The organism is Methylobacterium sp. E-066, assembly GCF_022829635.1.
GTDB lineage: Bacteria > Pseudomonadota > Alphaproteobacteria > Rhizobiales > Beijerinckiaceae > Methylobacterium.
In genome coordinates this window covers 1-53917 of sequence record NZ_JAKSYO010000096.1, presented here as the reverse complement: position 1 = coordinate 53917, position 53917 = coordinate 1, and the positions used below count along the sequence as shown (strand labels likewise).

Genomic DNA, 53917 nt, shown 5'->3' with positions numbered 1-53917 from the left:
CCCCGTAGGCGCGGGACCTACCGCAGCGAGCCGCAGAACCGCTGGATGCGCCGGCAGGCTTCCTCCAGCACGGCGTTCGAGGTGGCGTAGGAGATGCGCAGGTTCGGGCCGAGCCCGAAGGCCGAGCCGTGAACGGCCGCCACGCCCTCGGCCTGGAGCAGTTCGGTGACGAAATCTTCGTCGGTCTCGATGGTCTTACCGGCCTCGGTTGTCTTGCCGATCAGCGCTGCGCAGGACGGGTAGACGTAGAAGGCGCCCTCGGGCGTCGGGCAGGTCAAGCCGTTGGTCTGGTTGAGCATCGACACGACGAGGTCGCGCCGGCCCTGGAACGCCGCCCGGAACGTGGCGAGGTGGTCCTGCGGGCCGTCGAGGGCGGCCACCGCGGCCCATTGCGCGATCGTGCTCGCCCCGGAGGTCTGCTGGCCCTGGACGAAGTCCATCGCCTTGATCAGCTTTTCCGGCCCGGCCGCGTAGCCGATCCGCCAGCCGGTCATGGCGTAGCCCTTGGAGACGCCGTTCATGGTCAGCGTCCGCTCGATCAGCTGCGGCTCGACCTGGGCCGGGGTGACGAAGGCGAAGTCGCCGTAGGTCAGGTGCTCGTAGATGTCGTCGGTGAGGATGTGCACGTCGGGATAGCGCAGCAGCACGTCGGTGAGCGCCTTCATCTCGTCGCGCGTGTAGGCGGCCCCAGACGGGTTCGAGGGCGAGTTGAGCACGATCCACTTGGTCTTGGGCGTCAGTACCCGGTCGAGCTCTTCGGGCTGGAGCTTGAAGCCGTGCGCCATGTCGGTATCGGCGAAGACCGGCGTGCCGCCGCACAGCCCGACCATCTCGGGGTAGGACACCCAGTAGGGGCGGGGAATCACCACCTCGTCGCCGGGGTTCAGGGTGGCGAGGAACGCGTTGTAGAGCACCTGCTTGCCGCCGGTGCCGACGATGGTCTGCGAAACCTTGTAGTCGAGCCCGTTCTCGCGCTTGAACTTGCGCACGATCGCCTCGCGCAGGGGCGCGATGCCCGAGACCGGCGGGTAGCGCGTCTCGTTGCGGTGGATCGCCTCGATCGCCGCCTGCTTGATGTGGTCCGGCGTATCGAAATCCGGCTCGCCCACCGACAGGCTGATGACGTCGACGCCGGAGGCCTTCAGGTCCCGGGCCTTCTGGGTCATCACGATGGTCGCGGACGGCTTCACCCGCGAGAGGACGTCGGCGAGGAGAGCCATGGCGTTTCGATCTCCGTGAGGGGCGCGGCGGTCTCGGGCGCCCGCGATGCGGCCGGGACCCTAGGCCGACGGTGCGGTGCGGACAAGGCTGCGCGGTCAGCCGGATTTCATGCTAGTCTCGTGCCGATCCGAAGAGGCTCAGTCATGCCACCCGCCGAGACGATCAGCGTCACGCTGCCTCCCGAGACGGTCCGCACCCTGCGCGAGCGCGTGGAGGCCGGCGAATACGCCTCGCTCGGCGAGGTTTTGGAGGACGCGGTGCAGGCTTGGCAGAGCCGGCGCCGGGAAGATGCCGAGCGTCTCGACGCGATCCGCGCCCGCATCCGCCGGTCTCTGGACGATCCCAGCCCTGATCTGAGCCTCGAGGAAGTCGAGGCTCAGATGGAAGTCCTGTTCGCCCAGGCCCGGGACGATCGCCGTCGTGCGTAGGATGCCGGTCTCGCTCCGGCGCGAGGCCCGGATCGACCTCGCGGACATCTTCCGCGTCGTGCTCCAGGCCAGCCGCGACAACGACATGGCCGAAGGGTTCATCCGGCGGATCATCGCACGCTGCCGGCGCATCGGCGATGCTCCCAATGGCGGTCGTCGCCGCGACGACCTGGAACCGGGCCTGCGGCCCGTGCCGTTCGAGCGATCCGCCATCATCGCCTATCGGGTCGAGGCCAATTGGGTGATGATCACCAACGTGTTCTACGGCGGCCGGGATTTCGAGGCGCTGTACCGGAGCGACCGGCCGGACGACGAGCCGGTGCCATGACCGGGCCGACGCGGATCGTCTGGCCCTCGCACCGGCCGATCCGCACCCCTATCTCCTATCGATGACACCGCTCTCCGTCCTCGACCTCTCCTTCGTCAGCGCCGCTTCGACCCCGGCGCAGGCGCTGCACGACACGCTGGCGCTGGCGCGCCACGTCGATGGCCTCGGCTACCGCCGCTACTGGCTGGCCGAGCACCACGCCCTGCCCAACGTGGCGAGCCCGGCCCCCGAGATCATGATCGGCCAGATCGCCGCCACGACCCGAACGATAAGAGTCGGCTCGGGTGGAATCATGCTGCCGAACCACGCGCCGCTGATGGTCGCCGAGCGCTTCCGGGTGCTGGAGGCGCTGTTCCCGGGCCGGATCGATCTCGGCCTCGGGCGCGCGCCCGGCACCGACGGGCTCACCGCCCGGGCCCTGCGCCGCCGGGAGGCGCCGGGCGAGGGTGGCAACGACGACTTCTTGGACCGCCTGCAGGAATTGCTGTTCTGGGACGGCGGATTTCCCGAGGGGCATCCGTTCGGAAAAATCCAGGCGAGTCCCGCCGGGGTGCTCCTGCCGCCGATCTTCCTGCTCGGCTCGTCCGATTACAGCGCCCAGCTCGCGGGCGAGATCGGGTGCGGCTTCGGCTTCGCGCAGCACTTCTCCGGGATGCCGGCCGAGGCGCCGATGCTGGCCTATCGCCGCCTGTTCCGGCCAAGCCGCCTGAACGAGCGGCCCCACGCGATCCTGGCCGTGGCGGCGATCTGCGCTGCCACCGACGCGGAGGCCGAGCGGCTGGCCGCGAGCGCGCGCCTCGCGACCCTCCGGCGGGAGCGCGGCGAATACCGCCCGCTGCCGAGCTTGGACGAAGCGCTGGCCTACCCGTATTCCGATTCCGAGCGCGCCCAGATCGAGCGTGGCCGTGACAAGCTACATGTGGGCGGGCCGGAGACCCTGCGGGCGCGGCTCACGGACCTCGTGGCGCGGACACAGGCCGACGAGCTGATGATCGTCACGGCGATCCCCGACCAGGCGGCGCGGCACGAATCCTACACGCAGCTGGCGCAGGCCTGGGGCGCCGTCGCGGACGCAGCCTGACGGTCAGGGGTTTCCAAAGGGCAAGCCCTTTGGCGGGGTATCGGGGCGGAGCCCCGATGCAGCCGGGCTTCGCCCGCCCCCAGGGCTCCGCCCTGGACCCGCACAAGGTCCCGGACCTTGTGGATCCGGGACTTTGAACCAGCCTTAGCGGCCCAGCAGGCGGCCGAGGCGACCGAGCAGGCCGGGGGCCTTCTCGTCAGACGGTGCGGCAGAGGCCGCCGGGGCGGCTTCGCCCTTCGGAGCCAGGACCAGCCCGAGCGCCGCCGTGTCGGTGGTCTCGCGGTCGATCAGAATCAGGCTGCCGGTCTCACGGTTGTCCGCGTAGGCGTCCACCGCCACCGGGCGGTCGAGGCGCAGGGACACGTCCGCGATGTCGTTGGCGGCGAGGCGCTCGGCCGGGCCCGGATTGCCGGTCTCGGGATCGATCCGCGAGACGATCCGCTCCACCGTGGCGTTGACCGTGGCGGTGCCGATCTTGGCGAGCAGGCTCGCCCCCGGCGCCAGCTCGGTCTCGGCCGCCCAGAACAGGCGGGCCTCGAACTGCTCCGTAATCCGCAGCGGCGCGCTGGAGGCCGCGATCACCTGCCCGCGGGAGGCGTCGATCTGGTCGGCGAGCACCAGGGTCACCGATTCGTCCTCGCCGGCCTCGGGCAGGTCGCCGTCGGCGGTGTAGATCCGCGCCACCGTCGAGGTCCGGCCGGAGGGCTGGATGGTGATTGCGTCGCCGGGGCGGACCCGGCCGCTGGCGATCCGCCCGCTATAGCCGCGGAACTCGGAATTCGGCCGGTTGACCCACTGGATCGCCATGCGGAACGGGGCGTTGAGCGCCTCCGCGTGCACCGGCACGGTCTCCAGGTAATCGAGCAGGGTGCCGCCCGTGTACCAGGGGGCGGCGATGCCCGGCTCCACGACGTTGTCGCCGTTCTTGGCCGAGAGCGGGATCGCCTTGACCTCGGCGAAGTTCAGCTCCCGGGCGAAGTCGGCGAAGCCGGCGCGGATCGCGTCGAACTTGTCCTGCGACCAGCCGACCAGGTCCATCTTGTTCACCGCCAGGACCACCCGGCGGATGCCGAGCATCGAGACCAGCAGGGCGTGGCGCCGGGTCTGGCGGATCAGGCCCTGGCGGGCATCCACCAGGATCACCGCCACGTCCGCCGTCGAGGCGCCGGTGGCCATGTTGCGGGTGTACTGCTCGTGGCCGGGGGTGTCGGCGACGATGAACGAGCGCTTGTCGGTGGAGAAGAACCGATAGGCGACGTCGATGGTGATGCCCTGCTCGCGCTCGGCCTGGAGGCCGTCGACCAGCAGCGCAAGGTCGATCTCCTGCCCCTGGGTGCCGTGGCGGCGGGAATCGCGCTGGAGCGCCGAGATCTGGTCGTCGAAGATCTGCTTGGTGTCGTGCAGCAGCCGGCCGATCAGGGTCGACTTGCCGTCATCCACGGAGCCGCAGGCGATGAAGCGCAGCACGGCCTTGGTCTGGTGGGCGGCCAGGAACGCCTGATAGGTGGCGGCGCGGTCGCTGAACGCGGTGGGATCCTGGTGCACCGTCATCAGAAGTAGCCTTCCTGCTTCTTGCGCTCCATGGAGCCCGCGCCGTCCTTGTCGATCACCCGGCCCTGGCGTTCCGAGGTGCGAGCCGCCAGCGTCTCGCCGACGATCTCCGGGAGGGTCGCCGCATCGCTCTCCACCGCCCCGGTGAGCGGGTAGCAGCCCAGCGTCCGGAAGCGCACGAGGCGCTGCTGCGGGACCTCCCCCGGCTCCAGGGGCAGGCGGTCGTCGTCGACCAGGATCAGCTGGCCGTCGCGCTCGACCACCGGGCGCTCGGCGGCGAAGTAGAGCGGCACGATCGGGATCTTTTCCTGCTCGATGTAGAGCCAGATATCGAGCTCGGTCCAGTTCGAGAGCGGGAACACCCGCAGGGACTCGCCGCGCTTCTTCTTGAGGTTGTAGAGGTGCCAGGGCTCCGCGCGCTGGCGCTTGGGATCCCAGCGATGCTGCGCGGTGCGCAAGCTGATGATCCGCTCCTTGGCGCGGCTCGCCTCCTCGTCCCGGCGGGCGCCGCCGAAGGCCGCGTCGAACTTGTACTTGTCGAGCGCCTGGCGGAGCGCCTGGGTCTTCATCACGTCGGTATGGACCTCGGAGCCGTGGCTCACCGGCCCGACGCCGCGGGCGAGCCCGTCCGGGTTGGTGTGGACCAGGAGGTCGAGGCCGAGTTCCTTCACCCGGGCGTCGCGGAAGGCGATCATCTCGCGGAACTTCCACGTGGTGTCGACGTGGAGCAGCGGGAACGGCAGGGTGCCGGGCGCGAACGCCTTCAGGGCCAGGTGCAGCAGCACCGAGGAATCCTTGCCGATCGAGTAGAGCATCACCGGATTCTCGGCCTCGGCGACCGTCTCCCGGAAGATGTGGATGCTCTCGGCCTCGAGCCGCTTCAGATGGCTGAGGCGGTCGGCGGAGGCGGGGGCGCCCGGCGTCACGGCGGCGGCAAGGGCTGCGCTCATCGGGCGAACTCCGGCTGGCGGGTCTTCACGTCTGGGTTGCTCTCGAAGATCGCGGGCTCCTGGCCCGGCTGAACCGACGCGGAGGGCTGCCCGACATGCAGGCCGCACTCCTTCTTCTCTTCCTGCTCCCACCACCAGCGTCCGGCGCGCTCCGGCTCGCCGAGCTTCACGGCGCGGGTGCAGGGGGCGCAGCCGATCGACGGGAAGCCGCGATCGTGCAGCACGTTGTAGGGGATGAAATTCTCGCGCACGAAGCTGTCGACCTGCGCCCGGGACCAGTCGGCCAGGGGGTTGAGCTTGATCAGGTCGCGCTCGGCGTCGAAAACAGCCAGCGGCGTCTCGGCGCGGTTGGCCGACTGGCCGGCGCGCAGGCCGGTGAGCCAGCCGCTGGCGCCGTCGAGGGCGCGGCCGAGCGGCTCGACCTTGCGGAATCCGCAGCAGGCCTGCCGGGCCGCCACCGAGCGCCGGAAGCCGTTGATGCCCTCCTCGCGCACGAACGCCTCCACGGCCACCCGCTCCGGCGCGTAAGCCCCGATCCGGATGCCGTAGGCCGATTCGGTCTCGGCCCAGGTGTCGTAGGCCTCCGGGAACAGCCGGCCGGTATCGAGGGTGACGATCTCGACGCGGCCTTTCGCCAGCCCGGCCATCGCCAGCCCGTGGGTCAGCGCCTGGTCCTCGACGCCGAGGCTCGTGGTGAACACGAGGCGGCCCGGGATCTCGGCGGCGATCAGATGGAGGCGGCCTGGCAGGTCGAGCCCCGGCAGCCGCCCGGCGAGGGATTCGGCCAGCGTTCGGTCCGGACGGGTCATCGCGACATGTCCTGAGGTTGGATCGTGGGAAAGGGCGCGGATCGCGCCGCACCCAGTTGTCGAAGGGTGGAAATGTTCGCTATAACGAACGAAGTCAAGGCGGCGCGGGTTGCTTGTCGAGCATATCCGGGCGGCCTGGCGTGCGGTGGCGCACCCTGTTCCTCCGCACCCGAGACCCCGCACGACAAAAGATTCTTCTCGGCGGCCCTCAGAAACGCCTAAACTCCCCGCGCGCGGCCCAGCGTGGAAGGATCCCACGGAGACGACTTTGGACGCCATCGATCTGAAGATTCTCGCCTTGCTGCAGGCGGACGCGACCCTCTCCATCGCGGCGATCGGCGAGCGCGTCGGCCTGTCTCAGACCCCGTGCTGGAAGCGCATCCAGAAGCTGGAGGCGGACGGGGTGATCGACCGGCGGGTGGCGGTGCTCGATCCGGTCAAGCTCGGCCTCGGGCTCACCGTGTTCGTCTCCATCGAGACCGCGGACCACTCCCAGGAGTGGCTGCAGCGCTTCGCCGCGACGATTTCGGCCATGCCCGAGGTGCTGGAATTCTACCGGATGGCGGGGGATGTGGATTACATGCTGCGCGTCGTCGTCGCCGACATGCAGGCCTATGACAGTTTCTATAAGCAGCTTATCGCGGTGCTGCCGTTGAAGAACGTCACCTCGCGATTTGCCATGGAGAAGGTGAAATCCACCACCGCCCTGCCGCTGCCCGCGCCACCGAAAACCGGGCGTCATCTCCCTGGAACAGCGCCGATCCTCGCCGTTGTAGGGGAATGATCTTCTCTTTTATTGCGGCGCAACGAATGCAATATCCTAGTTCAGACGCGTTCTGCAAAAAGAACGTTTCCGATTGACACCGGCCCCGTAGGCCCCGACATGGTCCCCTGATGGCACGCCAGAATCTCCTTCCGCGCACCGCCCCGTTCGGCGACGGCGAGCGCGCCAGCCTCGATGCCGTGCTCGGCAGCGCGACCCCCGTGCAGCGCGCGTGGCTGGCCGGCTTTCTGGCGGGCCTCGATGCCGCCGGCGGCCAGCCGGCTGCGGCTCCGTCCGCTCCGCCCAAGGCCGCCGAGCCGCTGACCATCGTCTATGCCAGCGAATCGGGGAATTCCGAGGCGCTGGCCGGCAACGTCGCCAAGCTGGCACGCAAGCAGGGCTTCAAGCCCAAGGTCGTGGATTTCTCCGATCTCGACGTCGCGACCCTGCCCAAGGCCGGCAAGCTCATCGCCATCGCGGCGACCTGGGGCGAGGGCGAGCCGCCGGCCCGGGCCGTGCGGGCCTATGGCGAGCTGATGGGGGAGGTCGCCCCGCGCATCGACGGCGTGGACTTCGCCGTCCTGGCGCTGGGCGACACGTCCTACGTGGAGTTCTGCGCCATCGGTAAGGCGCTCGACGCGCGCCTCGAGGCGCTGGGCGGCAAGCGCGCGGCCGAGCGCGCCGACCTCGACCTCGATTTCGAGAAGCCGGCCGCCGACTGGATCAAGAACACCCTCAAGGCCCTCGCCCCGGCCGAGACGCCCGACAACGTCGTGGCGGTGGATTTCGCCCGCGCCGCCCCGGGCGAGGACGACGAGGCCGAGCCGAGCCGCGAGCCGCTCGTGGTCGAGGTCGTCGAGCACGTGAACCTCAACTCCTCGCGCTCGGACAAGGAGACGATCCACCTGGCGCTGGCCTTCGAGGACGGGGCACCCGCCTACGAGCCCGGCGATTCGCTGGAAATCTTTCCCGAGAACGATCCGCAGCTGGTGGATGAGATCCTGAACGCCGCGGGGCTGTCGGGCGACGAGAGCCTGCGCAAGGCGCTGCTGGCCGAGCGCGACATCACCACCCTCTCGGCCGCCACGATCGAGCGATTCGTCAAGGCGACCGGCCACGCGGACGCGCAGAAGCTGATCGACAGCGGCGAGGCCAAGGCCTGGATCGAGGGCCGGCACCTGATCGACCTGCTCGCGACCTTCCCGGCGACGCTGACCGCCGAGCACCTCAACACCATCACCCGGCCGCTGCCGCCCCGGGCCTACTCGATCGCGTCCTCGCGCAAGGAGGTGGGCGACGAGGTCCACCTCGCCATCGTGGCGGTGCGCTACGAGACCCATGGCCGCGCCCGCTCGGGCGTCGCCTCGGTCCACGTCGCCGACCGGATCCGGGACGGCGCCAAGCTGCGGGTGCGGCTGAAGCCGAACCGGCATTTCCGCCTGCCGCAGGATCCGGCCACCGACATCATCATGGTCGGCCCCGGCACCGGCGTCGCGCCGTTCCGCGCCTTCGTGCAGGAGCGCCGCGCCATCGAGGCGCCCGGACGTTCCTGGCTGTTCTTCGGCGACCGGCACTTCCTGCACGACTTCCTGTACCAGCTCGAATGGCAGGAGGCCCTGGAGGACAAGTCGCTGACGAAGATCGACGTCGCCTTCTCCCGGGACCAGCCGGAGAAGATCTACGTGCAGAACCGCATCACCCACAACGCGCAGGAGCTGGTCTCCTGGCTGGAGGGCGGCGCCTATTTCTACGTCTGCGGCGATGCCAAGAACATGGCCAAGGACGTGCGCGCCGCGGTGGTGCGGGCCTACGAGATCGCCAAATCCCTGAGCCCGGCCGACGCCGAGGCGCAGGTTGCGGCCCTGGAGCGCAGCCACCGCTACCAGCAGGACGTCTACTAGAGCGTATGCCGCCGGAGCACGGGTAGGTCTGGGTTTCCAAAGGGCGTGTCGTCCTTTGGCGGGTTGTCAGGGCAGAGCCCTGACGGAGCGGGGCCTAGCCCCACCGCAGGGCTCCGCCCTGCACCCGCAAAAGGTCTCGGACCTTTTGAATCCGGAATTTGGGACGATCCCGCCCATATCGGGGGCGGGGCCGTAGTCGAGACTTTGGAAGTGATCTCATGGACGACCACAGCCCCCGCGACGACGCCGATGCCCAGGCCCTGGCTCCGACCCCGGCGCCGCGCGTCTACGAGACCCCGCCCAAGGAGCGGCCGATCACCGATGCCGAGGCGGCCCGCGCGGCCAACCTCGCGGCCAACGAGCACATCAAGATCGCCAGCGGCTATCTCCGCGGCGGCCTCGCCGATGGCCTGCTGAAGCACGCCACCGGGGCGATCTCCGAGGATGACGGGCAGCTCGTGAAGTTCCACGGGATGTACATGCAGGACGACCGCGACCTGCGCCCGGAGCGGACCAAGAAGAAGCTCGACAAAGCCTACAGCTTCATGATCCGCCTGCGCATCGCCGGCGGCGTGATCAGCCCGAAGCAGTGGCTGGCGCTGGACGACATCGCGGTCACCTATGCGGGCAGCGCCCTGCGGGCGACCACGCGCCAGACCTTCCAGTATCACGGCGTGATCAAGTCGAACCTCAAGCGCACGATGTCGGCCATCGACGCGGCCCTGCTCGACACGATCGCGGCCTGCGGCGACGTGAACCGCAACGTCATGGCGGCGACCAACCCCGCCCAGGTCGGCGCCCACAAGGCCGCCCACACCCTCGCCAAGGACATCTCGGACAGCCTGCTGCCGAAGACCAGCGCTTGGCGGGAGATCTGGCTCGACGGCGAACGCGTGGTCGGCGGCGAGGAGGAGGCGGAGATCGAGCCGGTCTACGGCCGCACCTACCTGCCGCGGAAGTTCAAGGTCGTGGTGGCGGTGCCGCCCTCGAACGAGGTCGACATCTTCGCCCACGATCTCGGCTTCATCGCCATCCTGGACAAGAAGAACCAGGTGACCGGCTGGAACGTCACGGTGGGCGGCGGCATGGGCATGACCCATGGCGAGCCCGAGACCTTCCCGCGCACCGCCGACGTGATGGGCTTCGTGAAGCCCGAGGACGCCATCAAGGTCGCCGAGGCCGTGATGACCGTCCAGCGCGACTGGGGCAACCGCAAGAACCGCAAGAACGCCCGGCTCAAGTACACGATCGAGCGCTACGGCCTGGCCGCCTTCCGGGCCGAGGTGGAGGCGCGGATCGGCAAGAAGCTCGGCGAGCCGAAGCCCTTCACCTTCACCAACAACGGCGATCGCTTCGGCTGGACCGAGGGCGATGACGGGCGCCACCACCTGACGCTCTACGTCCCCTCCGGCCGGATCAAGGATTACGAGGACGGCCCGCAATTCCTCACCGGCCTGCGCAAGATCGCGCAGGTGCACGAGGGCGATTTCCGCCTCACCGCCAACCAGAACGTGATCATCGCCAACGTGCCGGCGGAGAAGCGCGCCGCGATCGAAGCGCTGGTCGACCAGTACGGCATCACCAAGGGCGCGGGGGCGCTGCGGCGCAACTCCATCGCCTGCGTGGCGCTGCCGACCTGCGGCCTCGCGCTCGCCGAGAGCGAGCGCTACCTGCCGAGCCTGATGACCGAGCTGGAAGAGAGCCTGGCCCATCACGGGCTCGCCGAGGAGGAGATCACGATCCGCTCCACCGGCTGCCCGAACGGCTGCGCCCGCCCGTTCATCGCCGAGATCGGCCTCGTCGGCCGCGGCCCCGAGCGCTACCACCTCTATCTCGGCGCGGCCTTCGACGGCTCGCGGCTGGGCAAGCTCTACAAGGAGGATGTCGCGGCGTCCGACATCCGCGACACGCTGGAGCCGCTCTTCGCCGACTTTGCCAAGGGCCGGAAGCCCGGCGAGCATTTCGGCGACTACCTGATCCGGGCCGGCCACGTCGCCCGAACGGTGAACGGCCCGGATTTCCACGACCGGACCGGCGCCCTCAAGCCGGCCGGGCACGCCTGACCGCCAGATCCCGGAGGCCGAGGCATCGCCCTCGGCCCCGGAAGAATGGTCTATTTTTTGAATCAGCCGGATAGCCTCGAGCGCGGAGGTGGGGCCAATCTCGTGCGCCTGCGCTCTGCGCCGGCAGGATACGGGCTGCTTGTCGACACAAGCCCGAGAGCGTCCTTGACGCCGACCTAAGCCGGCTGCGGCCCGTCACAGGGCTTCCGGCCGACCGCCTCGATCAGCGTCACCGTCATCACCAGCGCAGCGAAGTGACCCAGGGTAGCGCGACACGGTTGCGTGTGGCGCCCCATCGGGCTGCGTCGCTGCACGCGCTGTCGCGGGACGGCGACGAAGCAATCATTCGGAAACCATATCGCGCCAGGGGCCGCCCTTTCCCGCCCATGAGAACGAACGTTCATTGACTTGAGAATGAACGTTCATTACGAGGGAGGGGCAAGCAGGAGTGAGCCATGGCTCTGTCGCTCGAAGGCCGCTGGTTCGATCTCGATCAGGACAGTTTCGATCCGTCCGGAACGGGTCCGGCGCGGGTCCTGGCCATGGTTCGGGCTTTCTGCACGCCATCGAACTTCACCTTCGCCGCCGTGCTGATCCTCGCCTGGATGGCGCTGATCAGCTGGACCGGGGCGGGCCCGAAGGGCTGGCAGGCGCGGATCTGCGCGGATCTCAGCCAGACCGCCCAGGCCTGCGCGGCCACCATCCCCGCCAAGGATCAGAGCCGCGTCGCCGCGGTGGCGCAGTTCGCCCCGTGAGTGTGCCGGCAAGCGTCGGGCCGGCCGCGCGGCGCGAGCACATCCTTGATTCCGCCGAGGCTTGCTTCGTGCGCAACGGCTTCCACCGCGCCACCATGCAGGACCTTGCCCGCGAGGCCGGGATGAGCCCGGGCAATTTCTACCGCTACTTCGAGTCCAAGGAGGCCCTGGTCGTCGGGCTGGTGGAGCGTGAGCGGGAGCGCGGCGCCCAGCTCGTCGAAGAGATGGAGCGCAGCGGCGACCGGCGCGGCGCGTTGCTCGACATCATCGCCCGGTACTTCGTGTCGATCACCCGCGCGGCCGCGGTGCTGCGCATGGAGATCTGGTCGGAGGCGACCCGCAACCCGGCCATCGCCGCGCTGACCGCGCGGACCGAGGCGGAGACCCGGGACTGGTTCGTGGCGACCTTCTCGGCGCTGGCGACCAGCCCGGATTGCGATCCGGACCGCCTTTACGCCCTGCTCGCCCCGCTGATGAAGGGGATCGTGGTCGGCCGCGCGATCCTGCCCGATTACGACCCGGGCCCCGCGGTGGCCCAGCTCCACGCCCTGCTGGAGACCGGGCTCGACGGCCGCCTGCCGCGCACCGCCCGCGTCGGGCCGCGGATCACCACGCTCGCGTGAGCGCCCGAACCCGTTGGCGACACCAGCGGGCTCGACCCAGAGTTCCCCGTGATCGCGCGTCGGGCAACCGCGCGTGATAGGCCGGCCGGCCTGCAATCCCCCCCTCTCGCAGGCCGGCCGGTCGCATTCAGCGACGCAATCCGGGATTGCCCGCCACCGACACGACGCGAGCCCGCCCCTGATTCGAACCGTCCCGCAGATGCAGAGCGTGATCCCGATCGTGGCCTCGGCCCGGATCAACGTCCGGACGTACATATTCAAAATTACACACGTTTAAGTCGGAAATTCCGTACTATCTAAAATTATTCCAATCGCAATGTGTGACGTGCCGGACACGTCCGGTGAGTTCCAGCGATTCTGAACCCATCAATTACAATCATGCATTGAAATGGCTTCGCCATCGTACTCAAGGATCGAAGCGCCTCGTGGCGACGATCTACATGAGAACGACTAAAAACTATGCGGCAGGACCATCAAGACCACGTTATATCTGCGACAAGCGATCGGTCCTCCTGCACCAATACGTGGCCCGGACTGGCGATCGCCCTGCTTCTGGCCTCGACGACTGTCGTTCACGCACAATCCAATCCGGTTCAGGACGAGGTCGTCCTCTCGGAACTGAGCGTCACCGGCACGGGTCCCACGGTGGAGCGCGCGGACGGGCCGGTCGTCGGCTACCGCGCCACGCGCTCGGCGACCGCGACCAAGACTGACACGCCGGTGCGCGACGCGCCGCAATCGATCAACATCGTCCCCCGGCAGGTGATCACCGACCAGCAGGACCTGCGCCTGACCGACGCCGTCACCAATGTCAGCAACGTCACGCCCGGCAGCACCGTGCAGGGCCGCTCGCAGAACTACGTCATCCGCGGCTTCGCCACGCAGCTCTTCGCCGTCGACGGCATCCTGACCAATCCGGCGATCAATTTTTACCCCGTCGAGCGCGATCTTGCGAACGCCGAACGGGTCGAAGTGATCAAGGGGCCGGCCTCCGTGCTGTTCGGCCGGGGCGACCCGGGCGGCGTCGTAAACATCATCACCCGCAGGCCGACCATAGAGCCGACCGCCGATGCCAGCGTGCAGGGCGGCAGCTTCGGCTTCCGGCGGTTCCAGGGCTCGGTCTCGAGCGCGATCCCGTCCATCGATGGGCTCGCCGCGCGCCTCACCTTCGCCGCGCAGGAGGATCCGACCTTCCGCAATATCGGCGACAACACCAATCGGCGCGTCTTCATCGCGCCGGCCCTGAGCTGGACGCCGAGCGCCGACACCCGGGTCTACATCAACGCGGAAGCCACCAGCCAGCGCACCCAGTACGACGAGGGGCTCATTGCCTTCCGAGGCCGCGTGCCGCTGGACAACATCCGCCGCTACTACGGCGAGCCGTCCTCGCGCTATTACGGCGAGGTCAACGGGATCACGATGCGGGCCGAGCACGACGTCAATGAGAACCTGACGCTGCGGCAGGTCATCAATGGGCAATGGGGTGCGTTCAACCTGTTCTCGGCCCGCGCCACCGGCGTCAACAATGCCGGCACGCAAGTCACCCGGCGCGACACCTCGGTCGATTCGCAGTTCGCCGCCGTGGATACGCAGACCGAAGCGATCCTGAAGTTCGACACGCTCGGCTTCGCCCACACCGCCCTGCTGGGCTTCGAATACACCAACGGCTTCCGTCACCCGTATTCCCAGCAGGGCTCCTATACCCCGGTCAGCTTCCTCAACCCGATCTTCGGCGGCACTCCCGGAGCGCTCTCGCTCCAGCAAGACCTGAAGCAGAAGCTCGAACTGTTCGGCTTCTACCTGCAGGACCAGATCGCCCTCACGCCCGAGTTGCAGCTCGTGCTCGGCGCCCGGTTCGATCTCGGCACCCAATATTATTTCGCCCGCGTGCCCACTTCGAGGACCCAGCCCCCCGAGCAGGAACTGTTCGGTGCCTCGCCGCGCGTCGGCCTGATCTATCGGCCGTTCGAGCCGCTGACTTTCTATGCCAGCTACGCCACCTCCTTCGCGCCGCAGACCGCGAACGTGCTCAACGTCGTCAACCCGGCGCCCGAGACCGGCGAGCAGGTCGAGGTCGGGACCCGCATCGACATCAACCCCGACCTGACCCTGAGCGCGGCCGCCTTCCGGATCACCCGGGACAACGTCGCCGGCAACGACCCGGTCAATACGAACTTCTCGGTGATCACCGGCCAGCAGCGCTCGGAGGGCGTCGAGGCGGACTTGGCCGGCGAGATCCTGCCGGGCTGGCGGGTCATCGGCGGCGTCGGCTATCTCGATGCGCGGATCACCAAGGACAGGGTCTTCGCGGTCGGCAACCGCCTTATCGGTGCAGCGGCCTTCAGCGGCAGCGTGTGGACGACCTACGATTTCCAGGCCGGTTCCCTGCGTGGTCTCGGGCTCGGCATCGGCGTGACCCATGTCGGCCAGCGCTTCGGCGACCTCAACAACAGCTACAAGGTCGGGGCGTACAACCGGGTCGATGCGGCCGTGTACTACGACTTCGACGCGCATTACCGCCTCTCGGTCAACATCCGGAACCTGACGAACGCGCGCTACATCGAGGACCCGTTCAACCAGTTCAACAATGCGCCCGGCGCGCCCTTCACGGTGCTGGCGACGATCACCGCGCGGATGTGAGCCGGATCGGCCAAAGTCAGGGTTTCAAAAGGTCTGGGACCTTTTGCGGGTGCAGGGTGGAACCCTGCTGTCGGGCTTCGCCCGATGGATCGGGGCTCTGCCCCGATACCCCGCCAAAGGGCTGAGCCCTTTGGGAACCCGGTCGCCCTCTCCGCGCTACCGTCCGGTGTCGCCGACGGGCTCCCGATGGGGCTTCGCCTCGCGGATGGGCGTCGCGGCTCTCGGCTGCGCACGCCGGCGGTCGGCACGACGGCGCAGGATGTAGAGGGTCAGGCCGGTGGCGGCGAAGCCCGGCATGGCGAGCGCCGCGAGGCCGAACAGCAGGGCGAACAGGTCGCCGAAGAAGCGGCCGCGATGCACCTCCAGGATGTTCTCGACGATGCGCCGCCCGAGCGGCGTGTCGGCCGCGTGCTCGGTGGCGAGCAAGGCGCCCGTGGCGGCGTCGTAGCGGGCCTCGTTGCGGGCGCTCAGGGCGTCGACGCCCCGGGGCAGCCAGCGGATGCGGATCGCCTTCGTATCGGCCCCCGGCAGGGTCAGGATCACGAGGCCGGCCTCGTGCCCCTCGCCGGCCCGGAACGCCGTCCAGGCGCGATCGAGGGCGGGTTCGGCCCCGGCCTCCGGCGACGGGGAAGACTCCCGGCGACCGGCTGGGCGCGCGGGCTTCGCCCGCTCCGGTGTCCCGGCGAGCAGCCAGGTGGCCCCGTCCTTGACCGACGGGTAGGACCAGGTCAGGCCGGTGAGCGCGATGACCAGGTAGATCGGCGTCAGCCAGGTCCCGGCCACGGCGTGGAGCGACCACCAGCGCGGCCGGCCGGGCCGCGACAGGCTCGGCTTCAGCCAGATCCGCCAGCGATGGATCTTGGGCCAGCGCAGGTAGAGGCCAGTCGCCAGAAAGGCGATCAGCGCCAGGGTGCAGGCCCCCGTGATGGACCGGCCCCAGCCCTTGGAGCCGCCTGGGATCAGCAGCCAGCGGTGCAGGTCCCGCACCGTCGTGAACGCCGCCTCCAGCCGCACCGGGCCGAGCACCGCGCCGTCATAGGGATCGGCATAGACAGAGGGCGGCCGCTCCCGGGTTTCGGGATCGCGGGCGAAGCGCACGAACACGCTCGCCTGCAGGTCGTCCGACAGGGTGAGGACATTCGCACGGCGCCCTCCGGCCTGGGCGTCGATCCGGGCGGCGAGGGCCGATGGCGCGAGCGGCACCCGGTCCCCCGCCTCGACCCGTGTCCGGTCGCGGTTGGCGAAGGCGGTGATCGCCTCCTCGTAGCTCATCAGCGCCCCGGTGAGGCCCATCAAGGCCAGCACGAAACCGGCGGTGAGGCCGAGCGCCCAATGCAGGCGGAAGAGCACGGTCCGGGGTGAGGGAATCGGCAGCGGCATCACGATGCCGGCTGCCTAGCAGGGTCCGGCCCCGCACGCGACGCCGCACCGCGCATGCCCGGGATTCAGGTGATCGGCGCCGGGTTGAACAGGGTCAGGTCGTTGAACAGGCCCCAGCGGTCGGACCAGGGCCGCTTGCGCCCACTCGCCACGTCGAGGATCAGGTGGAACAGCTCCCAGCCGACCTGCTCGATCGTGGCCTCCCCCGTGGCGATCCGGCCGGCATCGAGGTCGATCAGGTCGGACCAGCGCTCGGCCAGCTCCGTCCGGGTCGCGACCTTGATCACCGGGGCCTGCGCGAGACCGTAGGGCGTGCCGCGGCCGGTGGAGAACACCTGCAGGGTGATCCCCGAGGCGAGTTGGAGCGTGCCGCAGACGAAGTCGCTGGCCGGGGTCGCGGCGAAGATCAGGCCCTTCTCGCGCACGCGCTCGCCCGGCGCCAGCACCCCGGCAATGGCTCCGGTGCCGGACTTGGCGACCGAGCCCAGGGCCTTCTCGACGATGTTGTTGAGGCCGCCCTTCTTGTTGCCGGGCGAGGGGTTGGCCCGGCGGTCGGCCTCGCCCTTGGCGAGATAGGCATCGTACCAGGCCATCTCGCGGATCAGGGCCTGGGCGATTTCCGGAGTCTTGGCCCGGGGGGTCAGCAGGTGGATCGCGTCGCGCACCTCCGTGACCTCGGAGAACAGAACGGTGCCGCCGCAGGCCACGATCAGGTCGGCGCAGTAGCCGAGCGCCGGGTTGGCGGTGACGCCCGAGAAGGCGTCGCTGCCGCCGCATTGCAGGCCGACCACGAGCTCGGAGGCCGGGCAGGTCTCGCGGGTGCGCCGGTTCAGCACCTCCAGGCGGGCTTCCGCCATCGCCAGGATGCTGTCGAGCATCGCGGAAAAGCCCTGGTGGCGCTCGTCCTGAAGGCGGACGACCCCGTCTCCGGCCGCGCCGCCATCGGGCAGCAGCCGCTCCGAGACGAGCTTCTCACAGCCCAGCCCCACGACCATGACCTCGCCGCCGAAATTGGGGTTCTGGGCGAGGCTCTGGAGGGTCCGGATCGGCACCACCGCCTCGGGGGCGTTGATGGCGACGCCGCAGCCATAGGCGTGGGTCAGCCCGACCACGTCGTCGACGTTGGGGAAGCGCGGCAGCAGCTCCTGCTTGATCCGCCGGATCGCCACGTCGAGGGTGCCGGCGACGCATTGCACGCTGATCGAGATCGCCAGGATGTTCTTGGTGCCCACCGACCCGTCCGGGTTGCGGTAGCCCTCGAAGGTGTAGCCTTCGAGCGGGGGCAGGGGGGCCGGCACGCGGGTGGCCAGCTCCAGCGCGTCCAGCGACGGGGCGGTGGGCGTCGCGACCCGGGATTCCTCGACCCAGGCGCCCCGCGGGATGTCTTGGGTGGCGATGCCGACCACCTCGCCGTAGCGGCGCACCGCCCCGCCCTCCGGGATGTCACTGAGCGCCACCTTGTGGCCCTGCGGCACGAACTCGGTGAGCCGCAGCCCGTCCGGGAAGGTCGTGCCGGCGGGCAGCCCGAAGGCGTTGACCACGATCGCGACGTTGTCGTGCGCGCTCAGCCGGATCGTGCGCGGCACGTCCCCGGCCGGCCGCACAAGCGTCGGGTAATCCTGGGTCGGGAGGTCGATCTCGGCCTGCATCGGATGCTCCTCGCTCAGCCTTCGGTGCGGAAGCGCCCGGCCAGCGCCTCGGCGTTGCGGGCCAGCAGACCCAGATCCGAGCCGACCGCGGTGAACCGGGTGCCGGCCGCGATGTAGCGCTTGGCCAGCTCCTCGCTCGGCGTGAGGATGCCGGCATGCTTGCCGGCCTTCACGATCCGGCCGACCGCGTCCTCGATGGTGCGGACCACCTCGGGATGGCCCTGCTGGCCGACATAGCCGAGGCTGGTGGAGAGGTCGCCGGGCCCGATGAAGACACCGTCCACGCCCTCGACGGCGGCGATCGCGTCGAGATTGTCCAGGGCTCGGCGCGACTCGACCTGCACGATCACATAGATCTCGGCCTCGCAGCGGGTGTGATAGTCGGGGATGCGGCCGAACCGGGCGGCCCGGGGCGCCTGCGAGAAGCCCCGGATGCCGCGGGGGGCGTAGCGCGTCGCCGCCACCACCCGCCTGGCCTGCTCGGCATCGTCGACATTGGGGATCATCAGCGACTGCGCGCCGGCATCGAGGATGCGCTTGATGGTGATGGCATCGTCGCTCGGCACCCGCACCACCGGGTTGGTGGCGTTCTCCATCATGGCCTGGAGTTGGAAGTAGATATCCCGCAGGTCGTTGGCCGAGTGCTCCATGTCGAGGAGCAGCCAGTCGAACCCGGCGCCGGCGACGATCTCCGTGGAGATCGGGCTGGCGAGGCTGCACCACAGGCCGATCTGCTGGCGTCCCTCGCCGAGGGCGGCCTTGAAGCGGTTGGTCAGGCTGTCCATGGCGATTCCTCCGGGTCGTCTCGGCATCTGCGTGCCGTCAGGCTATCAGGCGCAGCCTTTCCGTCGAAGGTCAAAGCCAAAGGCTGGATCGATCGATGCGGCGCGCGCATGGATCAGGCGGGCGGCAGCTCCGCCAGGATCGCGACCAGCCGGGCGATCAGCGGCTCGTCCGCATCGCGCCGCCAGGCCAGGACCAGCTCGGCGGGCCGCGGGGCCGGCAGCACCAGCGGCCGGAACACCACGCCTTCGAAGCGCAGGCGCTCGGCCGCCGCCGGCACCAGGGCGATCCCGAGGGCGGCCCGGACCAGGGCCAGGATCGAGTGGATCTGGGTCAGCCGCTGCACGATCCGGGGCTCCACCGCGGCCTCGGCGAGCAGGCCTCGGACCAGGTCGTGGAAGTAGCGGGCCTCGTTCGGCGCGTAGGCCACGAGCGGTTCTCCGGCGAGATCGCCCGGCTTGAGGTGCTCCCGAACAGCCAGAACATTCCCGGCCGGCAGCGCCGCCACGAGGGGCTCCGCCAGGGCCCGGACGGCGATCAGGTCCGGATGGGTGACCGGCGGGCGGACCAGGGCGGCATCGATGCGGCCGGCGAGCAGTTCCTCGATCTGATCCCGGCTGACCATCTCGCGCAAGGCGAGGGTGACGTCGGGCAGCGCCCGCCGAAGCTCGGTGACGAGGCGGGGCAGGAAGTCGTAGGCCGAGGCCGCCGTGAAGCCGAGCTTCAGCACACCCGCGCGCCCGGCCGCCACTTGGCGGGTGACGTGGGTCGCGGTCTCGGCCAGCCGCAGGATGCGCTGCGCCTCCGGCAGGAAGCTGCGCCCGGCTGCGGTCAGCCGGACGGAGCGGCTGGTGCGCTCCAGGAGCTGCACGTCGAGGATCCGCTCCAGCACCTGGATCTGCCGCGACAGGGGCGGCTGGGTCATGTTCAGCCGGGCGGCCGCGCGCCCGAAATGCAGCTCCTCCGCCACGGCGGCGAAGCACCGGAGCTGACTGAAATCGAACATCGCTCCTCCCCAGGCGCCGCGACGCGATGGGGGAGCATAAAGCCTCGGCGGCCGCCCTGTCGCGGCAGTCACCCTTGGCCGTTCGGCTTAGGGGGGCGCCCGCTTCCGTTGGATTGTCGGGTCTTGCGAATCACATAAGCAACTGCTTATGTATTGACATGAACGAAGACGATCTCTTCCGGGCGTTGGCCGATCCGACCCGGCGCGCGATCTTCGAGAAGCTCGCTGCAGGCAGCATGAACGCCAGCGTCCTGCGGGAGGGGATGGGGATCAGCCAGCCGGCGATGTCCCAGCACCTCTCGGTTCTTCGGAGCGCCGGACTGGTGCGGGAAGAACGGCAGGGCCGTTTCGTGAACTATGAGGTCGACCCGGACGGGCTGACGCACATTGCCCAGTGGCTGTCGAAGTATCGCGCCTACTGGCCCGCCCGCATCGAAGCTCTCAAGGCGCTGCTGAAGGATATGGACCAATGAGCGACGCGGAGCCCGACGCGGCCGAGACCAGCATCGCAGGCGATTACGAGCTCGATGCGCCGCCGCACAAGGTCTGGCGCGCCCTCCATACGCCCGAGCTTCGCGAGATCTGGTTGCCGGGGAGCGCCTTGGCCGAGCCGGACGCGATCACCGTCATCCCCGGGAAAGAGCTTCGGTTTCGGATGCGGGACGATGCGCCCCCGTTTCTCGAAAGCACCGTGACGTTCCGGATCGCTCCGAACGGAACCGGCGGAACGCGTCTCCGGGTGATCCACGCGCTGACCGACCCGCGGTTCGACCGGATGACATGGGCCGCCTCGAACACCAACACGCAGCCGCTCATGCGCGCCGCCTGACGCGGCGCATCGATCTGTCGTTGTCCGAAGCCTTGAGGGGTCGCCGATGCGCGAAGCGATGCAACTCGTCCCGATCGTCGTGGAGCAATCCAACCGAGGCGAACGGTCCTTCGACATCTATTCGCGCCTTCTGCGCGAGCGGATCATCTTCCTCAACGGCGAGGTCAACGATACGGTCGCTGCACTGATCTGCGCGCAGCTCCTGTTCCTGGAGGCCGAGAACCCGAAGAAGCCGATCCACCTCTACATCAATTCCCCGGGCGGGGTCGTGACCAGCGGATTGGCGATGTACGATACCATGCGCCACATCCGGGCACCGGTTCACACCCTCTGCATGGGCACGGCCCGCTCCATGGGCTCGTTCCTGTTGATGGCCGGCGCGCGCGGCGGACGTGCGGCCCTCCCGAACGCGAGCATCCACATCCATCAGCCCCTGGGCGGGTTCCAGGGGCAAGCCTCGGACATCCTCATCCATGCCGAGGAAACCCGCAAAACGAAGCACCGCATGACCCGGCTCTATGCCGAGCATTGCGGCCGCCCCTACGAGGATTTCGAGCGGGCGATGGACTGCGACTACTTCATGACCGCCGAGGAAGCCCTGGAATGGGGCCTGATCGACCGCGTAATCCAAGCTCACGAAGACGACAGGCCCGCCATCGGGTCATCATAACCTGCCGTCAGGCTCATTCAGCCGGCACAGGCGAAACGGGGATCCCAGAGGGCCCGCGGCCCAGCCCTTTCAAGGTGTTTGGATTGGGCTGTGATCGAGACGTTTCACCACGCGGATTCGACGTCTCACTTGCCGCTAACAGGTTGAGAATTCCGCTCTTTCCCCGCCCCCTTGCGGGGAGGGGTCAGGGGTGGGGGTGGTGCAGGATCGAGCGTCAGGGTGCCTCTTGCGCCACCCCCAACTCCAGCTCCTCCCCGCAAGGGGGAGGAGAGCGCGCTGCGTCTTGCCCGAAACGCTGCACCAAACACCTTGAAAGGGCTGGGCCCGCGGCCCTTTGGCGAACTTCGGGGCGCGCAGCCCCGAAATTCGCAGGGCAGCGCCCTTACGGCGTCAGCTCGTGGCCGGCATAGTCGATCTTGCCGTAGGGCCCCTTCGTCCAGACGTGCATCACGTAGTCGAGCCGGGTGATGTCGCCCTTCTTGTCGTAGGCGATCGGGCCCAGCACGGTCTCCACCGGCTTGCCCTGGTGCAGCCAATCCGCGAGCGCCTTGCCGTCGCTGGAGCCGGTCTCGGCCGCAGCCTTGGCCAGCACCTGCACGGCCGCGTAGGCGTACAGGGTGAACGCCTCGGGATCGATGCCCTTGGCCTTGAACGCAGCGACCACCGCCTGGGCGTTCGGGTTCTTGCGCGGGTCGGGCGGGAAGGTCATCAGCGTGCCCTCGGCGGCCGGCCCGGCGATCTGCACGAATTCCTTGTCGGTGATGCCGTCGCCGCCCGCCACGATGGCCTGCAGGCCCTGGTCGCGCATCTGGCGCAGGATCATCCCGGCTTCGGTGTGGTAGCCGCCATAATAGACGACATCGATGGTGGCCGATTTCAGCTTCGAGACCAGCGCCGAGTAGTCCTTCTCGCCCGGGTTGATGCCCTCGACCAGCACCGCCTTGCCGCCCTTGGCCTTGAACGCCGTCAAGGTCTCCTCGGCCAAGCCCTTGCCGTAGGTCGACTTGTCATGGACGAAGGCGATCTTCTTGTCCTTGAAATGCGCGGCGAGATACGTGCCCGCCACGGCCCCCTGCTGGTCGTCCCGGCCGCAGGTGCGGAACGTGTTCCACATCCCGCGCTCGGTGAACTTCACGTTGGTGGAAGCCGGGGTGACCTGGATGATGCCGGCGTCGAGGTAGACGTCGGAGGCCGGGATCGACACACCGGAATTGAAGGTCCCGACCACCATCTTGACGCCGGTGCCGGCGAACTTGTTGGCCAGCGAGACACCCTGCTTCGGGTCGGAGGCGTCGTCGCCGACCACGGTCTCGAAGAGCCGGCCCTTGATGCCGCCGGCCTTGTTGAGGTCCTCGATCGCCTGGCTGGCGCCGTTGCGGATCTGCGCGCCGAAGGCCGCGTAGGGTCCGGTCAGGGGTGCGGCGACGCCGATCTTCACCGGCCCGCCCGTGTCCTGTGCCTGGGCGGCGCCCGCCGTCAGGAGCCCGAGAAGACAAAACGCCAGAGTTGCTCTCACGATACGCTCCCAGATCGAAAACGGTGCCTCGAAGCCTGTGCGGGGGCTTCCGCCCGGAGTGCGCGCCACCGAGCCGGCGGCGCGCGGGTCACGTCGAGGGCCCGGAACCGCCCTTACGGCACCAGCTCGTTGCCGGCGTAGTCAATCCGGCCATCGGCGCCCTTCTTCCAGGCGTAGATGACGTAGTCGGGCCGGGTGAGGTCGCCCTTCTTGTCGTAGGCGATCGGGCCGACCACGGTCTCGATCGTCTTGCCCTGGTGCAGCCAGTCGGCCAGCACCTTGCCCTCGCTGGAGCCGGTCTCGGCCGCGGCCCGGGCCAGAACCTGCACGGCCGCGTAGGCGTAGAGCGTGTAGGCGTCGGGATCGATGTTCTTGGCCTTGAACGCCGCGACCACCGCCTGGGCGTTCGGGTTCTTGCGGGCATCCGGCGAGAAGGTCATCAGCGTGCCCTCGGCGCCGTCGCCGGCGATCTGCACGAACTCCTTCGGGGCGAGGCCGTCGCCGCCGACCAGGGTCGCCTTCAGGCCCTGGTCGCGCATCTGGCGCAGGATCAGCCCGGCTTCCGTGTGAAAGCCGCCGTAATAGACCACGTCGACGTTGGCCGATTTCAGCTTGGAGACGAGGGCCGAGTAATCCTTCTCGCCCGGGTTGACGCCCTCGAACAGCACCTCCTTGCCGCCCTTGGCCTTGAGCGTCAGCTGCGTCTCCTGGGCCAAGCCCTTGCCGTAGGCCGACTTGTCGTGGACGAAGGCGATCCGCTTGCCCTTGAAGTGATCGGCCAGATACGCGCCGGCGACCACGCCCTGCTGGTCGTCGCGGCCACAGGTCCGGAAGGTGTTCCAGAGCCCGCGCTCGGTGAACTTCACGTTGGTCGACGACGGGGTGACCTGGATGATGCCGGCATCGAAATAGACGTCGGAGGCCGGGATCGAGACGCTGGAGGCGAAGGCGCCCACCACCATCGTCACGCCGTCCGCCGCGAGCTTGTTCGCCACTGAGACGCCCTGCTTCGGATCGGACGCGTCGTCGCCGTAGACGGGCTCGAACAGCCGGCCCTTGATTCCGCCGGCCTTGTTGATGTCCTCGATCGCCTGGCTGGCGCCGTTCTTGACCTGCACGCCGAAAGCCGCATACGGCCCGGTCACGCCGGCGGAGATACCGATCTTCACCGGTCCGCCCTTGTCCTGGGCCTGTGCAACGCCGATCGTCAGAAGACCAGCCATGGCCATCGACAGTATTTTTTTCATGCCCGCCCCCGCGTTCGAATATTAATGCGCCCCTGAACCCGCATGCAACATTTCGGCCAAGCCTACCGGCCTTGCATCGGTCTGCCGCGACGCGGGCCTGAACCTCAGTTCAACGCGCCACGCAGTCAAGGCCGCAAGCATAGAGATGATGGGCGCCGGATTGATCTGCCCCCATCCCGATCCGGCCGGACGGGTCGCGGCTTTCGCCGACCTCAGGTGGCGTGGGTTCGATGATGCATCCGGAGGCGACGCCCGTCGCAGCCCATCGAGATCGATGACCGTCCCTCTGCCGCTCCGTAGCCCACCCGCCACCCCGCATCCGGGGCGCGGCTGATGAGTCCGTTCGGGGACGAATCTGCCGATTGGGCGGAGCGCCGCCGGATCGCCGAGCAGGGCAGGGGCGACCGGGCCTGGTCCCAATGGGGGCCGTATCTCAGCGAGCGGCAATGGGGGACGGTGCGGGAGGATTACAGCCCCGACGGCAATGCCTGGCGCGCCCTGCCGCACGAGGAGGCCCGCTCGCGCGCCTATCGCTGGGGCGAGGACGGGCTGGCCGGGATCTGCGACGAGCGCGGCGGCCTCTGCCTGGCGCTGGCCCTGTGGAACGGCCGCGATCGCATCCTCAAGGAGCGCCTGTTCGGCCTGACCAACCAGGAGGGCAACCACGGCGAGGACGTCAAGGAGGTCTACCACTACCTCGATGCGGTCCCGAGCCACGCCTACCTCAAGCTGCTCTACCGCTACCCGCAGGCGGCGTTCCCCTACGAGGCGCTGGTGCGCGAGAACCTGGCGCGCGGGCGCGACCAGCCGGAATACGAGATCGAGGAGACCGGGATCTTCGACGACGGCCGGTTCTTCGACATCACCGTGGAATACGCCAAGGCGGATGCCGACGACATCCACGCCGTCGTGACCGCGCTCAACCGCGGCCCGGAGACCGCCGAGCTCCACCTGATCCCGCAGCTCTGGTTCCGCAACACCTGGTCCTGGCAGGCCGGGCAGGACCGACCGCGGATCGCCGCCGATCCCGAGGGCGGCGCGACCTGCACGCATCCGCGGCTCGGCCCCTATCGCCTCGCCTATGACGGCGCGCCGGAGCTGCTGTTCTGCGAGAACGATACCAACCTGCGGCTCCACGGCGGGCAGCCGGACGCGCCGGGCCCGTTCAAGGACGGCCTGCACGCGGCGATCGTCGGGGGCGATGCGGCCGCCATCCGCCGGGATGCGGGCACGAAGCTTGGCCTGCACTACGCCCTGCGGCTGGAGCCCGGGGCTACCGCCCGGATCCGCCTGCGCCTGTCGGCGGGCTCAAGGGTGCGCCCGGTCGACGCCGAGGGCGCCGTCGTCCGGCGCCGCGTGGCCGAGGCGGACGCGTTCTACGAGGCGCTCCAGGACGGCATCCCGGACCCGGATGCCCGCACGATCTTCCGGCAGGCCGCCGCCGGCCTGATCTGGTCGAAGCAGCTTTACTGCTACGACGTGCGGCGCTGGCTCGAGGGCGATTCGCTCCAGCCGGTGCCGCCCCGGGAGCGCGAGGGCGGCCGCAACAGCCAGTGGCGTCACTTCGCGGCGGCCGACGTGCTGTCGATGCCCGACACCTGGGAATACCCGTGGTTCGCCGCCTGGGACCTCGCCTTCCACTGCCTGCCGCTGGCCCTGCTCGACCCGGACTTCGCCAAGAAGCAGCTCCTGCTGCTCACCCGCGAATGGTACATGCACCCGAACGGGCAGCTCCCGGCCTACGAGTGGGAGTTCGGCGACGCCAACCCGCCGGTCCATGCCTGGGCGGCCTACCGGGTGTTCGAGATCGACCGGGACCGCAGGGGCGGGCGCGGCGACATCGCCTTCCTGGAGGGCGTGTTCCACAAGCTGCTGATCAACTTCACCTGGTGGGTGAACCGCAAGGACGCGCAGGGACGCAACGTCTTCCAGGGCGGCTTCCTGGGGCTCGACAATGTCGGGGTGTTCGACCGGTCACGGCCGCCCCCGGGCTTCGGGGTGGTCCACCAGGCCGACGGCACCGCCTGGATGGCGATGTACGCCCTCAACATGATGCGCATCGCCCTGGAGCTGGCGCTCCACAACGACGTCTACGAGAGCACCGCCTCGAAGTTCTTCGAGCACTTTTTGCTCATCGCCGAGGCGATGACCGAGATGGGCGGGCAGGGGGATGGGCAGGGGAGCGGGGAAGGGTTCGGCCTCTGGGACGAGGTCGATGAATTCTACTACGACGAGGTCGATATCCCCGGCGGCGGGATGCTCCCCTTGCGGGTCCGCTCGATGGTCGGGCTGGTGCCGCTCTTCGCCGTGGAGGTGATCGAGCCCTCCGTGCTCCAGCGGCTGCCGGACTTCGCCCGGCGCCTGAACTGGGCGCTGGAGAACAGGCCGAACCTCGCCCGTCTGGTCTCGCGCTGGAACGAGGGCGGCGTGAAGGACCGCAAACTGCTATCGCTCCTGCGCGGCCACCGGATGAAGGCGCTGCTGCGGCGCATGCTTGACGAGGCCGAGTTCCTCTCGCCCTACGGCGTGCGCTCCCTGTCGAAGGTCCACCAGGACGCGCCCTACGTGCTCAACGAGCTGGGGGCCTCGTTCACGGTCCGGTACGATCCGGCCGATTCGACCTCGAACATGTTCGGCGGCAACTCGAACTGGCGCGGGCCGGTGTGGATGCCGATGAACTACCTGATCGTCGAGGCTTTGCGGCGCTTCCACACCTATTACGGCGACGAATTTCTGGTGGAATACCCGACGGGATCGGGCGCGATGTGCACGCTGCGCGCGATCGCCGACGCCCTGGAGGATCGGCTGATCGCCCTGTTCGCCAAGGATGCGGACGGGCGCCGGCCGGCCTTCGGGGCGCGGCCGCCGATCCCCCCGGCGCCCGGCGCCGAGGAGGCTCTGCTGTTCCACGAGTTCTTCGACGGCGATACCGGCCGGGGCCTCGGCGCCTCGCACCAGACCGGCTGGACCGCGCTGATCCTCAACCTGCTGCGCGACCGCGCCCGGTCGCGCTAGAGCGCTCGCCGCCGAAGTGGATACCGGTTTGGCGTAAGCGAGCGCGTTCAATCAAGGATTTGGAGCCGTTCCCGATTGCAATGCGATCGGGAACGGCTCCAAGCGCCTCAGCAGCTCAGGCGACGACCCTCGCGGCGGCCGAAGGTCCGGTAATGCGCCGCGCCGGATTCCATCTGGCCGTTCGCGATCGCCCGGCGGACATCCGGATTGCAGCGCAGATACTCGCGCTCGTCGAACCCGCCATAGGCGCGCTCGCCGTAGCCGCGGTCCCGATAATCGCGGTCGCGGCCCCGGTAATCGTCGCGATCCCGCCCCCCATAATCCCGATCGCCGTAGCCGTAATCGGGGCCGCGCTGCGCCACAGCCGGCCCGAGGGCGGACATCACGCCGAAACCGACGGCGACCGCTGCCAAAAACGCTTTCATCGTACCTGTCTCCTATCGGAGGCTTGAAACGCGTTGCGGCCCAGATGGTTCGATGAGCCGCCGCGCATCGAAAAGCCCGGCGGCGGTGTCATCCGCGGCCGGGCCGAAAACGACGCTGCCCGGGACGAGGCCCGGGCAGCCACCCGACTACATGCGGTGCATCATCTCGCGGCGCATCATGCGATGGCGCATCTCACGGTGCATCATGCGCCGCTCCATGTGACGTCGCATCATCCGGCGCTCCATGTGGCGACGCTCCATCCGGCGCTCCATGCGGTCCATCTGGACGGTCGAGACGATGTCGGCCGGGGCGGTCACGGCGGCGGGGGCGAGCGGAGCGGCGGAAGCGGGCGACGCGACGGCGGCGCCGAAGGCGGCGAGCAGGGCCGCGGTGATGAGCGTGGTGCGCAAAGGATGTTTCCTCTCATGCCGCCTTTGAGGGCGGTTGTTTTCCTCGGAGCCGTGAGAGGAGCAAATCCTTCCCGGACCCAGCCCAGCAAGCCACAGACCGCCAAGATGGTTCCACCGCCGCCGGATCCGGGCCGGCGACGTTCGAACCAGCCATCCGAAGGGATCCCCACAGCATCGCCGGGCGGAGCGAAGGTGTCTCTCAGGCAGCCCTTTCAAGGTGTTTGCGGCAGCGGACTATCCCGCTTGCCCCACGACGCTTGGTTCTTGCAGAGCCCGGTCTGGAAACAACCCCGTCATCCCGGGGCCGCGAAGCGGAGCCCGGGATCCAGAAACACCGTGGGGCCAAAGACTTGCGCGTCGGCGGCTCTGGATCCCGGGCTCGCCTGCGGCGCCCCGGGATGACAGGGTTGAGGCTGATGTCTCCGTGGAGATCCGGGATTCTAAGCGATCCCGCTTTCACCTTCGTGCCGTCCCTGCCACGCTTCCCTTGGCGAGGATCGCGGGCGGGCCATCGGACCTGCGCTGCGATACGAACCAATTGATCCCGGCGGGACAATCCAGGACCACGGCCCAATCCAAACACCTTGAAAGGGCTGGTGTGTCTCAGGACAAACCGCAACCGTCGGATGGGATTCGTGAGACCTTCGCAGCAGAAGGGCGTCCGGGCGGAGGAGGATCAGCGCGCGAATCCGAGGAGAAGTCGCTGTTCAATTTCGTCACCGGCAAGGTCGAGGGGGCCGGTCAGAGACGGTGCACCCAGCGCCAGTGATGCCGCGGAGGCCGCCGATTTGGCGGCGCGCTCTCTAGCTCTCAAGCCGCGGCACGGCGCCGGGCGGCGGGGCCGGGGGAGGCATGCTCGCCAGGTCCGAATCGGCATGATGCCGGCCGTTCAGCTCAGCGGGGACGGGGCGGGCCAGCTCCAGGGCCGGAAGCGCGATGCTCTTCACATCGCTGCGCAGCGTGATCTGCTTGACCTCGACGGCCTGCCGCCCGCGCATGAGCGGGTTTTGGCGCACGTAGCTGATGAATTCCTCGGCCGCCCGCAGCTTTGATGTGTTGTGCTCGGCCTCCTGTGCCCGGATCCGCTCGGCGTCGGCCTCCCGGATCTTGGCCTCCTTGGCTTGGTGCTGCAGTTCGAGCGACGCGAAAGCAAGCCCCGTGGCCGCACGGTCGAACACGGAGCTCACTTTCAATGTCGGGCTGGAGAACAGAATATAGACGCTGTTGGCGACCAGAAAAACAGCCACCAACAACACGACCAGATCCATCGCACGTCCGCTCACGGTCCAGAAGACCAGCACGACAGCCAGCGACACGACAGAGAGTCCGAGAAGAATATATCGCAGGATCGACATGATCTAGCCTAAATTCATTTTTTTGAATCGAATTGGCGAGATTTATAAAGGTTTCGATTCTGAAAGGCAAATCTATCGGTGCCTTGTGCGGTCCACAGGCTTCGGCTGCCGATCGCCCCCGCTCGGGGCGGATGGCCGGGTCCGCGAAGCGCAAGACCGGCCCGATCAGGCCGCTTCGCGCACCGACACGGGCCCTCGGTGCGATGTCCCCTTGCCTCCGAAGCTTAACTTGTCCGACCCTGCCGTCGGCAAGCCGGCTCGGCATTGAGTCGGGGTGCCGGAGGGGGAATGAATTCATGATATCAGCAGGTTCTCGCCGCCGCCGCTCCGGCGCGCTGGCCCTTCTCGCGGCGCTCGCGCCCCTGGTCCTCGGCGCCCTGGCGCCCGGCCGGGCCAGGGCCGCCGACAAGGAGGTCACCTTCGCCCATCAGGACATGGTGGTGCCGTTCCGGGCGCTGATGGATTCGGGCGCCATCGAGAAGGCGACCGGCTACACGGTGAACTGGCGCAAGTTCGGCGGCGGTGGCGACGTGATCCGCGCCATGGCGTCCGGCAACGTCCAGATCGGCGAGGCGGGATCGAGCCCGATCGCCGCGGCGGCCTCCCAGGGGCTCGACATCGAGCTGTTCTGGATCCTGGACGAGATCGCCGATGCCGAGCAGCTGGTCGCGCGCAACGGCAGCGGCGTGAAGAGCCTCGCCGACCTGCGCGGCAAGACGGTCGCGGTGCCGTTCGTGTCGACCTCGCATTACCAGCTCATCGCGGCGCTGGCGGGAGCCGGGCTGACCCAGAAGGATGTCACGATCCTCAACATGCGCCCGCCCGAGATCGCCGCCGCCTGGGAGCGCGGCGATATCGACGCGACCTTCATCTGGGATCCGGTGCTGGCCCGGGTGAAGAAATCCGGCACGGTGCTGATCTCGGCCGGCGACATCGCCCGCCAGGGCAAGGCGACTTTCGACGGCCTGGTGGTGGACCGGGCCTGGGCGGCCAAGAACCGGGATTTTCTGGTGACGCTGGTGAAGCTGATTGCCGCCCAGGATGCGGCCTACGCGGCCAAGCCCTGGGCGGCCGATGCGCCGGAGGTGAAGGCCACGGCCAAGATCACCGGCTCGACCCCCGAGGAGGTGCCGGCGAGCCTGGCGGCCTACCGCTTCCCGACCCTCGAGGCGCAGGCCTCACCGGCCTGGCTCGGCGGCGCCGCCGCCAAGGCCCTGACCGAGACCGCGGAGTTCCTGAAGGCGCAAGGGCGCGTGCAGGCGCTGGCGCCCGATTACGGCTGGTTCGTCACCGGCGACTACGTGGCCGCGGCCCGGAAATAGCGACGGCTCCCCGGCGGCAGGTTCGGAGCGGCCCATGATCGAGATCCGCAACGTCAGCGTCCAGTACGGGGCGGGGGATTCCACCGTTGCCGCGCTCTCGGGGATCGACCTGACGATCCGGCCGGGGGAGTTCGTGGTCGCCCTGGGCGCCTCGGGCTGCGGCAAGACCACCCTGCTGTCGGCGATCGCGGGCTTCCTCGAACCGAGCGCGGGCAGCATCCTGCTCGACGGCAAGCCGATCCGGGGGCCGGGGGCCGACCGGGGCGTGGTGTTCCAGCGCCACGCCCTGATGCCCTGGCTCGATGTCGCCGAGAACGTCGCCTTCGGGCCGAAGATGCGCGGCGTCCCCCGGGTGGAACGGCGCCGGATCGCCCGCGCCATGCTCGATCTCGTCGGCCTCGCCGACTTCGCCGACCGGAAGGTCTACGAGCTCTCCGGCGGCATGCAGCAGCGGGTCGGCCTCGCGCGCGCGCTCGCCAGCGACCCGCGCGCCCTGCTGATGGACGAGCCGCTGGGGGCGCTCGACGCCTTCACCCGCGAGCAGGTCCAGGAGCTGATCCTCCGGGTCTGGGACCGGACCGGCAAGATGGCGTTCTTCATCACCCACGATGTCGAGGAGGCGGTCTTCCTCGCAACCACGCTGCTGATCATGAGCCCGCGCCCCGGCCGCATCGTCGAGACGATCGCGCTGCCCTTCTCCCGGGCCTTCCTGGCCGGGCGCGACGCCCGGGCGGTGAAGTCGGATCCGGACTTCATCGCCATGCGCGAGCGCGTGCTCGGGCAGATCCATCACCGCGCAGAGCCGGCGCTCGGAGCCTGAGATGAGCGGCTTGCCCCTCGATACGCCGGCTTCGGCCCCGGCCCCCGCCGAGGCGGCGCCCCGCCGACGTTTCGGAGCCCGCCGCCGCGCCCTGCGCGACGGGATGCTGGTCCCGGCCGTCAGCATCGCGACGGTGCTCGCCGTCCTGGCGCTCTGGGCGGTCGCTACCGCGGTCGGCTGGGTCAAGCCGCTGTTCCTGCCGCCCCCGGAGGCGATCCTGTCGGCCTTCGCGCAGGCCTGGAACGGCGATCTCGATGGGGCGCCGCTCGGCATCCATGTCCGGGACAGCCTGCTGCGCGTGGTCGGCGCCTTCCTGATCGCCGCCGCGGCCGGGATTCCCGCAGGCCTCGCCATGGGGACGAGCCGGATCGCCCGGGGCCTGCTCGATCCGCTGATCGAGTTCTACCGGCCGCTGCCGCCCCTGGCCTACCTGCCGCTGATGATCATCTGGTTCGGGATCGGCGAGCTGTCGAAGGTGCTGCTGATCGTCCTGGCCTGCTTCGCCCCGGTGGCCCTGGCGACGCGCTCGGGGGTGCTCTCGGCCTCCGGCGACCAGATCAACGCGGCGCGGGCGCTGGGGGCGAGCCGCTGGCAGGTGCTGCGCTACGTGGTGCTGCCGGCGGCGTTGCCGGAGATCCTGATCGGCCTGCGGATCGGCATGGGCGTGGGCTGGACCACCCTGGTCGCCGCCGAGATGGTTGCGGCCCAGGCCGGGCTCGGCCAGCTCGTCCTCAACGCCTCGAACTTCCTGCGCACAGACGTGGTGGTGATGGGGATCCTGGTGATCGGCCTGTTCGCGGCCCTGTTCGAGTTCGGCATGCGCTGGCTGGAACGCGCGCTGGTGCCCTGGAAGGGCAAGGTCTAAGCGGCCGGCCCCATTCGCGGATGGCGTCGCGGGCGGGGACAGGGGGCGACCGTCGCATGCGTACTCTATTCGACCGGCAATGTCTGATACATCCGGCCCCAAGACCGTGCTGACCGGTAACGGGCTGGCGCAGACCTGCGATCGGGTATCGGGGGATATCGTGGTGGACCAGTCCGACGACGTCGTCTCCGAGGCGGCCCTGATCGCGGCGCTCGAAGCCTCGGGCGGCGTCGGGTTCTGGATGTGGGATATCCCCAACGACGACGCGCACGCCGATCCGGTCACGGCTTTGCTGTTCAACATCAGCCCGGCCCGGTCGCGCGCGGGCGTCGGCCTCGCCGAGATCATGAAGGCGGTCTATCACGAGGATCAGGCGCACATCACGCAGGTCATCCTGGACTGCGTGCGATCCGGCGGCTCGTACACGGCGGAGTACCGGGTCTGCTCCCCGGAAGGGCGGCTGCGCTGGGTGTTCACCCGCGGCCATTTCTATCTGGACGAGAACGGCCGCCCGACCACGGGCCGGGGCGTCGTGGTCGAGATCTCGGACAGCAAGGCCGCCGGCGTCGCCTTCGCCACGCGGGACGGGAGCACGATCGAAGGGGCCCTGAACAAGACCGCAGACCTGTGCCTGTCCCTGCACAACGCCGTCTCGGAGCTCGGCGACACGCGCATCGTCGCCTTGACGGAAACCCTGCTGCTCGAGATCGGCAAACATCTCGCCGATCGGCAGCGCGCGCCGGCGAACCTGTCCTTGCACTGACCGGGCCGTAGGACTGGGTCGGGACGCGGCGACACGCTCAGGCCACGTCGCGCTGCTTCAGCCACAGCCCGAATTCCTGGACGACGGACACGACCACCTTCAGCCGCAGGCCGTCGTCAGTGAGCGCGTATTCCACCTTGACGGGCGTCGTCGGATAAACGGTGCGCCTGATGAGACCGGCGGCTTCGAGGGCGCGCAGATCCAGCGTCAGCATCCGCTGCGAGATGCCGGGCAGGTCGCGCCGGAGTTCGTTGAAGCGCTTCGGACCGTCGATCAGGTAGGACACCAGCAGCAGGCGCCAACGACCGCCGAGGAGGTGCATCGCGTGCTCGACGGAGCAGCCGGTCACGGTCGCCCTCATCGGCCCGGGCCCGAACCCGGCACAGTATAATTCTTGTGCCCAGCGCTCAAATTACTGCGTTCTTCCGGCATCGTCTCGACTGCGCTACGCAAAGCTCTGGAAACCACCGTTTCCGGCACCGACGTTACGGCACGTCTTCAGAGCTTGTCCATGAAACTGTATTGCATCCCCGCGAGCTGCTCGCTCGCGCCGCACATCGTCGCCCACGAACTCGGCCTCGACCTGACCGTCTGCCGGGTCGATCACGCGACGCACAGGACGGAGACGGGCGAGGATTACCTGGCCATCAATCCGCACGGCTACGTCCCGGCCCTCGATCTCGGCGACGGCACCGTCCTGCGGGAGGGCCCCGCCATCCTGCAATACCTCGCCGACCTGAAGCCCGAGGCGGGCCTCGCCCCGGCGAACGGGAGCCTCGCACGCTATCGCCTTCAGGAGATGCTCGGATTCCTCAATTCCGAGATCCACAAGGGCTTCGTTCCCCTGCTCTACGCCCGGCTGGCGGGCCGCTGGGTCGAGACCGCCAAGCCGAAGCTCGAAGCGCGCTATGCCTGGATCGACGCGCAGCTCGCCGGGCGGGATTTCCTCCTGGGCGACAGCTTCACGGTCGCCGACGCCTACCTGTTCGCACTCACCGGCTGGGGGCAGGCCCCGTGGCTGACCTCGTATTACCGGGCCGACATCCACTTCGACCCCCTGCACAACCTCCAGGCCTGGTACGGCCGCGTGCGCGGGCGCCCGGCGGTGCGGAAGGCGTTGCAGGCGGAGGGGCTCGCTTAGAACCTTCACCACCGAAGTCGACATCGAGATGTGAGCGCCTGTTTGACCGCACGGCTCCCATCGAACGATGGTTTCGACCAACGGGGGTCCCAATCTCTCACCTCATCCTTCGAGGCCGATCGATCTTCGATCGCTCAGCACCTCAGGATGAGGGGGAGGCTGGGAAAGACCGGTCAAATAGGCTCTTCCCGCCGCAATCACCCGACCGTCAGAACGGATAGTAGCGCAGCGAGGCCAGCCCGGTCACGAGGTGGGTGGAGGGCTGGATGCCGGCGGCGCCCCGGAAGGCGTCGCGCTCGGTGTAGGAGGCCTGCGCGCCCGCCACGAGGCGCCCGTACGGGCCCTTGTACAGGTCGTGCCAGAAGCCGCCGGTGATCTGCCGGATGTCGCGGCTCTCCGCCTGGCAGGTGCCGCTCGCCGCCCCCTCGACGGCGCAGCCCGTGACCACCAGGGTCGGCGCGCCGTAGCCCGTGGCGTTCCGGGCGCCAGCCCGGGACGCGTGCTCCCAGCCGGCATAGAGGTAGACGTCGGTGCCGGGCTGGACATGGGCGACCGCGCCGGTCAGGAACTGGAAGGCTGGGATCGGGGCGATCGAGCCGTCGGCCTTGAGGGCGAAGTCCGGCAGCTGCGCCGAGCCGTAGCGGCCGATGCCCTGGCCGACGAGGCCGCTGACCTGGATGTCGAGCCCCTTGTCGATCACCGGCAGGGTCGCGCCGCCGCCGATCCCGTAGCCCAGAGCGCTGTCCGAGCGGCCGGGGAGGCGGGCCGCGGCGGTGATGGTGGTCGCGCTCAGGCGGTCGTCGAAGATGCGGACCAGCCCCTTGACCTCGTAATGGCCGAAACCCGGCTCGACGGCGAGCTTGCCGACGATGTCGGGGGCGCTGTTGTTCGAGTAGGTGGTGGCTGTGTTGAGCAGGCCGGCGCCGTCGCCGGTGTTGTTGACGTTGACGAGGCCCGGGGCGGCGAACGGGCTCGGCGGCAGCACGCTCTGGGGCGATTCCGCCGACAGGCCGGCCCAGAGGCCCGGAGCCAGATCCTTGACCACCCGCACCTGCGGGTTGCGGGTCCAGTTGAAGCCCGGCACGTATTGCGCGTCGATGGTGAGCGGGACCTGCTCCTTGAGCGGCGTGATCCCGGAGAGGTCCGTGGTGATCAGGCTCCAGGCTTGGCCCGCCAGCACGTGCCAGCCGGAATCCAGGGCCTCGACGGTGGCGAAGATCTGCCGGACCCGCGGCACGTAGCTGTTGCTCTCGCGGGAATTCGAGGTGGTGCCGGCCGCCAGGAAGTCGATCTCGTAATAGCCGGAGATCTGGAGCGTCGGCTCGACTTTGGCGGTGAACAGGCCGCTCAGGCGGCTTTGCCGGGCGGAGAAGCGGAACTCGCTCTCGCGCGCCTGCGGGCTGTTGCGGAACGGGATGCCGTTGAAATCGGTGGCGAGGTCCGAGGCGAGGTTGGGGTTGCGGAAGACGCCCGCCAGCTCGACGAAGCCCCCCGGGGTGAAGCAGATCGCCGGGCCGAGCGCGTAGCTGCCGGCGTTGCAGACGAGGTCGTTGGCGAGGATCACCGGCGTATGCTCGGAGGCGCCCGGCCGCGCGCCGCCGGGCCCGCCCGCCTGCGCCACCTGCTGCTGGCGCTCGGTCCGCGCGGCGAGGCGCGCCTGCTCGTGCGACAAAGCCCGCCGGGCGCGCGTCTCGCCGGCGAGGGCGCTGCGCTGCGACCCCGCCTGCCGGCGCAGGGCGGCGAGCTCCTGCTGCATGGCCTGCATCTGCCGCTGCATCGCGTCCATCCGGGCCGCCATCTCGGCGACGTTCTGGGCGCGGGCGGGAACGGCCGCGAGGCCGGCGGCGAGGACCAGGGCGCCCGGCCAGGCGCTCGGGAGGGTCGGTCGGAACATCGTGCGTCACCCCGTGCGGTCACGGATCGGAGGCTGTGTCCACGATTTGTCGGACATGACGGATGACGTCGGCATGACGGCGTTACCCATGGTCGTCACGCCCCTTGGGAAACCCGCGTTCTGGATGTGTCGGGACGGGGCCGCTGTGGCCGCAGCGCCACGGGCGCGTCCCCCGAACCCGACGCGTTGGGCGGGGGGCTGCGACCTTCCGGCAGGAACTTGGCCGTGCGGCCGAGGGGTTACCCGAGGGATCGGATCGCTACGATCCACACCCATCGCGAGACAGCAGCATGACCTTGGACACACGTTCCATCTACGTCACCGCCCTGAAGAACACCCACGCCGTCGAGATGCAGGCCCTGCAAATCATGGAGCGGCAAGTCGAGCGCCTGGAGCATTACCCGGAGATGGAGAAGGCCCTGCGCCGGCACATCGAGGAGACCCACGGCCAGCGCCAGCGCCTGGAGGAAGCCCTTCAGAGCCTGGGCGACACGCCGTCGGCGCTCAAGGAGGGGTTTCTGGGCTTCGTCGGGAACATGATGGCGCTCGGCCACGCGCCGGCCCAGGACGAGATCCTGAAGAACACCTACGCCAACCACGCCTTCGAGAATTTCGAGATCGCGGCCTACGAGTCGCTGCTCACGATCGCCGACGCGGCCGGCCAGCAGGGCCACCGGACCGGCTTCGAGCAATCGCTCAAGGAGGAGCAGGGCATGGCCGAGGCGGTGCGGTCGCTGATCAAGCCGACCACCGAGCGCTATCTCGCGCTGACGACGGCGGGCGAGAAGGCCGATCGCTGACGCGACGGGTCCCGGTCGGCACAGAGCGGACACACCGCCGCACCGGGGCCCACGACGCCCCGATGGTAACGGAGCGGAGGCGCGCTACCTTGAACTGTTATAGTCAAGCTCTGCCGAGATAGGCCGGGCGGGACTCGGAGCACGAATACGCGATCCGCACCGGATCCCGTGCGAAAAACAGTCCTCCCCTCGCGAACCGAACGGCAGCCTGACCGTTATGTCCTCGAACACTTTCCAGAGGGCAGGACATGGCCAAGCACGAGATCCTCGGCTACTTCGAACACCGCCGCGACGGGGCCTGGGTGTGCGTTCGGCCGTTCACCCTGACCACGCGCGATGCCAGCGTCGACATCCGCCAGGGCATGCGCTTCGATTACGGCAAGCGCGTCGGCGGCCTCGACCTCGCCGAGTATCTGGAGCAGCTCGGCTCGCAGTTCGGTTCGTAGGCCGAGATCGACGCCAGCCCGTCCGGCATCGTGCCGGCGGGCTTCTGCTCAACACGTTGCATCCACGAAGGGCGCCGGGAAAAACACCCGGCGCCCTTCGCTGTTCAGGCTCCGCCCCACTGCATGGTCAGGCCGCCATCGACCACCAGCGTGTGGCCGGTGACGTAATCGGATGCCCCCGAAGCGAGATAGAGAATCGCCCGGGCGATCTCTTCGGGCTGGCCGGCGCGGTGCCACGGGATCCGCTCCAGAGACTGGTCGAGCACCTCGGTCTTCTCGAAGCGGTCGGCGGTCATCGGCGTCTCGATCAGGCCCGGGGCGACGTTGTTGACGTTGATCCGATCCTCGGCGAGCTCCCGCGACAGGCTGCGGCACAGGGAGCCGAGCCCGGCCTTCGACATGCCGTAGGGGGCGCTCTCGGGGGTCGGCAGGTGCTGGGCCACCGAGGAGACGAACACGATCTTGCCGCCGCCGCCCTCCGCCCGACGCATCCCGATGAAGGGGCGCGCGCAGAACAGCGGTCCCATCAGGTTCACCCGCAGGATCCGCTCCAGCAGGGCGTCGTCCATCTCGGCCACCGGCACGCCGCTCATCGCCTGGCCGGCATTGGCCACCAGGATGTCGAGGCCGCCCAGCTCGCTGCCGATGCGGTCGTAGGCAGCGTTCACCGCGGCCGGATCGCCGACATCGAGCTGCAGCACCAGGGCCCGGCGGCCGGCCGCCTCGACCCGGGCTGCGGTCTCCCGGATGCCCGCCTCGTCGGTATGGTAGGTGATCGCCACATCGGCGCCCTCGCGGGCGAACAGCTCCGCGGTCGCCTGCCCGATGCCGGAATCGGCGCCGGTGATCAGGGCTCGCTTGTCGGTCAGGATCATCGTGCGTGTCTCGCGCTCGCCGCCCTCGAAGCGGCCGGATGCCGGGGCAATCGGTCGGGGCGGGGAGGGTTCCGGACGCGCGGACCCGCCGCAGCTGATCGTGGGTCGGGGGCGGTCGGGGTCTTTGACGCCCGCCGCGCCGGTGCCCTAGTGAAGGGTGCATGTCCCTGGATGCCCCAACCCCCTCGCTCGCGGAGGAGAGCGCGCCCACCACCCGCTGCCGGATCCTGGCGACGGCGGCGGCGTATTTTCGCGAGATCGGCTACCAGAAGACCACCGTGGCGGACATCGCCCGGACGCTGAAGATGAGTCCGGCCAACGTCTACCGGTTCTTCGATTCGAAGAAGGCGATCAACGAGGCGGTGCTGGAGCGGCTGATCGGCGAGATCGAGGCCCTGGTCTCGGAGGTCGCCGCCCGGCCGGGCCTGACGGCCACCGAGCGCCTGGTGGCGGCGATCGACCTGCTGCACCGCGACTGCACCCGGCGCAGCGAAGAGTTTCCCCGGCTGCACGAGATGGTCGAGGCGGCCATGGGCGAGAGCTGGGAGGTCTGCCGCCACCACATCGCCCGGGTCACCGCCGGGTTCGAGCGGATCATCCGGGAGGGCGTGGCCGGGGGCGAGTTCGAGGCCGCCGACCCGGCGGAAGCGGCCGCCTGCATCCATGCCGGCATCGCCCGCTACACGCATCCGCTGCTGGTCGGGCAGACGGCACTCCAGCCGGTGCCCTCGCTCGAGGCCATGACGGCTTTTCTGTTGCGGGGCCTGGCGCCGAGGGGGCGGACCGGTGCCGAACCGGCGCAAGGCGCGCGTCTAGGCTGAACCGATGACGCGTCGCCGGCCTCCTCGCAGCACAGCCCTCACGATCGAGGGCGGCGTGCGGCATCCAGCGGATCGGATAGCGACCCTCATGGATATCGATCGCGCCTTGCCTGAGCCGCTCACCGATGAGGAACGCGCCGCCGCTCAACGCGGCTTGGCCGACCTGCACGCGGGTCGGTTCGCGACAACGGCAGACGTCGAAGCCACGTACCGCCGCTTCAGGCCTCAGCGCCTCGATCCGGATCCGATCCCCGATACGAAGCGCTGAGCCAATCCGAAAACCTTACTCGGAGGCCCGTCCGGCCTCCGGCGCGGGCTCGGAGGTGCTGGGCTGCGGGCCGTCATAGCCCTCGATCACCAGGATCTCGGCGTCGACCCCGCCGCGCTGCTTGGCCTTGGCCGCCTGGTAGAGGTCGGAATTCCAGCAGGCGAGGGCGTCGGCGTAGCTCGGGAACTCGATCACCACGTTGCGGGACCGGGGCTGGCCCATCACCGCCTCGTAGGCGCCCCCGCGCACCAGGAAGCGGCCGCCATGCTTGGCGAAGGCGACGCCGTTGGCGGCCACGTAGTCCTTGTAGGCCTCCGCGTCGCGGACATCGACCCGCGCGATCCAGTAGCCCTTTGCCATCCTGCGCCTCATCGGTTGCAAAGCGGACCTAGATCCCGGCCGCCTGAAGACAATGCCGGGGACTCAGGCCAGCTCGGCGACGATCGCCTGGGCCACGGCCCGCGGGTCGGCGGCGCCGGTGATCGGGCGCCCGACCACGACATGGTCGATGCCGGCTCTGCGGGCATCCCCGGGGGTCATCACCCGCTTCTGGTCGCCGGCCTCGGCGCCCGCCGGGCGGATGCCCGGGGTGACGATCAGCCGGTCGGGCCCGACGATGCGCCGGACCGAGGCCGCCTCGGTCGCCGAGCAGACCAGGCCGTCGACGCCGATCTCCGCGGCCTGGGCGGCACGCTTGGCGACCAGCTCGGCCACCGGCAGGCCGTAGCCGGCCTCCGCGGCATCGGCATCGTCGTAGGAGGTCAGCACCGTCACGGCCAGGATCTTCAGGCCGGCGCTCCGTCCGCGCACGGCCGCCCGCATGGTCTGCGGATAGGCGTGCACGGTCAGGAAGGTGGCGCCCAGCCCCGAGGCCGAACGCACGCCCTCCTCGACGGTGTTGCCGATGTCGTGGAGCTTCAGGTCGAGGAATATCTTGAGGCCCCGCGCCGCCAGCCGCTCGGCCAGCGCCAGCCCGCCCGCGTAGCCCAGCCGGTAGCCGATCTTGTAGAAGGTCGCGGCATCGCCGATCCGGTCGATCAGCGCCTCGGCCTCGGGCACATTCGGGAGATCGAGGGCCACGATCAGGCGGTCGCGGGGGTCGGCACGCACGGTCATCGAGTCGTCCTTCAGGCTGGCGGCACCGACCATGCCGCGGCGATCCCTGTCAATCAGGACCGGAGCCTATCAGCCGCGCTTGACGGCCTTGGTGCGCCGCTTGCCGCGCGCGATGCCCTCGGCCAGGGCCACGTTCATGCGCGCCTGCCAGCCAGGGCCGCCGGCCTTGTAGGCGGCGAGCACGTCGGGATCGACGCTCAGAGTGAGCTGCACCCGCCCGGTCTCACCCTGCGGGCGGCGGCCGCGCTGGTCGAGTGCAGCGGCGAGATTTGGCGGTAGGCCTTCGGACCCCAGGTGCATCTGGGCTAGCTGTTCGGCGGTCAGCTCGGGATTGTCGGACACCTCGTCCCAATCCGCCTGGGAGTAAGCGGCGTTCGGAACGTAGCCGGGGGCGTGGTCAGAGGGCTTCATAGATCGATCTCTCCGTCCGGTTGGCGCGGCGGACGCTCACGACATCGAAGGCTTCAGTTCCCAACGGCGAGACGATCACCACGACCACGGCCTCGCCGAACCAGGTCCCGATGAGCAGGAAGCGCGCGCGGCCGGTGCGGCTCGGTCTGGTCGGGGCAGTCGCGTAACGGTCGAAGCTGAAGGCCTCCTCGAACTGGGCCGGATCGAATCCATGCTTGGCGATGTTCGCCGACCGTTTCGGTTCCTGCGCGGTGAACTTCACGGATTGCAGCATAGCCCCAAAGCGCCGGACGGGAAGCCGTCGGTGAGGCGATAGGCGCGCTCGGTTTCAACCGCTCAACACCCGCGCCACCTCCGCCTTCAGCACCGGCAGCAATTCCGCCTCGAACCAGGGTTCGCGCTTGAGCCAGCCGTTGTTGCGCCAGGACGGGTGGGGCAGGGGCAGGATTCGGGGACGGCGGGGCTCGGCAAGGATCGCGCGCCAGCGCCGCACGGTGCCGGTCAGGCCGTCCTCCATCCGGCCCAGGTGCCAGCCCTGCGCGTATTGGCCGATCACCAGGATGAGATCGAGGTTCGGCAGGCCCGCAAACAGCTCCGCGCGCCAGCGCTCGGCGCATTCCCGGCGCGGCGGCCGGTCGCCACCCTTGGCGTCCAGGCCGGGGAAGCAGGAGCCCATGGGCACAATCGCAACCTGCGCGGGATCGTAGAACCGCGCCTCGTCGAGGCCGAGCCAACTCCGCAGCCGCACCCCGGACGGGTCGGTGAACGGCATGCCGGTGCGGTGGGCCCGGGTGCCGGGGGCCTGGCTCGCCACGCAGAGCCGCGCGCCGGTGCTGCCCTGCACGATCGGCCGCGGCTCCTGGGGCAGGGGCGGCCCGTAGAGCGGGCTGTCCCGGCAGAGGCGGCAGGCGCGCAGGCGCGCGGCGGTGTCTTCGAACGAGGCGGGAGCGGCTGAGGGCATCGGCCCCAAGATGGCGAGCCGCCACGCGCAAACCAAAAAAAACGGCGCCCAAAAAAAACGGCGCGGTGTCGCGCCGCGCCGTCGTCAGTCGGGTCTCTTGCCTTGGGGGGAAGGCCCCTCCGTCCTACGCCGGGGCCGACAGGCGCGCCGTGCGATTCGTCACGCGCCCTTCACGCCGGAGAGGTCGAGGGGCAGGGCGCGCAGGCGCTGACCGGTGGCGGAGAACACCGCGTTGGCGATGGCGGGCGCCAGCACGGGGACGCCCGGCTCGCCGATGCCGGTGGGCGCCGCCTGGCTCGGCACGATATGCACCTCGACCTTCGGCATCTCGCTCATCCGGGTCGGCTCGTAGGCGTCGAAATTGTGCTCCTGTACCTGACCGTCCTTCAGGGTGATGCGGTTGCGCAGGACCGCCGACAGGGCGAAGCCGACCGCGCCCTCGACCTGCGCCCGGATCACGTCCGGATTGACCGGGACGCCGACATCCACGGCCGCCACGATCCGGTTCACCCGGATCCCGGAATCCTGCGCGGTGACGTCGGCCACCATGGCGACGTAGGAGCCGAAGGATTCGTGGACCGCCACCCCGAGGCCGCGGCCCTTCTCCTGCGGCTTGTTCTGCGCCTTGGCCGACCAGCCGGCCTTGTCGGCGGCGAGCTTCAGCACGCCGGAGAGCCGCGGCGCCTGCGCCAGCAGCGACAGCCGGTAGGCCACGGGATCGACGTCGGCGGCATGGGCCAGCTCGTCGATCATCACCTCCATCACGTGGGCCGTGTGGGTGTGGCCGACCGAGCGCCACCACAGGACCGGCACGCCCTCGCGGCCGTTATGGACGCCGAAGCGGTAGGCCGGGAGCGCGTAGGGCGTGTCGGAAGCGCCCTCCACGGTGGTCGAATCGATGCCGTTCTTGACGATCATCGCCTCGAAGGGCGAGCCGATCATGATCGACTTGCCGACCATGACATGATCCCAGCCGACCACCGCGCCTTTGGCGTCGATGCCAGCCCGGACCTTGTGCAGCACTGTCGGGCGGTAATAGCCGCCGGCCATGTCGTCCTCGCGGGTCCAGACGAGGTGGATGGGCGCCTTCTCGCCGGCAGCCTTGAGCACGGTGGCGGCTTCCGCGAGGTAGTCGGCCGTGGGCGTCGCCCGGCGCCCGAAGGAGCCGCCGGCCCAGTTGCTGTGGAGCCGGACCCGGTCGGGCGTCACCCCGAGGATCGCCGCCATGGTCGCCTGCTCCACGGTCTGGAACTGGAAGCCGGCATAGACGTCGTAGCCGCCGTCGGCCGCCCGCTCGATCGTGGCGTTCAGGGGCTCCATCGCGGCGTGGGCGAGGTACGGGAAGGTGAACTCGGCCTCGATCACCTTGGCGGCGCCCTTGAGCGCGGCCTGCGGGTCGCCGCGCTCCGAGGCGGTGAGGCCGGGGCCCTTGGCGCGCTCCCGGTACTCGGCCAGGATCGCGTCAGACGAGCGGGTCTCGGCGGTGCTGTCGTCCCAGGTGACGGTGAGCGCCTCGCGGCCCTTCATGGCCGACCACGTGTCCCGGGCGATCACCGCTACGCCGGTGGGGACCTGGACCACGTCGAGCACGCCGGCGACCTTGCGGGCGGCGGCGGCGTCAAAACCCTTCACGGTGGCGCCGAAGCGCGGGGCGCGGGCGACCACCGCGGTGACCTGGTTCGGGCGGCGAATGTCGAGGGAGTAGATCGCCGAGCCGTTGGTCTTGGCCACGGAATCGAGGCGCGGCACCTTCGTGCCGATCAGCGTCCACTCGCTCGGGTCCTTGAGCCGCGGCTCGGACGGGACCGGCAGGGACGCGGCCGAGGCGGCGAGCTCTCCGAACCGGGCCTGCCGGCCCGAGGCGGCGTGGCGCACCACCCCGTCCGCGACGGTGATCTCCGAGACCGGGACCTTCCAGCGGAAGGCCGCCTCGGCCATCAGCATCTCCCGGGCGGCGGCACCGGCCTTGCGCAGCTGGAACCAGGAATTGGCCACCGCGGTGGAGCCGCCGGTGCCCTGGATCGGGCCCATCAGGCTGTTGTTGTAGAGCGCCGCGTCGGCCGGCGCGAACTCGGTGCGGACCGTCTTCCAATCGGCGCCGAGCTCGTCGGCCAGAATCGTGGCGAGGCCTGTGGTGTTCCCCTGGCCCATGTCGAGATGCTTGATCACCACCGTGACGGTGTCGTCCGGGGCGATCCGCACGAAGGCGTTGGGCTGGGCCTTGACGCTGGCGAGGTCCGGGCCGGCGGCGGCCCGGGCGGGTTTCGCGTCCAGCCGGAAGGCGACCACGATGGCGCCGGTGCCGGCCAGGAAGCCGCGGCGGCTGGGCCGGGCTTCGGGCGGGACTCGGTTCGGTCGACGGGCGTTCAGCATGGCGGCGATGCTCCGGTCAGGACCGTGGAGAGGGGCGGGAATCTTCAGGCGAGGTCGCGCGCGGCCTCGTGGATCGCGGCGCGGATACGCTGGTAGGTGCCGCAGCGGCAGATGTTGCCGTCCATGGCGCCGTCGATGTCGGCGTCGCTGGGCTTGGCGTTGCCGGACAGGAGCCCGATCGCCGACATGATCTGCCCCGACTGGCAGTAGCCGCACTGCACGACGTCGAGCTTGCGCCACGCGGCCTGGACGGCCTCGGCCACCCGGCCGGACACGCCCTCGATGGTCGTCACCTGGGCGGTGCCGACGTCGCCGACCTTGGTCTGGCAGGACCGCACCGGCTGACCGTCGAGATGGACCGTACAGGCGCCGCATTGCGCGATGCCGCAACCGTACTTGGTGCCGGTGGCGTCGAGGCGGTCGCGCAGGACCCAGAGCAGCGGCATGTCCGGGTCGGCGTCGATCGCGTGGGTGACGCCGTTGACGGTGAGCTTCGGCATGGTCGGCGGCCCTCGGTCGACACGCGGAATCCGGCGCGCACCGGCTCGCGGCACTCGGCCCGCCACGTGCGTCTCCTACCGTAGCGGGCACCCCGACGCCAACGATGTGTGGCAGCGCACGGACGCGAGGCGTGCCGGCGGCCGCGAAACCAGCGCCGATGCGTAAGATCCGACCGATGCCGGCAGCCGCTTCTTAAGACATCCGCCCCATCCTGGCGCCATCACCGCCCTTCCCAGCTGGCCCGCGCCGCGTTCGAGCCGAGTTTCAAGAGACCCATGTCCGATCTCACCGTCGAGATGGTGCAGCGCGGTCGCGGCCCCTCGACGGAGGAAGCGGCGCGGCGCCTCGGTGTCGCCCGCGAGATCCGCTCGGCGCGCGAGAAGCTGACCTCGCAGACCGGCCTCGAGCGGGCCTTCGACCACGAATTGCTGCGCCATTACGCCCGGTACCGGGCGGGGGCCGGCATCCCGCTGGTGCTGTTCGCGGTCACCCTCGCCACGGCGGCAACCTTCTGGATCGCCCCGGTCGTGGCCGCGCTCTGGGCACTGGGCGCGATCTTGATGATCACGCTCAACACCACGTTGAGCCGGCGCTTCCTGCGCGCCGACGCGGCGACGATCCCGCTCGCCCGCTGGCGCCGCCGCTTCCTGATCGGCGAGGTCCTGCAGAGCCTGTCGTGGTCGGCGATGATCGGGCTCGGCACTACCGGCGGCTGGACCTTCGTGCTGTTCGGCCTCGTCATCGCGGCCGCGGTCTCGACGATGCTGGCGGCGACGGTGCCGGTGGCGGCGGTCGCCGCTTTGGTGCCGCTGGTTCTCGCCACCGCGTCACTCGCCGCCTGCTCGAAGGGCATGGAGGCGCTGCTGCTGGTGCTGATGGCCGCGGGCGCGCAGCTGTTCTTCCTGGGCCTCGCCCGCCGCCTCTACGCCTCGACGGTGGGCGCCCTGCGCTCCCGCGCCGAGAAGGACGCGGTGTTCGGCGAGCTGGAGCAGGCCAAGGCCAATTCCGACGAGGCGCGGCGTCGGGCCGAGGAGGCGAACCTCGCCAAATCGCGCTTCCTCGCCACCATGAGCCACGAGCTGCGCACGCCGCTCAACGCCATCCTGGGCTTCTCGGAGGTGATGAAGAACGAGGTGTTCGGCATCCACACCGCGCCGTCCTACCGGGAATACTCGAACGACATCCACGACAGCGGGATGCACCTCCTCAACCTGATCAACGAGATCCTCGACCTGTCGCGCATCGAGGCGGGCCGCTACGAGCTCAACGAGGAGGCGGTGCAGCTCGCCCACGTGGTCGAGGAGTGCCGGCACATGATGGGCCTGCGGGCCAAGGCGAAGAACCAGACCTTCCACGACCTGGTCGACGGCTCGCTGCCGCGGCTCTGGGCGGACGAGCGGGCGCTGCGCCAGATCGTGCTCAACCTCCTGTCGAACGCCGTGAAGTTCACGCCGCCCGGCGGCGAGATCTGGCTGAAGGTCGGATGGACCGCCTCGGGCGGCCAGTACGTCTCGGTGAAGGACAGCGGCCCCGGCATCCCGGAGGACGAGCTCGGCACGGTGATGTCCTCGTTCGGCCGCGGCTCCCTGGCGATCAAGACCGCCGAGCAGGGTTCGGGCCTCGGCCTGCCGATCGTGAAGGGGCTGGTGGAGCTCCACGGCGGCCAGTTCCAGCTGTCCTCGCGGCCCCGCGAGGGCACCGAGGTGATCGTCACCCTGCCGGCCTCCCGGGTGATGGACACGCTGCCCCCGGTCGATGTCGGCGCCGATGCCTTCGTGCCGGCCCGCAACGCCTTCAACCGCGCCGCCTGAGACGCCAGGGCTCCGCCCTGGACCCGCAAAAGGTCGACGACCTTTTGAAACCGGGACCTTACGGGGTCTCGGCCAGAGCGCGGATGCGGTCCCATTCGGCCTCGGTGACCGGCTGCACCGACAGGCGCGAATTGTTCACCAGCACCATGTCGGCGAGCGCCGGATCCGCCTTGATCGCGTCGAGCGTCACTGGCCGGGGCAGGGGCTCGACGGCCTTCACGTCGACCATGCCGAAGCGTCCGGTCGCGTCGGTGTGGTCGGGGTAGTAGGGCCGGATCACTTCGACGATGCCGACCACCGCCTTGCCCTCGTTCGAGTGGTAGAAGAAGCCCCGGTCGCCGACCTGCATGGCCATCAAGTGCTTCTTGGCGAGGTGGTTGCGCACGCCGTTCCAGTGCGTCCCGGCCGCGCCGGCCTCGACCTGCTGCGCCCACGACCAGGTCGCGGGCTCGGATTTGAACAGCCAGTACGCCATCACGCCGTCTCTCGAGGGCCGCCCCATCGCGGCGGCACGGCCCCCATAGCGCAGCTGTCCCCGATGCGGACAGGCCCCTTCGGCGGCGGCTCACCGCCCGTTGCGGCCGAGCACGAGCCGGCTCGCCCCCGCAAACGCCCAGGCGCAGAGCCCGCCATAGAGCATCACCCACTCGAAGCCCCGGACCAGCGCCTGCCGGGCAACCGATTCGGTGAGATCCGCGGCCCCGGCCACGGCGAGGTTGCCGGCGGCCACCACCTCCGCGAGGGCGTCGAGCGCCGCCCCCTGCGCCAACGGGCCGAGGCCGGACCGGACGCCCTGGAGCAGGATGAAGCCCATCAGGGCGATGTTGACGGCCAGCGCAATCATCCGCGCGCTCATGTCCATGCCCGAGGCCATCCCGGCGCGCTCCGGGGGCAGGGCGCCCGTGGCGGTGTTGGTGACCGGCGTGTTGGTAAGGCCGAGCCCGGTGCCGGCCAGGAGGCAGCCGGGCAGCAGCGTCAGCCAGCTCGCCTGCGCGCCGGTGGCGGCCGCGCGCATCAGCAGGAAGCCGGCGCCGATGGTGAACAGGCCGAGCGGGATGACCAGGCCCGGGCCGTGGCGCAGGAGCAGCCGCTCCGCGAGCGGCGGCACCACCAGGGTCGGCAGCGTGTAGGCCAGGAGCGCCAGCCCGGCGCTCACGCTGTCGTAGCCCAGCACCGCCTGGAAATAGATCGGCAGGTAGATCACGAACGGCCAGAAGCTGAAGTTCATCGCGCTCGACCCGAGCAGGGCGCCCGCGAAGCGGCGGTTCCGGAAGGCCGCGAAGTCGAACATCGGCCACGCCGCCCGGGTCTCCACGACGACGAAGGCCACGAGGCTCACGGCGCCGGCGCCGGCGAGGAGGCTCACCGGATCGTCGAGGCGCAGCGCCTGCCCCCGGGTGATCAGGTAGACCAGGCTGAACACCGCCAACGACAGGGTCGCGATCCCGGCGCCGTCGACGCGCCTGGCCTGAGGATCGGAGGATTCGACGATGCCGGCCCGCGCCAAGCCGAGAGTAGCCAGCGCCAGAAGGACGTGGATCAAAAAAACCCATTCCCAGCTCAAAACCGCGACGGTGACGCCGCCGACCAGCGGGCCGAAGCCGAGCCCGAAGCCGAACACGATCCCCCACCAGCCGAAGGCCGTCCCGCGCTCGGCCCCGTCCCGGAACTGGTGCGACAGCACGGCGGTCTGGCAGGCCAGCATCGCGGCGGCGCTCGCGCCCTGGAAGAACCGCGCCGCGATCAGGACCGGGGCGCTCGGCGCCAGCCCGCAGACGAGGGAGGCCGCCCCGAACGCCGCCACGCCGATCAAAAAGACGCGCCTGCAGCCGAACCGGTCGGCCAGGGTCCCCATCGCCATCAGGCAGGTGGTCATGGCCACGGTGTAGGCGTTCATGATCCACTGGAGCTGCCGGAAATCCGCCCCCAGGACCCGCTCCAGGGTCGGCAGGATCGACGGGATGCTGGAGATCTCCAGCCCCAGCATCAGCGCGGACAGGCAGACGGCCGCCAGCGCCAGGCTATTTTCGGTTTTGCGATCGGAGTGGATGAGATCCGGCCCGGCCCCGGGCAGGGAATCCGGAAGGTCTTGGAGGCCGCCAAGCTTGCTCGTCATGAGTCCGCACCTTCGAGGGTGATACGAGGACGCGACGGAACCTGGCGCGCGCTTGATCACAACACAATCGAATGGCATTCTATTTCAGTGATGACGAAACTGGATGGTGTCGGTGCTCACCCTTGACGTCGACGCGGTCCGGACCTTCGTGACGGTGGCGGACCACAGGAGCTTCACCCGCGCCGCCGAGGCGCTCGGGGTGACGCAGGGCGCGGTCAGCGTGAAGCTGCGGCGGCTGGAGGACCGGCTCGGCCAGCGGCTGATTGAGCGGACGCCGCGCCAGGTCCGGCTCTCGGCGCAGGGTGAGATCTTCATCGGCTCGGCGCGGGAATTCCTGGCCGCACATGAGCGGGCGGTGGCGGGTCTCGCGGAGCCGCGCCGCCGCTTCCGGCTCGGGATCGCCGCCCACGTCATGGGTCCGGAGGTGCCGAGCCTGCTCGCCCGGCTGAAGTCCCTCGACCCGGCGCTGGCGATCGAGGTGCTGCTCGACAATGCCCGCCCGCTGCTCGACGGGTTCGAGGCCGGCACGCTCGACGCGGCCATCATCCGCAGCGACGACGACCGGCGCGACGGCGAGATCCTGGGGCCGGAGCATTTCGGCTGGTTCGCGGCGCCGCATTTCGAGCACCGGGCCGGCGAGAAGCTGCGCCTGGCCGCGACCTCGCCCTGCTGCTCCGTCCGGGACGTCGCCATCCAGCTCCTGGACCGATCCGCGATTCCCTGGACGGAGGTGTTCGTCGGTGGCACCGCGGCGATCAGCGCGGCCCTGTCGGCCGGCCTGGCGGTCTCGGCCTTCCCGCGCCGGCTCGCCCCAGCGGATGTGATCGATGTCGGCGACGCGCTCGGCCTGCCGCCGATCCCCTCGCTCGCCCTCGTGCTGCACTCGTCCCTGACCGATACGCGGAGCAAGGACGCGCTGCGGGCGATCACGGCGGCATTCCGGGAACACCGGAGGGGTTAGTCGGGGGTTTCCAAAGGGCTCAGCCCTTTGGCGGGGTTCGGGGGCGGAGCCCCTGAGACACCTTTCAGGCGACCAGGGCTCCGCCCTGGACCCGCAAAAGGTCCCGACCTTTTGAAACCCTAATCGGTCTCGCCGCGCAGCGGCCGGGCCAGCAGGCCGGCGATCACGTCCTCGACGCCGGCCTGGCCGGCCACGATCGCGGCCACGGCCTCGGCCACCGGCATCTCGATGCGGCGGGCTGCGGCGAGGCCAGCCAGAGCCGCAGCCGTGAAGGCGCCCTCGGCGAGCTTGCCGCCTGCGGCCTCCTCCGGGCTCGCCCCGGCGCCGAGGCGCTGGCCGAAGGCGAAGTTGCGCGATTGCGGCGAGGAGGCAGTGAGCACGAGGTCGCCCAGGCCAGAGAGGCCCATCAGGGTCTCGGGCCGGCCGCCGAAGGCGCGGGCGAAGCGCATCAGCTCGGCGAAGGCGCGGGCGATCAGCGCCGCCCGGGCACTCTCGCCGAGGCCACGGCCCGCCACGATCCCGCAGGCGATGGCCAGCACGTTCTTGCCGGCGCCGCCGATCTCGACGCCGCGCACGTCGTCGGTGTGGTAGAGCCGGAAGCTCGGCCCCGAGAGCAACGTGCTCAGCGCGGCGGCGAGGCCCGGATCGGCCGCCGCCAGGGTCACGGCGGTGGGCAGGCCGCGGGCGACGTCGGCCGCGAAGCTCGGGCCGGACAGGACCGCCACTGGCGTTCCCGGGGGCAGGACCTGCTCGGCCACCGCGCTCAAAAAGCTGTCGGTGCCACGCTCGATCCCCTTGGCGCAGAGGATCACCGGGCCGGCCGAGGCGAGGGGCGCGCGCAAGGCTTCCAGCACGCCGCGCACGGTCTGGGCGGGCACGACCAGCAGGGTCGCCCGGGCGCCAGCGAGTTCTTTGGAGAGCGCCGTCGCGTGGATGCCAGCTTGGAGCGGCACGCCCGGCAGGTAGCGCGGGTTCTCCCGCTCGGCCTCGAGCCGGGCGGCGGCTTGCGGGTCGCGCAGCCAGAGGGTCACGGGATGCCCGGCGCTGGCGGCGGCGTTGGCGAGCGCCGTCCCCCAGGCGCCGCCGCCGACGACGTTGATGGGCGCGCTCATGCCGAGATCTCCGCGGGTTCGAGCAGATACAGCACGTGGCTGCGCAGCGGCCCCTCCGGCACAGCCGGATGCGCAAACGTCTCCGCGCGGACCATGCCGAGGCGCTCCATGACCGCCTGCGAGCGGCGATTGCCCGAGGCGGTATAGGCCACGACGCTGCGGATGCCGCAGCGCCCGGCGAGGTCGGCCAGCGTCAGCCGCGCGGCCCGTGTGGCGAGGCCGTGGCCCCAGGCATCCCGGGCGAGGCGCCAGCCCAGCTCGATCGTGTCGCCGATCCGCTCGCCCCCCGGGAACGGCATGGCCCGCATGATCCGGAAGGCGCCGATGAAGCCGACGAACCGTCCGCCCCGCTCCAAAGCCCAGGGGCCGAACCCGTCCGCCACGAAGCGCCGGTCGTAGCTGCCCGCCTCGGCGGCACTTTCCGGCTCGGTCCGCAGCCGGGGGAAGAATTCCATCACCGCCGGGTCGGCGTTCAGCGCCGCGAACGGGGCCGTATCGTCCGGTCGCCAGCGGCGCAGGAGCAGGTCGCCGTCCCGGAGGCCGTCCGGCACCGGGGCGGTCGCGATCTGGTCACGCCGGATCTTGCCGCGCCAAGCCAGGGAACGCCGGTTCAGCAGGGCGAGATCGGCGGTGCCGGCGAGCACCGCCTCGCCGAGGGCGATCGCGTGCTCCAGGCCGTCGGCCGACATGTTGGCGTGGGCGGGCGGGGCCACGCTGTCGCGCCAGGGGCCGCCGCAGGCATTGTCGAGGAGGATGCGGGCGAAGCAATGGTCGAGGCGGACCGGCCAGCCGGGCCGGGCGGCCTCGGGCAGGCGGCGCGCGACGAGATCCCGCCAGTGCGCGCGCCGGTCCGCGGCCGCGCTCATCCGGCCGGGACCGCGTCCCGGGCCGGGTCGGCGGCCAGCGGCCAGCGGGGGCGGGCCGGCGCCGTCAGGTCGTCGACGAGCCCGAGGCGGAGCCGCTCCAGTCCGGCCCAGGCGATCATCGCGCCGTTGTCGCCGCAGAGCGGCAGGGGCGGGGCGACAAAGCCGAGGCCGGCCTCGCCGGCCAGCGCCGCGAGCGCCCGCCGGATCGCGCCGTTGGCCGAGACGCCGCCCGCCGCCACCAGGGCGGTGGGCCGGCCGGCGACCCCCGAGAAGGCGCGCAACGCCACCCGGGCGCGGTCCACCACCACGTCGACCACGGCGGCCTGGAAGCTCGCGCACAGGTCGGCGACGTCGCGCTCGGCCAGCGGCGCGATCCGCTCGGCCTCGATCCGCAGGGCGGTCTTGAGGCCCGACAGGGAAAAATCCGCCTCGCGCCGGCCGAGCATCGGCCGGGGTAGGGCGAAGCGCTCGGGATCGCCGGATTCAGCCATGCGCTCGACCTCGGGGCCGCCGGGATAGCCGAGGCCCAGCAGCTTGGCCGCCTTGTCGAAGGCCTCGCCGATGGCGTCGTCCACCGTGGAGCCGAGCCGGACGTAATCGCCGACCCCGCGCACGGCGACGAGCTGGGTGTGGCCGCCCGAGGCGAGCAGCAGCAGGTATGGGAAGGGCAGGTTGTCGGTCAGCCGCGCGGTCAGCGCGTGGGCTTCGAGATGGTTCACGGCGAGCAGCGGCTTGCGGGTCACCAGCGCCAGGGTCTTGGCCGTGACGAGGCCGACCAGCACGCCGCCGATCAGCCCGGGCCCGGCCGCCACCGCGATCCCGTCAAGGTCGGAAAAGCCGATCCCGGCCCGGTCGAGGGCGCGGGCGATCAGCCGGTCGAGCACCTCGACATGGGCGCGGGCGGCGATCTCGGGCACGACGCCACCATAGGCGGCATGCTCGGCGATCTGGCTCAGCACCTCGTTGGCGCGGATCTGCCCGAGCCCGTCCTCATCGACGGACACCACGGCCGCGGCGGTCTCGTCGCAGGTGGTCTCGATGCCGAGCACGGTCTTCACGGGCCACTCCCTCGATCAACGGACCTGCACGCCCCCGCCCGAAAGCCTGCCGGGCCGGCGTAATCCGGGTGCCGGGCGGGTGCAATGGCCGCTCGGACACCCGTGGAAGGCTCAGTCGACCGCGATCATCACGTCGGAGGCCTTCACCACCGCGTAGGCGGGGCCGCCGGCGACGAGCTTGAGCGAATCGACCGCCTCGTTGGTGATCGAGGCGGTGATGACCTGGCCGGGGCTGATCTCGATCTTCACGTGAGCGGTGGTCGAGCCCTTGTCGACCGACACCACCGTGCCCTTGATGACGTTGCGCGCGCTGATCTTCATGCTGTGCCGCAAAGCTCCCTGGGCCGCACCGGGCGGCCTCCGGCGGTCTCCTACAACATGGCGCGCAAAGGCGCGACCACCTCGGGGGTGCACCGCCGGAGCGGTGAGCAGCGCGGTGCAAGCGGGCGCGCTCGCTCGGCGGCCCGCGCGCATCGTCCTGGATATCGGATCCGGGACGATGCGCGCGGGGCAAACCCAAATCGTTGCGGCGGTATTGGGGGCCTATAGACGGGGAGCAGCCCTTCACCTCACACGTCGGTAAAGGCGGAACGCCGACCGGTGGAAGCCCTGCGCCTGATAGAACGCATGGGCGTCCGCCCGGCCGAGACCAGTCGTCAATTCGAGGGTGTCGCAATCGGCTTTCTTCGCGAGGTCGTAGGCGAACTCGATAAGCCGACGCCCGACCCCGCGCCTGCGGGCCTCCTCAGCAACGACGAGCGTCGTGATCCTGGCCAGAGGCTGCGGATAGAACAGCAGGGGCGCAATGTGGACCGCGATGAGCCCGAGGGCGTTGCCCCCGTGAGTCTCGGCCAGGAACGCTCGGTCAACATCGCGGCGAGAGGCCAGTCTCATCCGTCGCTCAATCTCTTCCGCGGAGGGATCGAACCCGAGACCTCGCATGAGGACGGCCACGACCGGAGCGTCGCGTGTCTCGATGCTTCGTACCCGAACGTCCATCGGGGCATCCTTCGGCACAGATCATCCGCGCGATGATGCACACGCGCCACAAGTGAACAAGGAACTGCCCCTATGGATCGATTCTGTTGAAAAACTCGGGTGTTGCAGCGGTTGTGATGAGGTGATTCACTCCTGTCGAGAGACGGAGATCGAAGCAGATGATGGGACCTCGGCAAGTCGAGCAGGGTGCCTTGTTCTACGAGTTCTCGCTCGACACT

Annotated in this window: 54 protein-coding genes; 24 read left to right on the top strand and 30 right to left on the bottom strand. The window is 69.7% G+C overall.

Going from position 1 to position 53917, the window contains the following annotated elements; translation table 11 throughout:
- Positions 1–17: 17 nt before the first annotated feature.
- Positions 18–1220: a pyridoxal phosphate-dependent aminotransferase gene (locus tag MKL20_RS13185; RefSeq protein WP_244037041.1), complete on the bottom strand. Its 1203-nt coding sequence runs from the start codon at positions 1218–1220 to the stop codon at positions 18–20.
- A 144-nt stretch (positions 1221–1364) separates the two neighbouring features.
- On the opposite strand from MKL20_RS13185, the gene MKL20_RS13180 reads away from it, so the two are divergent.
- The 3 genes from MKL20_RS13180 to MKL20_RS13170 all read left to right on the top strand — a co-directional run bounded on the left by MKL20_RS13180 (position 1365) and on the right by MKL20_RS13170 (position 3058).
- Positions 1365–1649 (top strand): type II toxin-antitoxin system ParD family antitoxin, encoded by a 285-nt coding sequence (locus tag MKL20_RS13180; protein ID WP_244037040.1) that lies wholly within the window; start codon positions 1365–1367, stop codon positions 1647–1649.
- The gene (locus tag MKL20_RS13175; RefSeq protein WP_244037039.1) at positions 1642–1977 is read left to right on the top strand and encodes a type II toxin-antitoxin system RelE/ParE family toxin; all 336 of its coding nucleotides are present in this window, start codon (positions 1642–1644) and stop codon (positions 1975–1977) included. Before MKL20_RS13180 ends, MKL20_RS13175 begins: the two co-directional genes overlap by 8 nt.
- Positions 1978–2038: 61 nt before the next feature.
- A complete protein-coding gene (locus MKL20_RS13170; protein WP_244037038.1) occupies positions 2039–3058 on the top strand; it encodes an LLM class flavin-dependent oxidoreductase in 1020 nt (339 codons plus the stop codon).
- Between the two features lie 144 nt (positions 3059–3202).
- Here the strand turns inward: MKL20_RS13170 and cysN are convergent, their stop codons facing one another.
- Genes cysN through MKL20_RS13155 form a run of 3 tightly spaced genes read right to left on the bottom strand, consistent with a single transcriptional unit; the run spans position 3203 to position 6368 of the window.
- A complete protein-coding gene (cysN, locus tag MKL20_RS13165) occupies positions 3203–4609 on the bottom strand; it encodes a sulfate adenylyltransferase subunit CysN (protein WP_244037037.1) in 1407 nt (468 codons plus the stop codon).
- A complete protein-coding gene (cysD, locus tag MKL20_RS13160) occupies positions 4609–5559 on the bottom strand; it encodes a sulfate adenylyltransferase subunit CysD (RefSeq protein WP_244037036.1) in 951 nt (316 codons plus the stop codon). Before cysD ends, cysN begins: the two co-directional genes overlap by 1 nt.
- Positions 5556–6368, bottom strand: coding sequence for a phosphoadenylyl-sulfate reductase (locus MKL20_RS13155; protein ID WP_244037035.1), 813 nt, complete (start codon positions 6366–6368; stop codon positions 5556–5558). The genes cysD and MKL20_RS13155 overlap by 4 nt, the downstream gene beginning before the upstream one ends.
- A gap of 268 nt (positions 6369–6636) precedes the next feature.
- Here MKL20_RS13155 and MKL20_RS13150 point away from each other — a divergent pair, with 268 nt between their 5' ends.
- From MKL20_RS13150 to MKL20_RS13125, 6 genes are all read left to right on the top strand, one after another.
- The gene (locus MKL20_RS13150; RefSeq protein ID WP_243972032.1) at positions 6637–7152 is read left to right on the top strand and encodes an Lrp/AsnC family transcriptional regulator; all 516 of its coding nucleotides are present in this window, start codon (positions 6637–6639) and stop codon (positions 7150–7152) included.
- Positions 7153–7262: 110 nt separating this feature from the next.
- Entirely contained in the window at positions 7263–9032 is a 1770-nt protein-coding gene (locus tag MKL20_RS13145; RefSeq protein WP_244037034.1) for a sulfite reductase flavoprotein subunit alpha, read from the top strand.
- 218 nt (positions 9033–9250) lie between these two features.
- Positions 9251–11095 (top strand): NADPH-dependent assimilatory sulfite reductase hemoprotein subunit, encoded by a 1845-nt coding sequence (locus tag MKL20_RS13140; RefSeq protein WP_244037033.1) that lies wholly within the window; start codon positions 9251–9253, stop codon positions 11093–11095.
- A gap of 455 nt (positions 11096–11550) precedes the next feature.
- Entirely contained in the window at positions 11551–11850 is a 300-nt protein-coding gene (locus tag MKL20_RS13135) for a hypothetical protein (protein WP_244037032.1), read from the top strand.
- Complete coding sequence (locus MKL20_RS13130) at positions 11847–12473, top strand: TetR/AcrR family transcriptional regulator (protein ID WP_244037031.1); 627 nt, start codon at positions 11847–11849, stop codon at positions 12471–12473. The genes MKL20_RS13135 and MKL20_RS13130 overlap by 4 nt, the downstream gene beginning before the upstream one ends.
- Positions 12474–12932: 459 nt before the next feature.
- The gene (locus MKL20_RS13125) at positions 12933–15113 is read left to right on the top strand and encodes a TonB-dependent siderophore receptor (protein ID WP_244037030.1); all 2181 of its coding nucleotides are present in this window, start codon (positions 12933–12935) and stop codon (positions 15111–15113) included.
- A 156-nt stretch (positions 15114–15269) separates the two neighbouring features.
- Here the strand turns inward: MKL20_RS13125 and MKL20_RS13120 are convergent, their stop codons facing one another.
- The 4 genes from MKL20_RS13120 to MKL20_RS13105 all read right to left on the bottom strand — a co-directional run bounded on the left by MKL20_RS13120 (position 15270) and on the right by MKL20_RS13105 (position 19931).
- Positions 15270–16493 carry a PepSY-associated TM helix domain-containing protein gene (locus MKL20_RS13120; protein WP_244037029.1) on the bottom strand — a complete coding sequence of 408 codons (1224 nt, stop codon included), beginning with the start codon at positions 16491–16493 and terminating at the stop codon, positions 15270–15272.
- 65 nt (positions 16494–16558) lie between these two features.
- Complete coding sequence (gene garD, locus MKL20_RS13115) at positions 16559–18142, bottom strand: galactarate dehydratase (protein WP_244037028.1); 1584 nt, start codon at positions 18140–18142, stop codon at positions 16559–16561.
- A gap of 14 nt (positions 18143–18156) precedes the next feature.
- Positions 18157–18927 carry an HpcH/HpaI aldolase family protein gene (locus MKL20_RS13110; protein ID WP_244037027.1) on the bottom strand — a complete coding sequence of 257 codons (771 nt, stop codon included), beginning with the start codon at positions 18925–18927 and terminating at the stop codon, positions 18157–18159.
- Positions 18928–19040: 113 nt separating this feature from the next.
- On the bottom strand, positions 19041–19931 hold the full coding sequence (locus MKL20_RS13105) for a LysR family transcriptional regulator (RefSeq protein WP_244037026.1): 891 nt from the start codon (positions 19929–19931) through the stop codon (positions 19041–19043).
- 158 nt (positions 19932–20089) lie between these two features.
- On the opposite strand from MKL20_RS13105, the gene MKL20_RS13100 reads away from it, so the two are divergent.
- Genes MKL20_RS13100 through MKL20_RS13090 form a run of 3 tightly spaced genes read left to right on the top strand, consistent with a single transcriptional unit; the run spans position 20090 to position 21430 of the window.
- The gene (locus MKL20_RS13100; protein ID WP_244037025.1) at positions 20090–20404 is read left to right on the top strand and encodes an ArsR/SmtB family transcription factor; all 315 of its coding nucleotides are present in this window, start codon (positions 20090–20092) and stop codon (positions 20402–20404) included.
- The gene (locus MKL20_RS13095; RefSeq protein WP_244037024.1) at positions 20401–20760 is read left to right on the top strand and encodes an SRPBCC domain-containing protein; all 360 of its coding nucleotides are present in this window, start codon (positions 20401–20403) and stop codon (positions 20758–20760) included. Before MKL20_RS13100 ends, MKL20_RS13095 begins: the two co-directional genes overlap by 4 nt.
- Before the next feature lie 46 nt (positions 20761–20806).
- Positions 20807–21430 carry an ATP-dependent Clp protease proteolytic subunit gene (locus MKL20_RS13090; protein ID WP_244037023.1) on the top strand — a complete coding sequence of 208 codons (624 nt, stop codon included), beginning with the start codon at positions 20807–20809 and terminating at the stop codon, positions 21428–21430.
- A 382-nt stretch (positions 21431–21812) separates the two neighbouring features.
- Here MKL20_RS13090 and MKL20_RS13085 read toward each other — a convergent pair whose 3' ends face one another.
- Both MKL20_RS13085 and MKL20_RS13080 read right to left on the bottom strand, forming a co-directional pair.
- Entirely contained in the window at positions 21813–22946 is a 1134-nt protein-coding gene (locus MKL20_RS13085) for a branched-chain amino acid ABC transporter substrate-binding protein (RefSeq protein ID WP_409568146.1), read from the bottom strand.
- Between the two features lie 113 nt (positions 22947–23059).
- A complete protein-coding gene (locus tag MKL20_RS13080) occupies positions 23060–24175 on the bottom strand; it encodes a branched-chain amino acid ABC transporter substrate-binding protein (protein WP_244037126.1) in 1116 nt (371 codons plus the stop codon).
- A gap of 351 nt (positions 24176–24526) precedes the next feature.
- Between MKL20_RS13080 and MKL20_RS13075 the strand changes: the two genes are divergently transcribed.
- Entirely contained in the window at positions 24527–27208 is a 2682-nt protein-coding gene (locus tag MKL20_RS13075; RefSeq protein ID WP_244037022.1) for an MGH1-like glycoside hydrolase domain-containing protein, read from the top strand.
- A 107-nt stretch (positions 27209–27315) separates the two neighbouring features.
- On the opposite strand, the gene MKL20_RS13070 is transcribed toward MKL20_RS13075, so the two are convergent.
- The 3 genes from MKL20_RS13070 to MKL20_RS13060 all read right to left on the bottom strand — a co-directional run bounded on the left by MKL20_RS13070 (position 27316) and on the right by MKL20_RS13060 (position 29399).
- A complete protein-coding gene (locus MKL20_RS13070; protein WP_244037021.1) occupies positions 27316–27633 on the bottom strand; it encodes a hypothetical protein in 318 nt (105 codons plus the stop codon).
- Between the two features lie 147 nt (positions 27634–27780).
- Positions 27781–28044, bottom strand: a complete 264-nt coding sequence (locus tag MKL20_RS13065; protein ID WP_244037020.1) for a hypothetical protein — start codon at positions 28042–28044, stop codon at positions 27781–27783.
- An 803-nt stretch (positions 28045–28847) separates the two neighbouring features.
- A complete protein-coding gene (locus MKL20_RS13060; RefSeq protein ID WP_244037019.1) occupies positions 28848–29399 on the bottom strand; it encodes a hypothetical protein in 552 nt (183 codons plus the stop codon).
- Between the two features lie 296 nt (positions 29400–29695).
- Between MKL20_RS13060 and tauA the strand changes: the two genes are divergently transcribed.
- The 4 genes from tauA to MKL20_RS13040 all read left to right on the top strand — a co-directional run bounded on the left by tauA (position 29696) and on the right by MKL20_RS13040 (position 33169).
- Positions 29696–30721 carry a taurine ABC transporter substrate-binding protein gene (gene tauA, locus MKL20_RS13055; protein WP_244037018.1) on the top strand — a complete coding sequence of 342 codons (1026 nt, stop codon included), beginning with the start codon at positions 29696–29698 and terminating at the stop codon, positions 30719–30721.
- 34 nt (positions 30722–30755) lie between these two features.
- The gene (locus MKL20_RS13050; RefSeq protein ID WP_244037017.1) at positions 30756–31541 is read left to right on the top strand and encodes a taurine ABC transporter ATP-binding protein; all 786 of its coding nucleotides are present in this window, start codon (positions 30756–30758) and stop codon (positions 31539–31541) included.
- 1 nt (position 31542) lies between these two features.
- Entirely contained in the window at positions 31543–32406 is an 864-nt protein-coding gene (locus tag MKL20_RS13045) for an ABC transporter permease subunit (protein ID WP_244037016.1), read from the top strand.
- A 79-nt stretch (positions 32407–32485) separates the two neighbouring features.
- Complete coding sequence (locus MKL20_RS13040) at positions 32486–33169, top strand: PAS domain-containing protein (RefSeq protein ID WP_244037015.1); 684 nt, start codon at positions 32486–32488, stop codon at positions 33167–33169.
- A gap of 37 nt (positions 33170–33206) precedes the next feature.
- Here MKL20_RS13040 and MKL20_RS13035 read toward each other — a convergent pair whose 3' ends face one another.
- Positions 33207–33530 (bottom strand): winged helix-turn-helix transcriptional regulator, encoded by a 324-nt coding sequence (locus MKL20_RS13035; RefSeq protein WP_244037014.1) that lies wholly within the window; start codon positions 33528–33530, stop codon positions 33207–33209.
- A gap of 150 nt (positions 33531–33680) precedes the next feature.
- Between MKL20_RS13035 and gstA the strand changes: the two genes are divergently transcribed.
- Entirely contained in the window at positions 33681–34310 is a 630-nt protein-coding gene (gene gstA, locus MKL20_RS13030) for a glutathione transferase GstA (protein ID WP_244037013.1), read from the top strand.
- Positions 34311–34518: 208 nt separating this feature from the next.
- Here gstA and MKL20_RS13025 read toward each other — a convergent pair whose 3' ends face one another.
- The gene (locus MKL20_RS13025) at positions 34519–36204 is read right to left on the bottom strand and encodes a hypothetical protein (protein ID WP_244037012.1); all 1686 of its coding nucleotides are present in this window, start codon (positions 36202–36204) and stop codon (positions 34519–34521) included.
- A 290-nt stretch (positions 36205–36494) separates the two neighbouring features.
- On the opposite strand from MKL20_RS13025, the gene MKL20_RS13020 reads away from it, so the two are divergent.
- Both MKL20_RS13020 and MKL20_RS13015 read left to right on the top strand, forming a co-directional pair.
- Entirely contained in the window at positions 36495–37004 is a 510-nt protein-coding gene (locus tag MKL20_RS13020) for a ferritin-like domain-containing protein (RefSeq protein WP_244037011.1), read from the top strand.
- Between the two features lie 248 nt (positions 37005–37252).
- On the top strand, positions 37253–37450 hold the full coding sequence (locus MKL20_RS13015; protein WP_007563351.1) for a hypothetical protein: 198 nt from the start codon (positions 37253–37255) through the stop codon (positions 37448–37450).
- A gap of 104 nt (positions 37451–37554) precedes the next feature.
- Here the strand turns inward: MKL20_RS13015 and MKL20_RS13010 are convergent, their stop codons facing one another.
- On the bottom strand, positions 37555–38325 hold the full coding sequence (locus MKL20_RS13010) for an SDR family NAD(P)-dependent oxidoreductase (protein WP_243972080.1): 771 nt from the start codon (positions 38323–38325) through the stop codon (positions 37555–37557).
- A gap of 161 nt (positions 38326–38486) precedes the next feature.
- Between MKL20_RS13010 and MKL20_RS13005 the strand changes: the two genes are divergently transcribed.
- Positions 38487–39146, top strand: coding sequence for a TetR/AcrR family transcriptional regulator (locus MKL20_RS13005; protein ID WP_244037010.1), 660 nt, complete (start codon positions 38487–38489; stop codon positions 39144–39146).
- An 88-nt stretch (positions 39147–39234) separates the two neighbouring features.
- Entirely contained in the window at positions 39235–39414 is a 180-nt protein-coding gene (locus tag MKL20_RS13000; protein WP_244037009.1) for a hypothetical protein, read from the top strand.
- 15 nt (positions 39415–39429) lie between these two features.
- On the opposite strand, the gene MKL20_RS12995 is transcribed toward MKL20_RS13000, so the two are convergent.
- The 7 genes from MKL20_RS12995 to MKL20_RS12965 all read right to left on the bottom strand — a co-directional run bounded on the left by MKL20_RS12995 (position 39430) and on the right by MKL20_RS12965 (position 44775).
- Positions 39430–39774, bottom strand: a complete 345-nt coding sequence (locus tag MKL20_RS12995) for a DUF1330 domain-containing protein (RefSeq protein ID WP_244037008.1) — start codon at positions 39772–39774, stop codon at positions 39430–39432.
- Positions 39775–39837: 63 nt separating this feature from the next.
- Positions 39838–40530, bottom strand: coding sequence for an orotidine-5'-phosphate decarboxylase (pyrF, locus tag MKL20_RS12990; RefSeq protein ID WP_244037125.1), 693 nt, complete (start codon positions 40528–40530; stop codon positions 39838–39840).
- Positions 40531–40599: 69 nt separating this feature from the next.
- Positions 40600–40941, bottom strand: a complete 342-nt coding sequence (locus MKL20_RS12985) for a BrnA antitoxin family protein (RefSeq protein WP_244037007.1) — start codon at positions 40939–40941, stop codon at positions 40600–40602.
- On the bottom strand, positions 40928–41215 hold the full coding sequence (locus tag MKL20_RS12980) for a BrnT family toxin (RefSeq protein WP_244037006.1): 288 nt from the start codon (positions 41213–41215) through the stop codon (positions 40928–40930). The genes MKL20_RS12985 and MKL20_RS12980 overlap by 14 nt, the downstream gene beginning before the upstream one ends.
- A gap of 54 nt (positions 41216–41269) precedes the next feature.
- Positions 41270–41902 carry a uracil-DNA glycosylase family protein gene (locus MKL20_RS12975; RefSeq protein WP_244037005.1) on the bottom strand — a complete coding sequence of 211 codons (633 nt, stop codon included), beginning with the start codon at positions 41900–41902 and terminating at the stop codon, positions 41270–41272.
- A 159-nt stretch (positions 41903–42061) separates the two neighbouring features.
- Positions 42062–44275 (bottom strand): xanthine dehydrogenase family protein molybdopterin-binding subunit, encoded by a 2214-nt coding sequence (locus tag MKL20_RS12970; protein WP_244037004.1) that lies wholly within the window; start codon positions 44273–44275, stop codon positions 42062–42064.
- A gap of 44 nt (positions 44276–44319) precedes the next feature.
- The gene (locus MKL20_RS12965; RefSeq protein ID WP_244037003.1) at positions 44320–44775 is read right to left on the bottom strand and encodes a (2Fe-2S)-binding protein; all 456 of its coding nucleotides are present in this window, start codon (positions 44773–44775) and stop codon (positions 44320–44322) included.
- A 276-nt stretch (positions 44776–45051) separates the two neighbouring features.
- Between MKL20_RS12965 and MKL20_RS12960 the strand changes: the two genes are divergently transcribed.
- Complete coding sequence (locus MKL20_RS12960; protein ID WP_244037002.1) at positions 45052–46587, top strand: sensor histidine kinase; 1536 nt, start codon at positions 45052–45054, stop codon at positions 46585–46587.
- A 58-nt stretch (positions 46588–46645) separates the two neighbouring features.
- Here MKL20_RS12960 and MKL20_RS12955 read toward each other — a convergent pair whose 3' ends face one another.
- Both MKL20_RS12955 and MKL20_RS12950 read right to left on the bottom strand, forming a co-directional pair.
- Positions 46646–47062, bottom strand: coding sequence for an EVE domain-containing protein (locus MKL20_RS12955; protein WP_244037001.1), 417 nt, complete (start codon positions 47060–47062; stop codon positions 46646–46648).
- A 90-nt stretch (positions 47063–47152) separates the two neighbouring features.
- Complete coding sequence (locus MKL20_RS12950; RefSeq protein WP_244037000.1) at positions 47153–48703, bottom strand: MFS transporter; 1551 nt, start codon at positions 48701–48703, stop codon at positions 47153–47155.
- Positions 48704–48806: 103 nt separating this feature from the next.
- On the opposite strand from MKL20_RS12950, the gene MKL20_RS12945 reads away from it, so the two are divergent.
- Complete coding sequence (locus MKL20_RS12945; RefSeq protein ID WP_244036999.1) at positions 48807–49664, top strand: LysR family transcriptional regulator; 858 nt, start codon at positions 48807–48809, stop codon at positions 49662–49664.
- Between the two features lie 119 nt (positions 49665–49783).
- Here the strand turns inward: MKL20_RS12945 and MKL20_RS12940 are convergent, their stop codons facing one another.
- The 5 genes from MKL20_RS12940 to MKL20_RS12920 all read right to left on the bottom strand — a co-directional run bounded on the left by MKL20_RS12940 (position 49784) and on the right by MKL20_RS12920 (position 53699).
- Positions 49784–50776 (bottom strand): NAD(P)H-dependent glycerol-3-phosphate dehydrogenase, encoded by a 993-nt coding sequence (locus MKL20_RS12940; protein WP_244036998.1) that lies wholly within the window; start codon positions 50774–50776, stop codon positions 49784–49786.
- Positions 50773–51642 carry a GNAT family N-acetyltransferase gene (locus tag MKL20_RS12935; RefSeq protein WP_244036997.1) on the bottom strand — a complete coding sequence of 290 codons (870 nt, stop codon included), beginning with the start codon at positions 51640–51642 and terminating at the stop codon, positions 50773–50775. Before MKL20_RS12935 ends, MKL20_RS12940 begins: the two co-directional genes overlap by 4 nt.
- The gene (gene tsaD, locus MKL20_RS12930) at positions 51639–52700 is read right to left on the bottom strand and encodes a tRNA (adenosine(37)-N6)-threonylcarbamoyltransferase complex transferase subunit TsaD (RefSeq protein ID WP_244036996.1); all 1062 of its coding nucleotides are present in this window, start codon (positions 52698–52700) and stop codon (positions 51639–51641) included. Before tsaD ends, MKL20_RS12935 begins: the two co-directional genes overlap by 4 nt.
- A 111-nt stretch (positions 52701–52811) precedes the next feature.
- The gene (locus MKL20_RS12925) at positions 52812–53021 is read right to left on the bottom strand and encodes a molybdopterin-binding protein (RefSeq protein ID WP_007558473.1); all 210 of its coding nucleotides are present in this window, start codon (positions 53019–53021) and stop codon (positions 52812–52814) included.
- 243 nt (positions 53022–53264) lie between these two features.
- Positions 53265–53699 (bottom strand): GNAT family N-acetyltransferase, encoded by a 435-nt coding sequence (locus MKL20_RS12920; protein WP_244036995.1) that lies wholly within the window; start codon positions 53697–53699, stop codon positions 53265–53267.
- Positions 53700–53917 lie beyond the last annotated feature (218 nt).

What these genes read in the sequence shown, in the direction of transcription:
- MKL20_RS13185 (WP_244037041.1), bottom strand. Translation starts at nt 1,220, where the DNA reads ATGGCTCTCCTCGCCGACGTCCTCTCGCGGGTGAAGCCGTCCGCGACC.
- MKL20_RS13180 (WP_244037040.1), top strand. Translation starts at nt 1,365, where the DNA reads ATGCCACCCGCCGAGACGATCAGCGTCACGCTGCCTCCCGAGACGGTC.
- MKL20_RS13170 (WP_244037038.1), top strand. Translation starts at nt 2,039, where the DNA reads ATGACACCGCTCTCCGTCCTCGACCTCTCCTTCGTCAGCGCCGCTTCG.
- cysN (WP_244037037.1), bottom strand. Translation starts at nt 4,609, where the DNA reads ATGACGGTGCACCAGGATCCCACCGCGTTCAGCGACCGCGCCGCCACC.
- cysD (WP_244037036.1), bottom strand. Translation starts at nt 5,559, where the DNA reads ATGAGCGCAGCCCTTGCCGCCGCCGTGACGCCGGGCGCCCCCGCCTCC.
- MKL20_RS13155 (WP_244037035.1), bottom strand. Translation starts at nt 6,368, where the DNA reads ATGACCCGTCCGGACCGAACGCTGGCCGAATCCCTCGCCGGGCGGCTG.
- MKL20_RS13145 (WP_244037034.1), top strand. Translation starts at nt 7,263, where the DNA reads ATGGCACGCCAGAATCTCCTTCCGCGCACCGCCCCGTTCGGCGACGGC.
- MKL20_RS13140 (WP_244037033.1), top strand. Translation starts at nt 9,251, where the DNA reads ATGGACGACCACAGCCCCCGCGACGACGCCGATGCCCAGGCCCTGGCT.
- MKL20_RS13135 (WP_244037032.1), top strand. Translation starts at nt 11,551, where the DNA reads ATGGCTCTGTCGCTCGAAGGCCGCTGGTTCGATCTCGATCAGGACAGT.
- MKL20_RS13125 (WP_244037030.1), top strand. Translation starts at nt 12,933, where the DNA reads ATGCGGCAGGACCATCAAGACCACGTTATATCTGCGACAAGCGATCGG.
- MKL20_RS13120 (WP_244037029.1), bottom strand. Translation starts at nt 16,493, where the DNA reads ATGCCGCTGCCGATTCCCTCACCCCGGACCGTGCTCTTCCGCCTGCAT.
- garD (WP_244037028.1), bottom strand. Translation starts at nt 18,142, where the DNA reads ATGCAGGCCGAGATCGACCTCCCGACCCAGGATTACCCGACGCTTGTG.
- MKL20_RS13110 (WP_244037027.1), bottom strand. Translation starts at nt 18,927, where the DNA reads ATGGACAGCCTGACCAACCGCTTCAAGGCCGCCCTCGGCGAGGGACGC.
- MKL20_RS13105 (WP_244037026.1), bottom strand. Translation starts at nt 19,931, where the DNA reads ATGTTCGATTTCAGTCAGCTCCGGTGCTTCGCCGCCGTGGCGGAGGAG.
- MKL20_RS13100 (WP_244037025.1), top strand. Translation starts at nt 20,090, where the DNA reads ATGAACGAAGACGATCTCTTCCGGGCGTTGGCCGATCCGACCCGGCGC.
- MKL20_RS13095 (WP_244037024.1), top strand. Translation starts at nt 20,401, where the DNA reads ATGAGCGACGCGGAGCCCGACGCGGCCGAGACCAGCATCGCAGGCGAT.
- MKL20_RS13090 (WP_244037023.1), top strand. Translation starts at nt 20,807, where the DNA reads ATGCGCGAAGCGATGCAACTCGTCCCGATCGTCGTGGAGCAATCCAAC.
- MKL20_RS13080 (WP_244037126.1), bottom strand. Translation starts at nt 24,175, where the DNA reads ATGGCCATGGCTGGTCTTCTGACGATCGGCGTTGCACAGGCCCAGGAC.
- MKL20_RS13075 (WP_244037022.1), top strand. Translation starts at nt 24,527, where the DNA reads ATGAGTCCGTTCGGGGACGAATCTGCCGATTGGGCGGAGCGCCGCCGG.
- MKL20_RS13070 (WP_244037021.1), bottom strand. Translation starts at nt 27,633, where the DNA reads ATGAAAGCGTTTTTGGCAGCGGTCGCCGTCGGTTTCGGCGTGATGTCC.
- MKL20_RS13060 (WP_244037019.1), bottom strand. Translation starts at nt 29,399, where the DNA reads ATGTCGATCCTGCGATATATTCTTCTCGGACTCTCTGTCGTGTCGCTG.
- tauA (WP_244037018.1), top strand. Translation starts at nt 29,696, where the DNA reads ATGATATCAGCAGGTTCTCGCCGCCGCCGCTCCGGCGCGCTGGCCCTT.
- MKL20_RS13050 (WP_244037017.1), top strand. Translation starts at nt 30,756, where the DNA reads ATGATCGAGATCCGCAACGTCAGCGTCCAGTACGGGGCGGGGGATTCC.
- MKL20_RS13045 (WP_244037016.1), top strand. Translation starts at nt 31,543, where the DNA reads ATGAGCGGCTTGCCCCTCGATACGCCGGCTTCGGCCCCGGCCCCCGCC.
- MKL20_RS13040 (WP_244037015.1), top strand. Translation starts at nt 32,486, where the DNA reads ATGTCTGATACATCCGGCCCCAAGACCGTGCTGACCGGTAACGGGCTG.
- MKL20_RS13035 (WP_244037014.1), bottom strand. Translation starts at nt 33,530, where the DNA reads ATGAGGGCGACCGTGACCGGCTGCTCCGTCGAGCACGCGATGCACCTC.
- gstA (WP_244037013.1), top strand. Translation starts at nt 33,681, where the DNA reads ATGAAACTGTATTGCATCCCCGCGAGCTGCTCGCTCGCGCCGCACATC.
- MKL20_RS13025 (WP_244037012.1), bottom strand. Translation starts at nt 36,204, where the DNA reads ATGTTCCGACCGACCCTCCCGAGCGCCTGGCCGGGCGCCCTGGTCCTC.
- MKL20_RS13020 (WP_244037011.1), top strand. Translation starts at nt 36,495, where the DNA reads ATGACCTTGGACACACGTTCCATCTACGTCACCGCCCTGAAGAACACC.
- MKL20_RS13015 (WP_007563351.1), top strand. Translation starts at nt 37,253, where the DNA reads ATGGCCAAGCACGAGATCCTCGGCTACTTCGAACACCGCCGCGACGGG.
- MKL20_RS13010 (WP_243972080.1), bottom strand. Translation starts at nt 38,325, where the DNA reads ATGATCCTGACCGACAAGCGAGCCCTGATCACCGGCGCCGATTCCGGC.
- MKL20_RS13005 (WP_244037010.1), top strand. Translation starts at nt 38,487, where the DNA reads ATGTCCCTGGATGCCCCAACCCCCTCGCTCGCGGAGGAGAGCGCGCCC.
- MKL20_RS13000 (WP_244037009.1), top strand. Translation starts at nt 39,235, where the DNA reads ATGGATATCGATCGCGCCTTGCCTGAGCCGCTCACCGATGAGGAACGC.
- MKL20_RS12995 (WP_244037008.1), bottom strand. Translation starts at nt 39,774, where the DNA reads ATGGCAAAGGGCTACTGGATCGCGCGGGTCGATGTCCGCGACGCGGAG.
- pyrF (WP_244037125.1), bottom strand. Translation starts at nt 40,530, where the DNA reads ATGACCGTGCGTGCCGACCCCCGCGACCGCCTGATCGTGGCCCTCGAT.
- MKL20_RS12985 (WP_244037007.1), bottom strand. Translation starts at nt 40,941, where the DNA reads ATGAAGCCCTCTGACCACGCCCCCGGCTACGTTCCGAACGCCGCTTAC.
- MKL20_RS12980 (WP_244037006.1), bottom strand. Translation starts at nt 41,215, where the DNA reads ATGCTGCAATCCGTGAAGTTCACCGCGCAGGAACCGAAACGGTCGGCG.
- MKL20_RS12975 (WP_244037005.1), bottom strand. Translation starts at nt 41,902, where the DNA reads ATGCCCTCAGCCGCTCCCGCCTCGTTCGAAGACACCGCCGCGCGCCTG.
- MKL20_RS12970 (WP_244037004.1), bottom strand. Translation starts at nt 44,275, where the DNA reads ATGCTGAACGCCCGTCGACCGAACCGAGTCCCGCCCGAAGCCCGGCCC.
- MKL20_RS12965 (WP_244037003.1), bottom strand. Translation starts at nt 44,775, where the DNA reads ATGCCGAAGCTCACCGTCAACGGCGTCACCCACGCGATCGACGCCGAC.
- MKL20_RS12960 (WP_244037002.1), top strand. Translation starts at nt 45,052, where the DNA reads ATGTCCGATCTCACCGTCGAGATGGTGCAGCGCGGTCGCGGCCCCTCG.
- MKL20_RS12955 (WP_244037001.1), bottom strand. Translation starts at nt 47,062, where the DNA reads ATGGCGTACTGGCTGTTCAAATCCGAGCCCGCGACCTGGTCGTGGGCG.
- MKL20_RS12950 (WP_244037000.1), bottom strand. Translation starts at nt 48,703, where the DNA reads ATGACGAGCAAGCTTGGCGGCCTCCAAGACCTTCCGGATTCCCTGCCC.
- MKL20_RS12945 (WP_244036999.1), top strand. Translation starts at nt 48,807, where the DNA reads ATGGTGTCGGTGCTCACCCTTGACGTCGACGCGGTCCGGACCTTCGTG.
- MKL20_RS12940 (WP_244036998.1), bottom strand. Translation starts at nt 50,776, where the DNA reads ATGAGCGCGCCCATCAACGTCGTCGGCGGCGGCGCCTGGGGGACGGCG.
- MKL20_RS12935 (WP_244036997.1), bottom strand. Translation starts at nt 51,642, where the DNA reads ATGAGCGCGGCCGCGGACCGGCGCGCGCACTGGCGGGATCTCGTCGCG.
- MKL20_RS12925 (WP_007558473.1), bottom strand. Translation starts at nt 53,021, where the DNA reads ATGAAGATCAGCGCGCGCAACGTCATCAAGGGCACGGTGGTGTCGGTC.
- MKL20_RS12920 (WP_244036995.1), bottom strand. Translation starts at nt 53,699, where the DNA reads ATGGACGTTCGGGTACGAAGCATCGAGACACGCGACGCTCCGGTCGTG.